Genomic DNA, 56,833 nt, shown 5'->3' on the forward strand with positions numbered 1-56,833 from the left:
CGCGATGCTCGCGCGGTGATCTTCACCGCCGACGACTTTGGCCTGCACGAGCGGGTCAATGCGGCGGTGGAGCGCGCGCATCGCGAGGGCGTGCTCGACTGCGCGAGCCTTATGGTGGCCGCGCCCGCCGCACAAGATGCCGTAGCGCGGGCGCGCAGCACGCCGGGTTTGCGCGTGGGGCTGCATCTGGTACTGGCGGACGGCGCGGCGATGCTGCCGCGCGCGCAGATTCCCGCGCTCGTCGATGCGCAAGGGCGGTTTGGCGACAACATGGTTCGCGACGGCGTGCGCTTCTTCTTCCTGCCGCATGTACGCAGGCAGCTCGCGAAGGAAATACGCGCGCAGTTCGAAGCGTTCGCGGCGACCGGGCTCGCGCTCGATCACGTGAATACGCACAAGCATTTTCATTTGCATCCCACGGTGCTCGCGCTGATCCTCGAGATCGGCCGCGACTATGGTTTGCGCGCGATGCGTCTGCCGCTCGAGGCGGGCGCGCCGTTCGCGCTGAAGCCCTGGCTCGCGCTCGTGCGCGCGCGCCTGGCTCGCGCGGGCATCGCGCACAACGACTACGTGGTCGGCATTGCGAAGACGGGCGCCATGGATGAGGCCGCCGTGCTCGACGCGCTTGCGCATCTGCCCGCACAGGGCGTGGGCGAGATCTACTGCCACCCGGCGCTTGCCGATGAAGCAGTTGAGGCGCCCATCACGCCGTCGATGCGCGCGTATCGCCATGCCGACGAATTCGGTGCGCTGATCTCGCCGCGCGTGGCCGCAGCGCTTGTGCAAGCGGGTGTGCGGCGTGGCAGCTTCACCGATGTGTTCTTCGGCGCGGCTTCGGGCTCAGGTCCCGCAGCATCGCGCGGCGCCGGGGTGCAGGCGTCATGAAGTGGCTGCAGTGGCTGGGCCTGCCGGTCGGCATCGCCATCCTGATCGGTCTCGTCGTCCATAACGGCGCGCACGACGTGCTGCGCGTAATCGGCACGGCTGGCCCCGTGCTGCTTTGGCTCGTGCCATTCCACGCGCTGCCGCTTCTACTCGACGCGCACGCGTGGCGCCTCCTGCTCGACAAGCGCGCGCCGCTCAGCTTCCTCTGGTGGACCGCGACCGTGCGCGAGGCCGTGAACCGGCTGTTGCCCGTGGTGGGCGTCGGCGGAGAGCTCGTCGGCATTCGCCTCGCGCGCTGGAAGGTGCGCAATGCGAGCGAGGTGACGGCTTCGGTGATTGTCGAGGTGTTCGTGACGATCGCCGTGCAATATGCGTTCTCGGCGCTCGGCGTCGTGCTGATCGTTGCGGCGACTGGCGACGGCGGGTCGCTGCGCACCATCGTCACGATCGCACTCGCGCTCGTGCTCTCGGCGCCGTTGCCCGTGCTCGCCGTATTCCTGCTGCGTCGCGGCGGCGTATTTCACGCGATCGAACGTTGGGCCGCGCGCCTGCTCGGCACTGACAATCCGCTCATGCTCGGCATCGACGGCAAGCAGCTCGACGCCGATCTCGACGCGCTGATGTCGCGCACCGGCCTCATGTTTCGCGCCTTCTTCTGGCAGCTCGCCGGCTATATGCTCGGGGCGTTCGAGACATGGTGGGCGCTCGCGCTGCTCGGCCATCCGGTCTCGGTGGGCGATGCGCTCGCCATCGAAGCCATCACGCAGGCCGTGCGCCATGCCGCTTTCATGGTGCCTGCCGGCCTCGGTGTGCAGGAAGTCGCCGTAGTGCTGCTCGCGCAACTCTTTGGCGTGAGCCAGGAAGTGGCGTTCTCGCTCGCGCTCGTCAAGCGCATGCGCGAAGTGGTGTTCGGCGTGCTCGCGCTGCTGACCTGGCAGGCCGCGGAAATCGTTCGCGCGCGTCGCGCATTGCGCCATGGTCCGCAGTCCGCAGAGGCGCTGCCCGCCGTGGCGAAGGTTTCCACGGACAACGGCCGCCCGAAGCGGGACTGACAGCACGATCCGGTCCATTGACGGTACATTGTGGGCATGTCCGCGCGCACCGGTTCTTCGGGCGCGCGTAGACGCAAGCCCATGCTGACGCGTTAGCAAGGACATGAAGCTCACGTTTTCACTCACGCGTTCGCTCACGCTCGCGTGCGCCGCCACGGCGGCGTTCACGCTTTCAGGCTGCGACGCTCGCCAGTTCGATGCCATGCTCGACACCATCCGGCAGGGATTCAAGGCGTTTTTCGATTCCGTGAAGCCCGACGCGCTGCTGCTCAAGGGCCTCACGCCAGGCGTTTCCACGCTCGAGCAGGTGCGCGAGCAAATGGGCAAGCCTGAAACCGAGCGCGTGTTCGACGACGGCTCGCGCCGCCTCGAATATCCGCGCGGTCCGCAGGGCCTCAAGACCTGGATGGTCGACATCGGCCCGAACGGGCGGCTCGTGGCCATCACGCAGGCGCTCACGGCGGAAAACTTCGCGAAGATCCGCGTTGGCATGAGCGAGGACGAGGTGCGGCGCCTGCTCGGCAAGCCGGGGCAGGTGGCAGGCTACCGCTTGAAGAAGGAGACGGTGTGGAGCTGGAAGTGGCTGGAAGGGGGCGTGACGCCCGAAGCGTATTTCAACGTGCATTTCGGACCGGACGGGCGGGTCACGACGACCTCGCGCTCGGACGTGATCCGCGGGCGCTGACCCAGTTGACTCACGATCACGCAAGGAGGCGCGCATGATGAACCGGAGACGGCCCAAGCGTGTGGGGCTCGTGCTCGGCGGGGGCGCGGCGCGCGGTTGGGCGCATATCGGCGCGATTCGCGCGCTCGAGGAAGCGGGCATCAAGCCCGACGTAGTGTGCGGCACGTCGATCGGCGCGCTGGTTGGCGCCGTATACGCAAACGGCGATCTCGACTGGCTCGAAGACTGGGTGGGCAAGCTCACCTGGCAAACTGTGGTGCGTCTGCTCGACTTGCGGTTTTCGGGCGGGCTGCTTGGCGGGCGCAAGGTGATCGACCTGTTTGCGCACCAGTTCAATGGCCGCTCGATCGATGACCTGAAGTTGCCGTTCACGGCGGTCGCCACCGAACTCGACACGGGGCGCGAGGTCTGGCTGCGCGAAGGCGGTGTGGTGGACGCCGTGCGCGCGTCGATTGCGATTCCCGGCATCTTCACGCCGATCTGGCATGACGGCGTGTGGCTCGTCGACGGCGGGCTGAGCAACCCGGTGCCGGTGTCAGCCGCGCGCGCGATGCGTGCCGACACCGTGATCGCCATCGACCTGAATCACGACATTCTCAACGGCCGCGACCTGGGCGGCGCGATCGACACGATGCCGCGCGAGTTGCCCGTGGAGGCGAGCGACGCGGCGACGGCGGCATCGGCTGCAGGGGCGGTCAGTCACGGCGTCAATGGTGCAGAAAGCGCCGAAGCGGCGCATGAACCGCTTCTGCGCCGCAACGGCAAGCGCTTCCCGCGCTGGCTGCAGCCGGCCGGTCCCGGCGCGGCAGGCGGGCCGGACGTGCGCGTGGCGCCGCCGCCTAGCACGCGCGTGCCTTCTGTGTTGAGTTCGGTAGCTCAGAGTATCGACATCATGCAGGTGCGCATTACGCGCAGCCGCCTTGCGGGCGAGCCCGCCGACGTGCTGATCCAGCCGCGCCTGGGCGGTATGGGGATTTTCGACTTTCATCGCGCCGGGCCCGCCATTGAAGAAGGCCGCGCGGCCGTGCAGTACATGATGCCGGCCATCAAGGCGCAGTTGGGACTGGACTAGGGCGCTGCTGCTTCTTTCTGCTACTGCATTGCCGGCTACAGATCCAGAATGCCGGCGACGGCGAACTTCGCCGCCTCCAGTTCCTCCGCGCTCGCCGATTCCCCCTTGTGCCGCCAGACTCTGCCCGCGAGCGAAAGCGTCGTGACCTGGTCGGCCATTGCGACGCAGGGGCTGGCCAGGCCGCTGATCGGGATTTCCGACTCCCACCCGTGAACGGTGCGGGTAATCGGCAGGCCGACGAAGCGGGTTGTGAGTTCGTTGAACTCGGCGTCGGTCAGGACGAGGACAGGGCGATAGCCGTCCTGCTCACTGCCTGCGCCTGGACCGACGTTGAGCCAGAGAATGTCGCCTGCGTCTGGTGTGCCGTTCTTCATGCGTTCCTTACCATGGGTCGAAACGCGTGGGGTCATCGGGTCCGCCGATTTCGGTCCCTTGCGGCTGTCCGAAGTCGATGAGCGGGTGCGGCTCGAGCTTGCGCTCGCGCAACTGCTGCAAATACCGCTCGCGCGAGAAGCGCCGGATCGCCGTATGCGGGCGAACCGTGAGCGACCCATCTTCGACTTCCACTTCGACTTCTTGCCCCTCCGCCAAAGACAGTTTGCTGGCAAGGCTGGCCGGAATGCGTACCGCGAGGCTGTTTCCCCAACGCTTCAGGGTTTGTATCGCCATTTCGTCCTCGTACTGAATTAGCCGTTTGGCCAATAACGTATTGAGTTTGATGTCCATACCTGATCGTGGTGTATCTACGTGGTTGATACATCACGGATGCTAGGCTTCGAGTGTGTATGTGTCAACGCGTTGATACGTGCGATGTTCGCGGCGCACGTACACAGATCAAGGAATGCCGTGTCTGGCCTCAGTCGATCGCCGCGAGCCACAACCAGCCGTGTTGGGCGCGGCGTAGCGCTACGACGGAAAGCGGCGCGATTTCGATCGAGCGGAAACCCGGCGACGGCGCGCCCAGCGCGCGAAGAATCGCCGCGCGCATCACACTCGCATGGGTGAAGGCGATGACGTCGGGCCCGGTGCTGGGGATCGCATCGAGCCAGGCGCTTACGCGCACGCGGACATCGTCGAACGATTCGCCGCCGCCTGGCGGCCGGAAAGCGGGATCGCGTGTCCAGGCGGCAAGGGCGTCGGGCGCTTCATGGGCAAGATCCGTGAGGCGCTTGCCTTGCCACGCGCCGAAAGCCGTGTCGGCTAGCGCGCCGATCGGCATTGCATCGGCGTAGCCTGCCGCGTTTGCGCTCGCCCGCGCGATCGCAGCGGGACTCGTCACCGCGCGTTGCGCCTCGCCATTGCGCTCGCCACCGGCCAGGCGCGCGTGCCAGCGCTCGCGCCAAGCAGCAAGCGCCGCGAGTGCGCGGGCGTCGAGCGCTTCTTCGGCTTCATCGTCAGGCGCTTGCGGGAATGTTCCCGTGCGCAGCGCGGCATTCGCCGCATGACTCACCAGCCAGACTGTCGTCGGCATGCTTTTCCTTACGTATCACTTCCCTGTGGCTGACATCCGGTCCGCAGCCAGTTGTCGTAGCGCGTAGAATACAGGCTCCACGACACGCGGAAGCCGGTGCAAGTCCGGCGCGGTCGCGCCACTGTAACTGGTTGCCGTCGATTGAATCGAAGCAACGGGAGTCAGACCTGCGCGTCGTGAACCACTCTTTCAACGACTAGCGGGGCGCGTTACCCCAGGAGAAGTCAGCATGTCCGACACCGCATTCCCCCTGCAGCACGCACCGGCCGCGCCGGCACCCATTCCGTTGCGGGAGATCCTGCCCTGGGCGATCTTCGGTGGCCTCATGCTGCTGCTGGCCCTGTACTTCGTGGGCGCCGAGCAAGGCGCGACCTCGATCGTCCCGGGCATGTACGTCCACGAATTCGTTCACGACGGCCGCCACCTGCTCGGCTTTCCCTGCCACTGACCGGGAGCTGAACATGGTCGGCAAGTTGCTGGTACGCGGCATGCTCGCAGGCATCGCCGCGGGACTTCTCACGTTCGGCTTCGCGAAGATCGTGGGTGAGCCCCAGGTCGATCAGGCGATCTCCCTCGAAGAAAAGCTCGATGCCGCGAAGGGTGAAGCTCCCGAACCCGAAATCGTAAGCCGCAAGACCCAGGCGAGTCTCGGCCTCTTCACGGGCGTGATGGTCTACGGCGCGTCGATCGGCGGCCTCTTTGCGCTCGTCTTCGCGTATGCGAACGGTCGCGTAGGGCGTCTTTCGCCGCGCGCGCTCTCGGCCTGGCTCGCGCTCGCGGCGTTTGTCGCGATCTACATGGTGCCGAGCATCAAGTACCCGGCGAACCCGCCCTCGGTCGGCGACCCGGAGACGATCGGCTATCGAACCGGGCTCTTCTTCCTGATGATCGCGATCTCGATCGCCGTGTCGGTGTTCTCGCTCAAGGTGCGCGCCGCCTTCGTGCCGCGCCTTGGCGGGTGGAATGCTTCGATCGTGGCGCTCGTCCTCTTCGTCGCCGTGATCGGCGCGGTCCAGTTCGCGCTGCCGGCGGTCAACGAGGTGCCCGCCGCCTTCCCGGCCGTGCTGCTGTGGAAGTTCCGCACGGCGTCGATCGGTATGCAGGTGATCCTCTGGACCACGATTGGCCTGCTTTTCGGCGCGCTCGCCGAAAAGCTGATTGGCGCGAACGCCCGTGCGCTCAGCGCGCGCGGCACGCATACGCGCGCTGCGTAAGCGCTGCAGGGCCGCTGGGCGCGCGTCGCGCACCTATCGAAAAAGCGACCCCAAACTTGCGTAAATGCCCCCGCACGCCCCGCGTGCCGGGGCATTTTTTTTCACCTTTCAAAAGCATCGGGCCCGCGGCTGCGCGGGCCGGATCCGCGCGCGCCCAAGCGCCGCACCGCATTGCTGCAGTGCAATATCCGCGCCGCGCCAGTTTGAGCAATCTATTTTGCACTGAGACGATCCGCGCCAGTTCATCGGTTTCGCCGGCGCTCACAGGCCGCGCGGGGCCGCCCGACACGACAAAACGACTTGATCCGGAGACGCGCGTGATCCTTTACGGCTTTGGCCCGGTGCTGCTCGCCGGCACGATCCAGACCATCGAGCTTTCGCTTCTCTCGCTCGGCGTGGCTGTCCTGCTAGGCCTTGCCGGCGCGGCGGCCAAGCTCTCGTTCAACCGACCGCTCGCGGCCGTGGCGACCGCTTACACGACGCTGATCCGCTCGGTGCCCGACCTCGTGCTGATGCTGCTGCTCTTCTATAGCATCCAGATCGGCGTGAACGAGGCCACCGACGCGCTCGGCATGGCGCAGATCGACATCGATCCGTTCGTGGCCGGCGTCGTCACGCTCGGCTTCATCTACGGCGCGTACTTCACCGAGACCTTTCGCGGCGCGTTTCTCGCCGTGCCGCGCGGCCAGCTCGAAGCGGGCCACGCCTACGGCATGAGCGGCGCGCGTGTGTTCGCCCGCATCCTCTTTCCGCAGATGATGCGTTTCGCGCTGCCCGGCATCGGCAATAACTGGCAGGTGCTCGTGAAGGCGACGGCGCTCGTTTCGATCATCGGTCTCGCCGATGTCGTGAAGGCCGCTCAGGACGCGGGCCGCAGCACTTTCAACCTGTTTTTCTTCCTCGTGATCGCGGCGCTTATCTATCTCGCGATCACCACGCTCTCGAACTTCGCGCTGATCTGGCTCGAACGCCGCTATTCGGTGGGCGTGCGTCACGCGCAACTCTGAGGAAAACGCCCGCCATGAACGAAATCATTCAGCAATTTGGCCGCGCGTTCCTCTACTGGGACGGTGAGCATGTCTCCGGCCTCGCGATGACGCTGTGGCTGCTCGTGATCTCCGTGGCTTTCGGCTTCGTGTGCGCGGTGCCGCTCGCCGTGGCGCGTGTGTCGAGCCGCCGCTGGCTTTCGCTGCCGGTGCGCTTTTACACCTATGTGTTTCGCGGCACGCCGCTTTATGTGCAGTTGCTGCTCATCTACACGGGCGTGTACAGTCTCGCGTTCATCCGCGCGGAGCCGCTCCTCGACGCGTTCTTTCGCAGCGGCCTGAACTGTGCGGTGCTCGCGTTTGCGCTCAACACCTGCGCGTACACGACAGAGATTTTCGCGGGCGCGATTCGCGCCACCTCACACGGCGAAGTGGAAGCGGCGCGCGCGTATGGCATGAGCCCGTTCACGATGTACTGGCGCGTGATTCTGCCTTCGGCGCTGCGCCGCGCACTGCCGCTGTACAGTAACGAAGTGATCCTGATGCTGCACGCGACCACGGTGGCCTTCACCGCAACGGTGCCCGACATCCTCAAGGTCGCGCGCGACGCCAACTCGGCCACTTACCGGTCGTTCGAGTCGTTCGGCCTCGCGGCGCTGATCTACTGTGCGGTATCGTTCGTGCTGGTGGCCGCGTTCCGCCGCGCCGAAAAACGCTGGCTCGGCCATCTCGCCGTGCGCACCCGCTGATTCACCGGAACACCGGAACCTCGGAAACTGGAGACCATCTTGGCTCAGACGCAATCCTCAGATAGCAAGCTCGTCGCGCGCGACATCCACAAGCGCTACGGCGACAACGAGGTGCTCAAAGGCGTCTCGCTCGACGCGAAGAAGGGCGACGTGATCAGCATCATCGGCGCGAGCGGCTCGGGCAAGAGCACGTTCCTGCGCTGCATCAATTTCCTCGAGAAGCCGAACGCGGGCGAGATCATCGTGGACGGCGAGGCCGTGCGCACGAAGGCGGGCCGCAACGGCGACCTGGACGTGGCCGACCACAAGCAATTGCAACGCATCCGCACCAAGCTCGCAATGGTGTTCCAGCATTTCAACCTGTGGTCGCACATGAACGTGCTCGAGAACGTGATGGAAGCGCCGTTGCACGTGCTGGGCGTGCCGCGCAAGGAAGCCGAGGAGCGCGCGCGGCAGTACCTGGAGAAAGTGGGTCTCGCGCCCCGCGTGGAGAAGCAGTATCCGTCGCATCTTTCGGGCGGGCAGCAGCAGCGCGTGGCGATTGCGCGCGCGCTTGCCATGCATCCCGACGTGATGCTTTTCGACGAGCCGACTTCGGCGCTCGACCCCGAACTCGTGGGCGAAGTGCTCAAGGTCATGCAAAAGCTTGCCGAAGAAGGCCGCACGATGATCGTCGTGACGCACGAAATGGGCTTTGCGCGCAACGTCTCGAATCATGTGATGTTCCTGCACCAGGGGCGCACGGAGGAACAGGGCGCGCCCGCGGATGTGCTCGGCGCGCCGAAGAGCGATCGCCTGCGCCAGTTCCTCTCGGGCAGCCTCAAGTAAGCGGCGCGTTTCGTCGCGCGCCCCGTCTTGCCGATGGTCCGTCCCACCGTTCTCCATCCCGCTTCCGTTCCTGCCGCAGCGCCCGGCGGCCAGGCGCCGCTCGCGCGCGCCGGGCGCACCACCCAGGTCGCGATCGTCGCGCTCCCGCCCGTTTCGATGTCGGGCGTGGGCCCGATCGTCGATGCGCTCAATCTCGCCAACGAAATCGACGGCCGCGCGCTGTACCGCTGGCAAATGTGCTCGTGGAACGGCCGCCCCGTGCCGCTGGCGGGCGGCGCGCAATGGCCCGCCGACTGTGCGTTTGGTGACGCGGTGTCGTGCGACTGGCTCATCGTCGTGACCGAGCGCTACCAGCAGTTCGCCGACTTCCGCCTGTTTCTCGCGAGCCTCGCGCGCGTGGGCCAGCGCACGCCGCTTGTCACGGGCATTCACCACGGCATCTGGTGGCTCGCGATGGCGGGGCAGTTGCAGGGCTACCGCGTGGCCGCGAACTGGGAAACGTTCCAGCAGTTCGCGGAGCAGTTCGAGCGCACCATCGTCACGCAGCACATCTACGAAATCGACCGCGACCGCGCGACTTGCGCGGGTGGCCAGGCCACGCTCGACTTCATGCTCGCGATGATCGGCCGCGACCACGGCCCGGAACTGGCCGAACGCATTGCCGACGCGCTGGGCGCAAGCACGCTGCGCAGCGGCGACGAGCGCCAGCGCATTCCGTTCGTGACCGCACCGGGCGAGCGGCATCCGCGCCTGAACGACGCGCTCAAGCTGATGGAAGCGAACATCGAAGACCCGCTCACGACCGACGAGATCGCGAATCTCGTGGGCGTCTCGCGGCGTCAGCTCGAGCGGCTCTTTCGCCAGTACCTCGGCGCGATGCCTTCCAAGTACTACCTGGGCCTGCGCCTTGCCAAGGCGCGCTCGCAGTTGCAGCGCACGAGCAAGTCGGTGGTGCAGATCAGTCTCGCGTGCGGGTTTTCTTCGGCGGCGCATTTTTCGAATGCGTACCGCGAGCGCTTTGGCGTCACGCCGCGCGAGGACCGCCGCAACTGGATCGAGCGCCAGCACGGCGGGGCCGCCGCCGAGCCGCGCGCGGGCGCGCTCGTCGAGCCGCCGGAAGTTGAGTGAAACGTAGCCGCGGCGCGGCGAGCGCGCGGACCTTGCAGGTTCCGTACGAAAAAACGCGTCGCGCCTGCGCAAGACGTTTGCGCGCAGCTTGCCTACACTGCACGAACTACCTGAGCGAAAGGGCACGGCCCCAACGCACATCGACCCCGAATTCGACACGCACTGCGTAATAGAGGAATCGCCATGAACGACCAGACTGTGAGCCGCAAGACCTTCGACGAAGTGATGGTGCCGTGTTTCTCGCCAGCGCCGTTCGTGCCCGACCGGGGTGAAGGTTCGCGCGTGTGGGACACAGAGGGCCGCGACTACATCGACTTCGCGTGCGGTATCGCCGTGACTTCGCTCGGCCACGCGCACCCGGAACTGCTGCGCGTGCTGCAGGAGCAGGGCAGCAAGCTCTGGCACATCGGCAACGGCTACACCAATGAGCCGGTGCTGCGCCTCGCACAGCAACTCGAAGCACTGACGTTCGCCGACCGTGCGTTCTTCGCGAACTCGGGCGCGGAAGCCAATGAGGCGGCGCTCAAGCTCGCGCGCCGCGTGGCCTTCGATCGCCACGGCGCTGACAAGTTCGAGATCGTCTCGTTCACGCAGTCGTTCCATGGCCGCACGTTCTTCACCGTGAGCGTGGGCGGCCAGCCCAAGTATTCGGAAGGCTTTGGGCCCGTGCCGGGCGGCATCACGCATCTGCCGTACAACGATATCGAAGCGGCGAAGCGCGCGATCGGCGCGCAGACCTGCGCCGTGATCGTCGAGCCGGTGCAGGGCGAGGGCGGCGTGATTCCCGCCGATCCGGCATTCCTGCGCGCACTGCGCGAAGCATGCGACGCGCACGGCGCGCTGCTGATTTTCGACGAAGTGCAAACGGGCGTGGGCCGCACGGGTCACTTCTACGCCTACGAGGATACGGGCGTCACGCCCGACATCCTCACGACGGCCAAGGCGCTCGGCAACGGCTTTCCGATCGGCGCGATGCTCACGACCGAAGCGATCGCTGCGCACTTCAAGGTAGGCGTGCATGGCACGACCTACGGCGGCAATCCGCTGGGCGCCGCGATTGCGGGCAAGGTAGTCGAACTGGTGAGCGATCCGGCGCTGCTCGCAGGCGTGCGTGCACGCGGCGAAGCGATCCGCGCCAAGCTTGCGAAGATCAACGAACGCTTCGACATGTTCAAGGAAGTGCGCGGCAAGGGTCTTCTGATCGGCGCCGAGCTGAACGCGCGCTTTGCCGGCCGCGCCAAGGACTTCAACGCGGCGGCGGCGAATCGCGGCGTGATGATGCTGATTGCGGGGCCGGACGTGCTGCGCTTCGCGCCGTCGCTCATCATTCCCGAAGCGGATCTCGACGAAGGCTTCGCCCGCTTCGAGCAGGCCTGCAACGACGTCATTGGCGTCGACGGCACGCGCTGATCGCAGCGCGCCCAACTGGACCACAGCGCACATAGGACCGACGATGCTATTCGTTCGCCCCGCCAGGCTTTCCGATCTCGACGCGATCGCCCACATGGCGCGCACCGCGCAGCCGGTGCTGCATTCGCTGCCGCACGACCGCGCAGCGCTCGAAGCGCGCATCGCGCTTTCCGAAGATTCGTTTCGCGCGGACGTGGACTTCCCCGGTGAGGAGTTCTATCTGTTCGTGCTCGAAGATTCCGCCACCGGGCGGCTCGTCGGCACGTCGAGCATCGTGGCGGCGGCCGGCTACGCCGAGCCGTTCTACGCGTTTCGCAACGATGCGCTCATTCATGCGTCGCGTGAGCTGCACGTGAACCGCAAGATTCATGCGCTGACGATGTCGCACGAACTCACGGGCAAGAGCCGTCTCGCGGGCTTTTACATCGAGCCAACGCTGCGCGGCGACGCGGCCGCACATCTCATGTCGCGCGCACGCATGATGTACATCGCGATGAACCGTCGGCGCTTCACGCCCGAAGTGTTCACGCTGCTGCTCGGCGTGACCGACGAAAACGGCGCGTCACCGTTCTGGGAAGCGGTGGGGCGCAAGTTCTTCGGGCGCGATTTCAAGGACATCGAGCTGGCCTCGGGTGGACGCAGCCGCACGTTCATCGCCGAAGTGATGCCGGCTTACCCGCTCTATGTGCCGCTGCTGCCCGAGCCTGCGCAGCGCGTGCTCGGCGAGCCCGACCCGAGCGCGTTGCTCGCTTACGAAATCCATCTGGAAGAGGGCTACGAGCCGGACCGCTACGTCGATATTTTCGATGCGGGCCCGGTGCTGACCGCCCAGGTGGATCGCACGGCCTCGGTGGCCGGAAGCGAGGCGCGCACGGTACGCGAAGTTGCGCTCGCATCGAATCCTGAGGGCGCGGCGTATCTGGTCGCGAGCCAACGCGCGGGAGAGTTCCGTTGCGTGCTCGCGACGCTGCCCGAACGCGAGAAGGGCGCAGGCACGAGTGAGCGTCACTTCGCGCCGCTCGACGCCGCCGCGCGCGCCGCGCTCGGCGTGCAGGACGGCGAACCGGTGCGCTGTGCGCCGCTTTACCGCGCCACCCCGCAAACAGAGGACGCCTACATGGGAGACGCACAATGATCGTGGTACGCGTCGTGCAAACGGGCGACGTGGACGCGCTCGTCGCGCTCGCCCAGGAAACGGGGCCCGGCCTCACCACCTTCAAGCCCGACCGTGAAGCGCTCAAGGCGCGCATCGAGCGCGCACAGCGCACGCTCGCAGGCGAGGCCGAGTTGCGCGAAGCCGGCTACTTCTTCGTGATGGAAGACACGGCAACGGGCGACGTGGCCGGCGTCTGCGGCATCGAAACGGCTGTGGGACTGGAGCAGCCGTTCTACAACTACCGCGTGAGCACCGTGGTGCACGCGAGCCAGGAACTCGGCATCTGGACGCGCATGCGCGCGCTCAATATCTCGCACGATCTCACGGGCTATGCCGAGGTGTGTTCGCTCTTTCTTTCGCCGCGGTATCGCACGGGTGGCGTGGGCGGGCTGCTTTCGCGCTCGCGCTTCATGTTCATCGCGCAGTTTCGCGAGCGCTTTCCCGAGCGCCTGTGCGCGGAATTGCGCGGCCATTTCGACGCGCAGGGCACGTCGCCGTTCTGGCGTGCAGTCGGTTCGCACTTCTACCAGATCGATTTCAACGCCGCCGACTACCTCAGTTCGCACGGGCGCAAGTCGTTTCTCGCGGAGTTGATGCCGAGATACCCGGTGTACGTCGAACTCCTGCCCGAGGAAGCGCAGGCGTGCGTCGGCCTCACGCATGCCGACACGGTTCCCGCGCGACGCATGCTCGAAGCCGAAGGGCTGCGCTACGAGAATCACGTCGATATCTTCGACGCGGGCCCGGTGCTCGAATGCCATATCGGCGACCTGCGCACGGTGCGCGACAGCGTGGTGGTGCCGGTCGAGATCGGCGAGGCGCATGCGCCAGAGGGCGTGCGCTCGCTCGTCTCGAATACGTCGCTGGGCGATTTTCGCGTGGGCTTTGCGCCGGGCGTCGTGCACGACGGCGTGTTCACGCTGAGCGCCAGTGAAGCGGCGGCACTGAATGTCACGGCGGGTGAACCGGTGCGCGTGCTCGGCCCCGCAGCGAAGCAACAGCGATAAACCTGCATGGGACCCGCGTAAGCGCTAAAGCGCGAGCGCTGGTCGACACAAGGATGACCATGAACGAGCTTTATATCGATGGACAATGGTGCGCGGCCTCGGGCCCCGCGTTTTCGTCGCGCAACCCCGGCACCGGCGAGACCGTGTGGAGCGGCAATGCCGCGAGCGCGCAAGATGTCGATCGCGCCGTCAGCGCCGCGCGCCGGGCATTTGCCGAATGGTCGCAAACGCCGTTCGAAGCGCGCTGCGAGATCGTGAAGCGCTTCGCCGCGCTCGTTACCGAAAAGAAAGAGATACTCGCTCAGGCCATTGGCCGCGAGACGGGCAAGCCGCTTTGGGAAGCGCGCACCGAAGCCGCGTCGATGGCCGCGAAAGTCGCGATTTCGATCACCGCTTACAGCGAGCGCACCGGTGAAAAACGCGCACAAATGGCCGACGGCGTGGCGGTGCTGCGTCATCGCCCGCATGGCGTCGTTGCCGTGTTCGGTCCGTACAACTTCCCGGGCCATCTGCCCAACGGTCATATCGTGCCGGCGCTGATCGCGGGCAACGCGGTCGTGTTCAAGCCTTCGGAACTCGCGCCGGAAGTTGCGCGCGCAACGGTCGAGATGTGGCGCGAAGCGGGTTTGCCCGCGGGCGTGCTCAACCTCGTGCAGGGCGAGCGCGACACAGGCGTTGCGCTCGCGAATCACCAGCAGATCGACGGTCTGTTCTTCACGGGCAGTTCCGACACCGGCACGCTACTGCATCGTCAGTTCGGCGGCCGGCCCGAGATCGTGCTTGCGCTGGAGATGGGCGGCAACAATCCGCTCGTCGTCGCACCGGTCGAGGATATCGACGCAGCCGTGCATCACGCGATCCAGTCGGCGTTTCTTTCGGCGGGGCAGCGCTGCACGTGCGCGCGCCGCATTCTCGTGCCCGCGGATGCATTCGGCGAGCGCTTCCTCGCGCGCTTCGTCGAAGTGAGTTCGCGCATTACGGTGGGCGAGTACGACGCCGAGCCGCAGCCGTTCATGGGCGCCGTGATTTCGGCGCGCGCGGCCGCGAAACTGATGAGTGCGCAAGCGCAGTTGCTCGAGCGCGGCGCACGCGCCTTGCTGCCGATGACGCAACGCGACCCGGCGCTCGGCTTCGTGACGCCGGCGATTCTCGACGTGACCGGCGTGGCCGACTTGCCCGACGAAGAGCACTTCGGGCCGCTCGCGCAGATCACCCGCTACGCGGGTTTCGACGACGCGATCGCCCAGGCCAACAACACGGCCTACGGTCTCTCGGCGGGCTTGCTCGCCGACGACGAAGCGCTGTGGCAGCGCTTCACGCGCGAAATCCGCGCGGGTGTGGTGAACTGGAACCGGCCGACCAACGGCGCGTCGAGCGGCGCGCCGTTCGGCGGTGCGGGCCGCTCGGGCAACCACCGGCCGAGCGCGTACTACGCCGCCGACTACTGCGCCTACCCGATGGCCTCGGTGGAAAGCGCGCAATTGCAGATGCCCGCGAGCGTTTCGCCGGGTCTTCACTTCTAAGGAACGACGATGACAACCCTTGAAGCCAACTTCGACGGACTCGTCGGCCCCACGCACAACTACGCCGGGCTGTCGTTTGGCAACGTCGCCTCGCAGAACAACGAGAAGTCCGTGGCGAACCCGCGCGCGGCGGCGCAGCAGGGCTTGCGCAAGATGAAGCGGCTCGCCGACCTGGGCTTCGCGCAAGGCGTGCTGCCGCCGCAGGAGCGGCCCTCCATGCGCTTACTGCGCGAACTGGGTTTCGGCGGTAAGGATGCCGAAGCGATTGCGCGCGCTGCGAAAGACGCGCCCGAACTCCTCGCGGCAGCCAGCTCCGCTTCGGCCATGTGGACCGCCAACGCGGCTACGGTGAGCCCTTCGGCGGATACGCCCAACCGGCGCGTGCATTTCACGCCCGCGAATCTGTGCAGCAAGCTGCATCGCGCGATTGAGCACGAGGCCACGCGCCGCACGCTCGCCACGGTGTTCGCGGACCCGTCGCACTTCGTCGTGCACGAGGCGCTGCCCGGCACGCCCGCGCTCGGCGACGAAGGCGCGGCCAACCATACGCGCTTTAGCGCGCAATACGGCGAGCGCGGCGTGGAGTTCTTCGTGTACGGACGCAGCGAATACCGTCGCGGGCCGGAGCCCAAGCGCTTTCCGGCGCGGCAGACGTTCGAGGCGAGCCGCGCCATTGCGCAGCGCCACGGCCTGACCGACGCCGGCACCGTGTTCGCGCAACAGAACCCCGATGTGATCGACGCGGGCGTGTTCCACAACGACGTGATCGCCGTGGGCAACCGCAGCACGCTGTTTTGCCACGAGCGCGCGTTCGTCGACCAGAAGGCGGTGTATGACGAACTGCGCACGAAGCTCGCGGCGCACGACGCGCCGTTCCACGTGATCGAAGTGCCCGAAGCGCGCGTGAGCGTGGCCGACGCGGTGTCGTCCTACCTCTTCAACAGCCAGTTGCTGAGCCGGGCGGACGGCACGCAGATTCTCGTCGTGCCGCAGGAGTGCCGCGAGAATCCGCAGGTGGCGATCTACCTCGACGAACTGGCCGCGAGCAGCGGTCCGGTGGACGAAGTGCTCGTGTTCGATTTGCGCGAAAGCATGAAGAACGGCGGCGGCCCGGCGTGCCTGCGTCTGCGCGTGGTCCTGAGCGACGAAGAGCGCGCGGCGACGGCGCCGGGTGTCTGGATGAACGACGCGCTCTTCACGCGCCTCGACGGCTGGATCGAGCGGCACTATCGCGACAGGCTCGCGCCGCAAGATCTCACCGATCCGGCGCTGCTCGTGGAGTCGCGCACGGCGCTCGACGAACTCACGCAGATTCTCGGCCTCGGATCGCTCTATGACTTCCAGCGCTGATCTCCCGCTCGCCGATTTTCTGGCGTACACGCTAGCCGGTACGCGCCCGGCCGCGCCCGAGGCGGCGCGCGGCGAGTGCGCGGGCGGCGTGCGCTGGCAATGGCTCGACGAGGGCGTGCTGGAACTGGAACCGGCACAGGTCGACGAGACGACGCGCAGCGTGCTGCTTTCGGCGGGCGTGCACGGCGACGAGACTGCGCCGATCGAACTGCTCTCGCAACTCGTGGCCGACATCGCGGCGGGCCGCGTGCCGCTGGCCTGCCGTGTGCTCGCGGTGCTCGGCAACGCAGCGGCAATGCGCGCTGGCGAGCGCTATCTCGACGACGATCTCAACCGCCTGTTCGGCGGCCGCCACGCACGTGTGCCGGCAAGCCGCGAGGCGCCGCGCGCCGTGGCGCTCGAAGCGGCGGCGCAGCGTTTCTTCGCGAAGGCCCCAGCTGCCGCCGATGCGCCATTCGCGCGCTGGCATCTCGACATGCATACGGCGATCCGCGCCTCGGCGTTCGAGCAGTTCGCGCTGTTGCCGCACACGGGCGAGCGGCCCGCGCGCGCGATGCTCGAATGGCTCGCCGACGCGCGCATCGCGGCCGTGTTGATCCACACCGAGAAGGGCGCGACGTTGTCGTCGTTCACTGCCGAAACGTGCGGCGCGCTTGCCTGTACGCTCGAACTCGGCAAGGTGCGTCCCTTCGGTGAGAACGACCTCGCTCGCTTCGCCGGTGCCGACGCCGCCGTGCGCCGTCTCGTGGCGGGCGAATTGTCGTTGCCGAAAGGCGCGCAGATGCCGCGCATCTTCACGGTGATCGGCCAGATCACGAAGCAGACCGACGCGCTCAAGCTCAACGTGGCCGCCGACGTGCCCAACTTCACCCCGTTTCAGCGTGGCGAGGTGCTGGCCGAAGACGGCGCATACCGCTACGTGGTGCAGCACGACGAAGAGCGCATCGTGTTTCCGAATCCGGGCGTGAAGCCGGGCTTGCGCGCGGGCCTGCTCGTCGTCGATACCACGCGGGAGACGCTCGCCGCGCTCGCCTGAACGCCTGGCCGCAAGCGCACCCTTGCACACGCCTTCGCGCGCTTGCGCATTCACGACATCCACTTGCATGTTCGAACGCACCGCGTCGGCGTGGCGCCGCAGTTGGAAGCGCCGCGCGCCGCGTGCTGCCCGCGCGGCGGGGCGCACGCGCCATCGCGGTACAATCGCGCCCTCGCGGTTGCTGCGGCGCACCACACGCGGTGCGCGTCATTGAGCCGTGATATTGGCGCAGCGATCCTGTGCCGGCGCCGGGAAGCCGTCTTTTAGCGGCAAATCGAACCACGAAGCCGCCTGAACGGGCACAGCCGGCGCACCCAATCTGACTGGAAAGAGACACTGATGAAGACGAACTGGAACAAGCTGGCATCGCTCGCATTCTGCGCAGTCGCCATGACGGCAGGCGCGGCAGGTGCCGCACACGCCGCCGATATCAAGGAAATCCGCTTTGGCGTGGAGGCGTCGTACGCGCCGTTCGAATCGAAGTCGCCCGCGGGCGAACTGCAGGGCTTCGATATCGACGTGGGCAATGCCGTCTGCGCGAAGCTCAAGGCAAAGTGCGTGTGGGTCGAAAACGCATTCGATGGCCTGATTCCGGCGCTGCAGGCGCGCAAATTCGCCGCGATCAATTCCGACATGTCGATCACGGACCAGCGCCGCCAGGCCATCGACTTCACCGACCCGATCTACGCGATTCCGAACCAGATGATCGCGAAGAAGGGCAGCGCGCTGCAGCCCACGCCCGAGTCGCTCAAGGGCAAGCATGTGGGCGTGCTCCAGGGCACGATCCAGGAAACCTACGCGAAGGCGAAGTGGGCGCCCGCGGGCGTCGACGTCGTGCCGTACCCGACGCAGGACCAGATCTACGCGGACCTGGTTTCGGGCCGCCTCGACGCCTCGTTTCTGGACGCCGAAGCCGCCTCCAAGGGCTTCCTGAACAAGCCGCAGGGCGCGGCATTCGCGTTCGCGGGCCCGCAGGTCGTGGACGCCAGGCTGCTTGGCGAGGGCGTAGGCTACGGCGTGCGCAAGAACGATCCGGCGCTCAAGGCCGCGCTGAACGGCGCACTCAAGGACCTGAAGGCGGACGGCACGATCGACCGTATCGCCGCGAAGTACTTCGACGTGAAGGTCGTGCTCAAGTAAGCGAGCCGTATCGATAGACCGACCGGCTGGACGACAATCCGGCCGGTCGTTTTTTTTCTGATTTTGTTTCGGATTGCATATTAAGTTGGTCGGACCTTGAAGGGCGAACCTGGGCCGGCGATCGCTATTGCACTGCAAAACCCGCAAAAAAATCCCTCCGAACGAGAAGAACTTCATTTCCGCGTCTTACTTGCCAGGATAAAATCGCGATAAGAAAGTGCCGCGTCCGCAGCGAGGGCAAACGGTTGCGGCATGCCAAGAAACAAGACCAGGATGCCGCCATGCGCGCGGCGCCGCGCGGGGGACCCATGAGCTTCAACGCCGCAGACCGGCCGCAGATGTCAGGAGTCGCAGGCAGCACACAGTCGCCGGAATACGCCGGCCCGCCCATCGAAGTGTATTTCGCACGCCAGCCGATGCTCGACCGCGACGGCCTCTTATGCGCGTTCGAGACACTGCCACGCCTCGTGGACCGGCGCGAAAGCGCCGAGATCGAGCAAGAGGCCGAAGCGGCTGCCAAAGACCGCGCCTCGGGCATGACGCCCAAGCCTTTCGCCACGAGCACCGCGCTTCTGAAAAGCATTGCCGCGCCCAGTTTGCGCGCCTCGCTCGCGGGCCATCCGGCCTGGCTCGATATGACGCGCGACGCGCTTTTTCACGAGAGCTTGCAGCGCGTGAGCCCCGAGCGCGTCGTGCTCGAGTTGCCCGTGAACATCGGCGCAGACGCGGAGTTGATCGCGCGGCTCGTCGAGCTGCACCGTCGGCGTTACCGCTTTGCGCTCGACCATGTGTCGAAGGCGGATGAGTCGCTCGCGAAACTGCTGCCGTACGTGGACGCCATCAAGATCGATATTCGCGAGATCGCGCCCACGGTGTTGCCGAAATTCGCGAGCGTGATGAAGGCGGCGGGCAAGCTGCTCGTGGCCATGGGCGTCGAGACCCAGGAAGACTACCAGCGCGCGCACGACCTTGGCTTCGACCGCTTCCAGGGCTACTTCTTCGCGAAGCCGCACGGCGGCGCGCGCCGCTCGAGCGCGCCGCGCCAGGCGCTGCTGAACCTGCTGCATCTGCTCGCGGCCGAACCGACCGTCGCGCAGCTCGAAGCAGAGCTGAAACTGAACCCCGTGCTCGTGATGCATCTGATGCGGCTTGCCAACTCGGGCAGCATGAACATCGGCCGCAAGGTGACGACGCTGCGCGAGGCGATCAACGCGACCGGCACGAACGCCATCGCGCGCTGGACGCAATTGCTGCTCTACGCGGACGGCCGCAAGATCGCCGCAGAAGACGACCCGCTGCTGCAACTCGTGGCAACGCGCGCGCGCTTCATGGAAATCGCCGTGACGCAGCTCGCCCACGCGCACCTCGAAGAAGAAGACGCGGCGTTTCTCGTTGGCGTGTTCTCGTTCGTCGAGGCGGTGTTCGGCGGTCCGCTCGAAAGCACGCTCGAAGTGCTCACGCTGGCCAAGCCGATTCGCACGGCGATCGTGAAGCGCGAGGGCGCGCTCGGCCGGCTGCTCGAACTTTCCGAGGCGCTCGAGCGCGCAGACTGGACCCGCGTGGACGCGCTGTGCGCGGAACTCGCGCCGCTCGACGCGGCCACTGCTGCGGCCATCTCGCTGAGTGCAGCGGAATGGGCGGGGACGTCCGGCCGCGACGCGCAAGACGAAGGGCTGGAGAGGATCGAGGACTGAAGGAGGAGGGCGGTGCCGCGCAAGCATGCGGCGCCGCGCTCAGTGCAAACTCAGACGGCCTGCGGAGCGTGCGTGAAGAAGCGCGCGAGTTGCTGCGCGAGATCGTTCAACGCGCTCATCTCTTTCTGTGAGATGCGGCGCGGCTCCTGGTTCATGAGCCAGTCGCCGTACATCAGCGCAACGGGCTCGACGCCGGGCGCGCCCACCGGCAGCAGGACGAATGCGCGCGTGTCGTCGAAGCTCGAGCGATACCAGCCGGGCAGGCGCGCGAGAATCTTCGCGTCGCGCGCATTCTCGATGAAGATGCCCACCTTGTTCGCGATGGCGAGGTGAAACACGTCGGGCTGGAACGCGGCGGAAAACGAGAGCTTGGGCAGCACGTCGCCCATGTGTGCGCCAAAGCCGTGCTGCGCCTCGAACTTGTTCGCGCCCTGGCGCACGAACACCACACTGCGTGCGAAACCGAGCCCCGCGAGTACGGTTTCGGTCGCGAGCGTGAGGGCGGTGCTGAGCGGGCTATCGGCCGGCAGCGCGCGCAGGTCCTCGACACCGGCTGCGATGCGCGCCTCGGGATCGAGCGCCTCGCGTGCGATCGCGTCGGCGTTGGCGCGCAATTCGACGATCTCGCGCATGACGCCGTCTTCGGCTTCCTCGCGCGCGAGCGCGAGGCTCATCTGCACGAGCACGTCCGCGTCGGTCGACAGCGCGCGGCCGTAGTGCTGCGCAAGCTCGGCGATGTGCGTCTCGCGCATTTCGTCGGAGAGGCCCGCCGTGGTCAGCACGCGTGCGACTTCGGTCGAATAGTTGGTGATGGCGCGCAGCCATTGCACGTCGCGCGGCTCCTTGTCGGCCGGGTCGTACTGGCGCATGCCCGCACGGATCGTGTCGGGCAGGCGCCAGCGCGAGGCGGCTTCGAGGCCGAGTTCTTCGAAGGTCACGCCGAGCACCGCGAGGCACGCTTCGTCGTCGCTCGAGCCTTCGTCAATTTCGCGGCGAATCTGGTCCCACTCGGGTTCGAGATAAAACACCACGAGCAGTTTGCCCACCTGGCGCATGAGCGTGCAGACCACGGCTTCTTCGCCTGCGCGCAGGTCGCCGTGCTCGGTGAGCTTGCGCGCGACGCAGCCGGAGAGCATGGTGCGGTTCAGTTCGAGCTTGGCGTCGATACGGCGCGGGGCGCTGTGATGAAAGTGATCGACGATCTTCAGGCCGACGACGAGATGGCCGACCGCGTCCATGCCGAGGACCATCAGCGCGCGCGTGACGGTCGTGATGTTGCCGCCGAACGCCATGTACATGGCCGAATTCGCGAGCCGCAGCACTTTCTGCGTGAGCGCGAAATCCGAGAGCACGACCTTCACGAGGGCGCTGAAATCGTAGTCGTCGTTCGTCATCGCCGCGACCGTGGTGCGCAGCGATTGCGACAGCAAGGGGAAGTCCCCGCGTTCATTCATGCGGGCCCACAAGCGGTCTAGCAGGACGGCCTTTACCATCTGAACCATGTCAATTTCGCGAAAGCCCTGCTGTTTGCGATGCCCGCATCATTGCACCTCGTGCACGTGCAACGCACCCGAAACGAAGCGCTGCTGCAATTCTTCTGAAGGCAGCGCCTTGCAGACGAGCCATCCCTGGATATGCTCGCAACCCATGTTCGTCAGCAGCTCGCGCTGCGCCTCCGTTTCCACGCCCTCGGCCACGAGCTCGAGATCGAGCGTACGCGCGAGCCCCACCACCGCGTTCACGATCGCCTGATCGTTGCGCGAAGTGATGAGGTTCTCCACGAAGCTTCGATCGATCTTCAGCTTCGAAAGCGGGAAGCGCTGCAGGTACGCAAGACTCGAATAACCCGTGCCGAAGTCGTCCACCGCGAAGCGAATGCCAAGCGAGGTCAGTTCTTCGAGCAGCGTTTTCGCGTGCTGCGGATCGTGCATGAGCAGGCTTTCGGTGATCTCGAACACGAGCCTGCGCGGATCGACGCCGGTCAGCTCGATCGCCTCCTCGACACTTTCCCTGAAACGCGGATTGCGGAACTGCTGGGGCGAGACATTGACCGCAACGTACTGCAGCTCGATGCCTTGCTCGTCCCATTGGGTCAGTTGCATACAGGCAGCCTTCAAAACCCAATTGCCGAGATAATTAATCAGGCCGACGGATTCCGCAAGAGGAATAAATGTTGAAGGCGGCACGAGACCGTGCAATGGATGTTGCCAGCGGATCAATGCCTCCACGCCGACCACGCCGCGCGACGCGCTGCTCGTGATGGGCTGGAAGTGTAGCGAGAATTCGCCGTTGCGCACACCGTCGTAGAGGTCTGACTCCAGCTTCAGGCGCATGGCGTCGGTGGGGTCGTCGACGGGTACGTGCAACGTGAGCGTGTTGCCGCCGATGGCCTTGGCCTGCTGGAGCGCCTGGTCCGCGCGGCGGATGAGCGGCGTGGCGTCGGCGCTGGCATCGGCGCCGTTATCTGCGCGGTTATCTGTGCGGTTATCTGTATAGCTTGCGCCGGACGCATCCGGGCGCTGGTCAGGATGGAATGCAATGCCGATGCTCGCCGAAAGGTGCACGGGCTGGTTGCGAAACGAGTACGGCTGCAGGATCGAGGTGAGCAGGCGCCGGCCGAGCGCTTCGGCGGCGGCGCGCACTTCGTCGGGCGCGGCGTGACGTTGCGGCGTGATCAGAATGGCGAATTCGTCGCTGCCGATGCGCGCGATCATTTCGCCTTGCAGCGCGAGGTGGGTCAGGCGCCGCGCGGTCTCGCGCAGCAGTTCGTCGCCGGCGTCATAGCCGAGCGCGCGGTTCACGCGCTGATAGTCGTCGAGGTCGAGCAGCAGGAGCGCGACCGGCACGCCGAAATGGTCCGCGTCGGCCTGGGCGCGCTGCAGCGCGGGCGCGAGCGCCGCCTGGTTTGGCAGGCCGGTGAGCGGATCGTGGTGGAGCGCGTGGGTCAGCGCGGCCTCGGTGCCTTGCCAGCCGGAGACGTCGAAGCCTGCCACGGCGAAGCCCGTCGTCTCGCCATACTGGGCGCGCTGCACGCGCAGCTCCACGGGAAGCGGGTAGGTGAGCGCCTTGACGAGATCGATCGTGTCTTTTTCGACGGCGCCGCTGTGCGCAGCGCGCGCGAAGAGCGCTTCGAGGCGCGCGTGATGCTCGGGCGTGACGATGTCGGCAAGCGTCGCGCCGAGCAGGAACTCGCGGTGATAACCCGCAAAGCGCAGGCTTGCGTCGGAAACGTAGAGAAAGTGGAGCCGCGAGTCCACGTGCACGAGGAAGTCCACGGCGGCTGCCGTGTTCTCGAACGAGAGCGAAACGGCGTCGGCGTAGTTCGATGCGGCTGCGGGGAGCGAAGGCGGCACGAGCGGTGCGGCGCCTTCGTTGTGCGCTGGCTCCGCTGCGCGCTGCGTGCGCGCTTCGTGCACCGCGTTTGCTTCGCCAGGCATGGGCGGGTCGCCGGCAATGCCCTTGAGGCCGGCAAGCGCATAGAGCCGGTCGATGACCGTGCGCAACCAGCCCTGGCGGGGCGCGGAGATCCTGTTCGCTTCCATGTCTGTCGCTGGCAACCCTTTGTTTGTCTGTGGCGTCCTTGCCGGTTTCCGTATCCGGCTGAAGCCGCCCATCAGAGCAAGTTATCGACCTCGGACGAGAAATCTTTAGCCGCTGCGACCGAAAAAACACCTAACGCATAAAGGTGACGGCAGAGCGGTGCGGCGGCGTCCAGATTCGGTTAAAGTGGCGCCGGTCGAGACGCCATTCGCCATGCGCGATGGGTCGGCGCGCGTAAAGCGCCCGTCTTGCCGGCCGCAGGGGCGGCCCGGCGCGTCAGCGGCCAATACCGGCTATTCCATCCGTACGAGTCATCCGCCATGTCCGATTCATCGTCAGCGTTTGCCGCGCGGGCAAGCGAGGCTGTGCGAGACGATGCGGACAGGGGCACCCCTGGTTCCGCGCCGTCTATGCCGTCAGCTTCACAACCCGGCCTTACGCCCGGGTCATCCACCGGCCCGCAGCCCGGCGCCGCGCCCGCGCCATCGTCTGAGGCGTTGTCGGCGCCGCCGTCTCGCCAGCAGTCGCAGGCGGCGCCCGGCGCGGGTTCGGGTGCCGTCCAGCCGTTCGTCTATCTCGGCCGGCAGCCCATTCTCGATCGCAATGGCGCGCTCAATGCCTATGAGCTGCTGTTTCGCGGCGGCGCGCAGAACCGCGCGGATGTCGATGACGACGCGCTCGCCACGGCCCAGGTGATGACGCGTACGATCGGCCAGCTCGGCGTGCCGGCAGTGCTCGGCCGTCACTACGGCTACGTCAACATCAGCCGCGAACTGCTGTTCGACGACATCGTGCATCTGCTGCCGCCTGGCCGCTTCGTGTTGGAGGTGCTCGAACACGTGCGCTTCGACGCCGCGGTTCTCGAGCGGCTCGCGCAACTGCGCCGCGCGGGCTACCGCATTGCCTTCGACGACGTGAGCGAGATCACGGAGAACCTGCTGCGCGCGTTGCCCTACGCTGACATCGTCAAGGTCGACCTGATGCAGACCGAGCGCGCGGCGCTGCCCGAACTGGTCGCGAACCTCGCCGCGCACGGCAAGACGCTGATCGCCGAGAAGGTCGAGACCGGCGAGGACTTCGAACTGGCCTCGTCGCTTGGCTTCGAGCTTTTCCAGGGCTACTTCTTCGCGCGTCCGCAGGTGTTGCGCGCGCCGCGCGTGCGCGCTTCGCGCCTTGCGCTCGTGCGCCTGCTCGCGCTCGTGGCGAACGACGTCGGCACGGCCGAACTCGAGCGCGAACTGCGCAGCCACCCGGGCGTAGTGGTGCAACTATTGCGTCTCGTCAATTCGAGCGCGTATTCGCCCGGACGGCCGATTTCGTCGCTGCGCGAAGCGGTGCTCGCGGCGGGCACGCGCCAGATTGCGCGCTGGGCGCAACTGCTGCTCTACGCGAGCGGGCGCGACCTGCCCTGGGGCTCGGACCCGCTGGTGCAACTCGCCGGTACGCGCTCGCACTTCATGGAGCTTGCCGCGCGCAGCCTGAACCCGCAGGACCCCGACTTCGCCGATGCCGCCTTCATGACCGGCATCTTCTCGCTCGTGCACGTGCTGGTGGGCTCGACGCCCGAGAACACGCTCGATCGGCTGGGCCTTGCGCGCGAGATCGTCGAGGCCGTGGACGGTCATCGCGGTGAGCTTGGCACGCTGTTGCTCATCGCGACCGCAGCCGAGCGCGGCGATCACGATGGCGCGCAGCGTCTCGCTCGCGAGGCGGGCGGCATGTTCACCGCGCTCACGCCGCCGCTGCTCGGTGAACTGAACCTGTGGGCCGGCGCATGGTTCACGGCTTACGCCGAGGGTTGAAAACAGGTTGTAAGGTTTGCGCCGGTGCGCGCTGCGAGCGGCGCAATTGTGTGATTGAATATCGCCATCGCCGGGGGCGCGCCGTCATGCGCCTGAATTGCGTGATGGGCAAAAGCCGCCGACAAAACGCGCGCCGGCGTGGCGATTCAACTCGAGGGCATTCGACATGAAACCGAGGTTCTTTGCGGCGGGAGCCGCGGCGCTCGTTTGCGCCGGGCTTGCGCTCTTTACGTTGTCTGCACAGGCAACACTCAAGCCGGGCGACCCTGCGCCCGACTTCACGACCCAGGCGTCGCTCGGTGGCAAGACCTACACCTATTCGCTCGCTTCGGAGCTGAAGAAGGGGCCGGTGGTGGTGTACTTCTATCCGGCCGCGTTCACGAAGGGCTGCACGATCGAAGCGCACGAATTCGCCGAAGCGGTCGATGAGTACAAGCAGTACGGCGCGACCGTGATCGGCGTTTCGCACGACAACATCGACACGCTTACGAAGTTCTCGGTGAGCGAGTGCCGCAGCAAGTTCCCGGTGGCCGCCGACGAAGATTCGAAGATCATCAAGTCATACGACGCGTCGATGCCGATGCACGAGTCGATGGCCAATCGCGTTTCGTATGTGATCGCGCCGGACGGCAAGATCATCTACGAATACACGAGCCTCTCGCCGGACCAGCATGTCGCGAACACGCTGCGCGCCGTGAAGGAGTGGGCCGCGCAGCATCCGCAGCAGTAGTCGCCGCACACCGCAATAAAAGCGGGGCCCGCCGCGCGCGCGGGCCTCGCAGCGATCCGCTCTGATCGTCCCTCCGCGTTTCGTCCTGGCATGCCGGCATTGGCGCGCCGACACCTCGCCCTCGCATGACTCCCCATCGCCTGGAATACCCGCATGCCGATCATCGTTGTCCTGTTTGCCATTGCCGCGCTCGTCTACGGTGCGTACTGGTCTTTCAACGCCATTGCGGCGCAGTTCGGCATGGGAGTTGCCGTGGGGGCAGCCGTGATCGCCGCGGCGCTGTTCGTCGCGCTCATCGCCTGGTGGTGGCGCCGTATGCGCGACATCGCGCCCAACGTGCGCGGCGAAGGCGACTGGACGCACCGCGTAGCGGGCACATGGGGCGAAGCGCGCCTCGCCGCGGGCAAGCGTTTTTGCGAGCTGACGCAGGGCGGGGCGCATGGCGCTTATATTTTTGCCGACCTGCAAGGCGCGCAACCGGCGCGCGGCGCCGACGGCTGGCACGTGGCGCTGCGCGTGGTCGACCCGCAGCGCCCGCTCTGGGAACTGCCGATGCCAAGCGAGCGTGAAGCGAAACGCTGGGCGCGTATTTTTACGCTCGCGATGGCTCAGAAGCTGTAGGGGGTGACAGGCCAGGTCTGTCAGGATTTGAGATAAATCCGATTCCAATGCCAGGCAGGCGCAAATACCATGGTCTTGCGTCATTGGATAGTTCGAGATCGCCGTTTCGTGGCGTCCCATCCGGGCGCACCAATGAGGCAATCCCGATGCAGAATCTTCCCGTTCCCCCTCGTATGTTCGAGCGTGTGCGCATCGTCACGGCCCGGCCCGCGGGCTACGCGCACAGCGCCGCTTTCCAGGAATACGCCTTCGGGCTAAGGGCCGCTTTTGCGGCGCTCGGCACGCAGGTTGGCGCCGCCGAGAACGAATTCCTCGCGGGCGATGGCGTCAACTTCGTGTTCGGCGCGCATCTGCTCGCGCCTGGCACGGTGCTGCCGTCCAATACCGTCATCGTCAATCTCGAGCAGATGCGCGCCGGCTGGGCTGCCAGGATCCCGCACTATGTCGAGACGCTGCGGCGTCATCCGGTGCTCGACTATTCGCCCTCGAATGTCGAGCGCATTCGCGAACTCACGGGCAATGCGCATGTGCACGTGCTCACGCCTGGCTACGTGCCGCAACTCACCCGTATTCAGGCGCCGCCGGAACAGGACGTCGACGTGTTGTTCTACGGTTTTCTAAACGAGCGCAGGCACAAGATTCTCGAGGCGCTGCGCGCGTCGGGCCTCGTCGTGCAGCATTTGCAAGGCGTCTACGGCGACGAGCGCGACCGGTGGATCGCGCGCAGCAAGATCGTGCTCAACGTCCACTATTACGACGACAAGATTCACGAAGTCGTCCGCACGTCCTGGTTGCTTGCCAATCGCAAGGCGGTGGTGAGCGAGTGCGAGCCGGACACCGAAATTGCAGACGATCTGCGCGAAGCCGTCGTCGCGGTTCCCTACGGTGACCTGGTGCAGACCTGCGTCGCGCTGGCAACAGACGACGCGCGCCGCCACGCGGTCGAGCAGCGCGGCTTCGAGATTTTCGCCCGCCGCGATCAGGCCGCGATTCTCGCCGCGCTGCTGCCGAAGCTCTCGTTACCGGTGCCGCGCCGCATCAACCTTGGCAGCGGCAAGTCTTACGACCCCGAGCGCCTGAATATCGACATCGACCCGAAATGGCAGCCCGACGTCCTCGGCGATCTTGCGGATCCGGCAGGCTTGAAGTCGATCTTTTTCAGCCCCAGATACGGCTTGATCCGGCTCGAAGCGGGGCAGTTCGACGAGATCGAGGCGATAGACGTGCTCGAACATGTGCCGGCTCTCTCGCGCTTCATGACGCATTGCCTCGAACTGCTTCGCGAGGGCGGCACCCTGCGCGTGTTCGTTCCCTACGACCTGTCGTACGGCGCGTGGCAGGATCCCACGCACGTGCGCGCGTTCAACGAGCGCAGTTGGTGGTACTACACGCAGTGGCACTGGTATCTCGGCTGGACAGAGGCGCGTTTCGACCTGAGCAGGCTCACGATGCGGTTCAGCCCGCTCGGCGGCGAATTGCGCTCGCGCGGCGTTGCCGACGAGGAAATTTTCCGCACACCGCGCGCCGTGGACGCCATGGAGGCCATCCTCGTCAAGCGCATGCTCACGCAACCCGAGCGCGAGGCGGCGTTGGCAATGCACCGCGGTGCCCAGCGCGACGCGGCGGCGAACGTTGCACAGCCTGCGTTGTCCCAATCACTTCCCGGTAGTTTTGAGCAGCAAGGTTAGATGGATATGTCACGAAAACCCTGGATTGCCGCGACCTTGATCGCTGTCAGTGCCACGCTGCTCGCGGCGTGCGACCAGCAAAAGGTCACCGACGCCGTCAACGCGATCAAACCCGATTCGATGGCGTTCGGCGGCCTGCGTATTGGCGTGTCGACCGTCGAAGATGTACGCCAGCAGGCGGGCAAGCCCGAAATGGTCTGGGAAGACGACGACGGCGCGCAGCGCCTGGAATACCCGCGCGGGCCAAACGGCCTCACCACGTGGATGCTCGACTTCGACGCGAACGGCAAACTCGTGGCGATGACCCAGGCGCTTACGGCGCAAAATATCGCTCAGGTCGTGCCGGGCATGACGCAGGACGAAGTGCGCCGCCTGCTCGGCAAGCCTGCCACGGTAGCAAAATACGCGCTGAGCCACGAGGAAGTGTGGAGCTGGCACTGGGCCGAAGGCGGCGTGGCGGGGGACGGCATGTTCAACGCCCATTTTGCGCCGGATGGGCTCGTGATCAGAACGTCGCGCTCGGATGCACCGGGCCACGAGCAGCATTGAGGCGGCGAGCGCTCAGGCCGCACAAGTTGCACCAGCCGCAAGGAGGAAGCAGATGAAACGTATCGCGTTGCTTTGGAATGTCGTGAAGGGCGATGCACGCGTGCTGTGGCACGCGCTGCGCCAGCCGGAACGCCCGGTGTGGCTCATGCCCGCCACGGCGCTGCTCGCGCTCTACGCGCTCGACCCATTCAATATCGCGCTGCCGCTCGCCGGTGTCGTCGACGATGGAATCATCGTTCCGCTGGTGCTGCATCTGATCGTGCGTTGCTTGCCCGTGCATTTGCGGCAGCCTCAGCCTCGCAGCGCACGGGCATAAAAAAACGGCTGAAGCCAGGCTTCAGCCGTTTCTCAATATGCTAACGACAGCGCTTATTCCACCTGCGCCGAGGGCGCCGCGCGCCCGCGCTTCGCATCCCACCACACGCGCAACCGGTCCATATACAGGTAGACCACAGGCGTCGTATAGAGCGTGAGCATCTGGCTCACGATCAGGCCGCCCACGATCGAGATACCGAGCGGCGCACGCAACTCCGCACCTTCGCCGCGCCCGAACGCAAGCGGCAGCGCACCGAGCAGTGCCGCGCAGGTCGTCATCATGATCGGCCGGAAGCGCAAGAGGCACGCCTGATGGATCGCATCGCGCGAACTCAGTCCCTGGCGCGAAGCCTCGATCGCGAAGTCCACCATCATGATCGCGTTCTTCTTCACGATGCCGATCAGCAGAATCACGCCGATCAGCGCGATGATGCTGAACTCCGTCTTGAAGAGCAGCAGCGCGAGCAGGGCGCCCACGCCCGCCGAGGGCAGGGTGGAAAGAATCGTGAGCGGGTGAATGTAGCTCTCGTACAGAATGCCCAGCACGATATACACGGCGGCGAGCGCCGCGAGAATCAGGAGCGGCTGGTTGTCGAGCGACTGCTGGAACGCCTGCGCCGTGCCCTGGAAGCTGCCGTGAATCGTCGCGGGCATGCCGATCTCGCCCATCGTGTCGTAGATCGCGGCGGTCGCGTCGGAGAGCGACTTGCCGGGCGGCAAGTTGAACGAGATCGTCGAGGCCACGAACTGGCTCTGGTGATTCACCGAGAGCGGCGTCGTGCCGGGCCCGAACGAGGCGATCGACGACAGCGGCACCATGGTTTCCTTCGAGGTCGACACCGCCGCACCCGACGACGCGCTCGACTTGCCGCTCGCGGCGAGCGAGTTGGTCGCGAGGTTGCGCGCGGAGTCGGCGGCAATGGTCGCGGCGCTCGACGCCGTGGTGGTGGCCGTGCCGCCCGTTGAGGCCGTGGTCGGGCCGGTTACCGTGCCCGCCGTCGCATTCGTGCTTTGCGCACCGCTCGCCGTGCCGCCCGAGGTGCTCACCCAGATCTCGTTGAGCATGGTCGGGCTCTGCCAGTACTGCGGCGCGACTTCCATCACCACGTGGTACTGGTTCAGCGGGTTGTAGATCGTCGAGACCTGGCGCTGGCCGAATGCGTCGTAAAGCGTGTTGTCGATCTGCGAGGGCGTGATGTTCAGCCGCGCGGCGCTGGCGCGGTCGATGTTGATCATCGACTCGAGGCCGCCTTGCTGCTGGTCCGAATTCACGTCGGCGAGTTCGGGGCGCGCCTGCAGCGCCTCGGTGAGCTTCGGCCCCCACTTGTAGAGGTCGGCGGTGTTGTCGGCGAGCAGCGTGAACTGGTACTGCGCGTTCGACTGCCGGCCGCCCACGCGAATATCCTGCACCGCTTGCAGGAAGGTGCGCGCGCCTGCCACGTCCGAGAGCGGCCCGCGCAGTTGGGCGATGACTTCATCGGCGGAAAGCTTGCGTTCGCTCTTGGGCTTGAGCGAGACGAACATGAAGCCCGAATTGGTCGCGCGCCCGCCGGAGAAACCCGCGACCGAGTCCACCGCCGGGTTCGCCTGCACGATACGCATCATCTCGGAGAACTTCACCTTCATCGCCTGGAACGAGGTGGCCTGGTCGGCCTGGATGCCGCCGATCAGGCGCCCCGTGTCCTGCTGCGGGAAGAAGCCCTTGGGCACGACCACGTAGAGCGCGACGTTCAGCGCGATGGTGGCGATGAGCGTGAGCAGGATCACGAACGGATGCGCGAGCGCCCAGCCGAGCGTGCGCTCGTAGCCGCCCTGCATGCGCAGGAAGCCGCGTTCGAGCCACTGCGCGAAGCGGCCTTCTTCCTTCTTCTCATGCGCCTCTTCGAGCAGGCGCGAGCACATCATCGGCGTGAGCGTGAGCGAGACGGCCAGCGACACCGCAATGGCGAGCGAGAGCGTGAGCGCGAATTCGCGGAAGAGACGCCCGACAATGCCGCCCATCAGCAAAATAGGCAGGAACACGGCGACGAGTGACACGCTGATCGAGAGCACCGTGAATCCCACCTCCCGCGCGCCGAGCAGCGCCGCCTTCATGCGCGGCACGCCGTTCTCGATATGCCGCGAGATGTTCTCGAGCACGACGATGGCGTCGTCCACGACGAAGCCGGTCGCGATGGTGAGCGCCATGAGCGAGAGGTTGTCGAGCGAAAAGCCCATCAGATACATGGCCGCGAAGGTGCCGATGATCGAGATGGGCACGGCCACGCTCGGAATCAGCGTCGCGCGCCAGTTGCGCAGGAACAGGAACACCACCATCACGACGAGTGCCACGGCGATGATGAGCGTGTGCTCGGTGTCCTTGAGCGAGGAGCGGATCGTGACGGAGCGGTCGGACGTCGGGATCACTTCGACGTCGGCGGGCAGCGACGCTTTCAACTGCGGCAGCATCGCGACCACGCGGTCCACGGTCTCGATAATGTTCGCGCCGGGCTGGCGGTAGAGGATCACGAGCACCGAGCGCTTGCCATTGGCGAGACCGATGTTGCGCAGGTCTTCTACCGAATCGACCACTTCGCCCACGTCGGAGAGCTTCACGCCCGCGCCGTTGCGGTAGGCGATCACGAGGTCCTTGTACTGGCTCGCCTTGCTCGCCTGGTCGTTGGTGTAGAGCTGAAAGCGCTGCGGGCCGAATTCGATATCGCCCTTCGGACTGTTCGCGTTGGCCGAGGCGAGCGCCGCGCGCACGTCTTCGAGACCGATGCCGTAATGAAACAGCGCGTGCGGCTCCAGCTCCACGCGCACAGCCGGATTCGCCGAGCCGCTCACGTCGACTTCGCCCACACCGTCCACCTGAGAGAGCGATTGCTGCAGCACCGTGGCCGCCGAGTCGTAGAGCTGGCCCGCGGTGAGCGTGGGCGAGGTGAGCGCGAGAATCAGGATCGGCGCGTCGGCGGGGTTGACCTTGTGGTAGGTCGGGTTCTGCCGCAGGCTCGTCGGCAGGTCGGCGCGCGCGGCGTTGATCGCCGCCTGCACGTCGCGCGCGGCGCCGTCGATGTCGCGGTTCAGGCCGAACTGCAGCGTGATGCGCGTGCTGCCCACCGAGCTTTGCGAGGTCATCTCCGTGACGTCGGCGATCGAGCCCAGGTGGCGCTCCAGCGGGCTCGCCACGCTGGTTGCCACCGTTTCGGGGCTCGCGCCCGGCAAGGTGGCCTGCACGGAGATGGTGGGAAAGTCCACCTGCGGCAAGGGCGCGACCGGCAGCTTCGTGAAGGCGAAGAGGCCGGCGAGCGCAATGCCGACGGCGAGCAGCGTGGTCGCGACGGGGCGCGAGATGAACGGGCGCGAGAGATTCATCGCGTCAGTGCTCCGTCGAAGACGAGGGCGCGCCGTGCGAGCCGCTGCCGAAGCGCTGGCGCAGGCGCTGCGCGATCCGGTCGAACGCGAGATAGATCACGGGCGTCGTGAAGAGCGTGAGCGCCTGGCTCACGATCAGGCCGCCCGCAATTGCGATACCGAGCGGTCGGCGCAGTTCGCTGCCCGCGCCGTTGCCGAGGATCAGCGGCACGGCGCCGAGCAGGGCCGCCATCGTCGTCATCATGATCGGGCGAAAGCGCAGCAGACACGCCTGGTAGATCGCCTCGCGCGGCGGCTTGCCTTCGTGGCGCTCGGCCTCGAGCGCGAAGTCGATCATCATGATGGCGTTCTTCTTCACGATGCCGATCAAGAGCACGATGCCGATGATGCCGATGATGTCGAGGTCGTGCCCGGTCAGAATGAGCGCGAGCAGCGCGCCGATCCCCGCCGACGGCAGCGTGGAGAGAATCGTGATGGGATGCACGAAGCTCTCGTAGAGCACGCCGAGCACGATGTACATCGTGACGATGGCCGCGAGGATCAGGAACAGCTCGTTGGACAGCGACGCCTGGAACGCGAGCGCTGCACCCTGGAAGCGCGTCTGGAACGAGCCCGGCAGGCCGATGTCCTTTTCCGCCTGCTGGATCGCCTTGACCGCCGCGCCAAGCGACGAGCCCGGTGCGAGGTTGAACGAAACCGTCGTGGCCGGGAACTGCGAGAGATGCGAGACGAGCAGCGGCGCGGGCCGCTCGTGGAACTTCGCGATGGCCGAGAGCGGCACCTGGCCCGTGGTGGAAGTCGAGGAGGGCAGGTAGATCGAGTTCAGCGCGTCGGTGTAGTGCTGCATCACCGGGTCGGCTTCGAGAATCACGCGGTACTGGTTCGACTGCGTGAAGATCGTCGAGATGATGCGCTGGCCGTAGGCGTCGTAGAGCGCGTTGTCCACTGTCGCGGGCGTGATGCCGTAGCGCGCGGCGCTCGCGCGGTCGATCTCGATGAACACGGAACTGCCCTGGTCCTGCAGGTCGGTCGCCACGTCGGCGAGTTCGGGCAGTTGCTGCAAGCGCTGCACGAGCTTCGGCACCCAGGTCGTGAAGTCCTGGATGTTCGGCGTGGTGAGCATGAACTGATACTGCGTCGGGCTCACCGTCGAGTCGATCGTGAGGTCCTGCACCGGCTGCATGTAGAGCGTCGCGCCCGGCACGTGGGCCACGCTTTTTTGCAGGTCGCGGATGATCTCGCTGGCCGTTTCACTGCGGTCGTCGCGCGGCTTCAGGTTGATGAGCATGCGGCCGCTGTTGAGCGTGATGTTGGTGCCGTCCACGCCGATGAACGAGGTGAGGCTCTCGACGTTGTCGTTCTTGAGGATCTCCGCGGCGAGCGCCTGCTGGCGTTCGGCCATCGACGCATAGGACACCGATTGCGGCATCTGCGTGATGGCCTGGATCACGCCCGTGTCCTGCACGGGGAAGAAGCCCTTGGGCACGACCACGTAGAGAATGCCGGTGAGCACGAGCGTGATGAGGAACACGATCATCGTGAGCCGCTGGCGCGCGAGCACCCATTCGAGCGCCACGCCGTAACGGCCGATCACGTAGTCGAAGAACGCATGCACGCGCGCCTCGAAGCGGTGGCTTTCGGGCGGCGGCGTGTGGCGCAGCATCTTCGCGCACATCATCGGCACGAGCGTAAGCGAGACCACGGCCGAGATCACGATCGTCACCGCGAGTGTGATGGCGAACTCGTGGAAGAGGCGGCCCACCACGTCGCCCATGAAGAGCAGCGGGATCAGCACGGCGATGAGCGACACCGTCAGCGAGATGATGGTGAAGCCGATCTGCTTCGAGCCCTTCAATGCGGCTTCGAGCGGTGTTTCGCCGTCCTCGACGTAGCGCGCGATGTTCTCGATCATGACGATGGCGTCGTCCACCACGAAGCCGGTCGCGATGGTGAGCGCCATGAGCGAAAGGTTGTCGAGCGAGAAGCCGCACAGGTACATGACCGCGAGCGTGCCGATGAGCGACAGCGGCACGGACAGGCTCGGAATGATCGTGGCGTAGATGTTCGCGAGGAACAGGTACATCACGAGCACGACGAGCACGACCGACATCAGCAGCTCGAACTGCACGTCGCGCACCGAAGCGCGGATCGTGGTCGTGCGGTCCGTGACGATCTGCACGTCGAGCGAGGAGGGCAGCGCTTCCTGCAGTTGCGGCAGCAGCGCCTTGATGCTGTCCACCACCTGGATCACGTTCGCGCCCGGCTGGCGCTGCACGTTCAGGATGATCGCGGGCGTGCCATCGGCCCATGCGCCGAGCTTGGTGTTCTCCGCGCCCTGCACGATGTTCGCGACGTCGGTGAGCATGACGGGGCGGCCGTTGCGATAGGCGATCACCGCGTCCTTGTAGGCGTCGGCGTCGGTCAGCTGATCGTTCGCGTTGATCGTGTACGCGCGCGTGGGGCCGTCGAAGTTGCCCTTCGGCGTGTTGACGTTCAGGTTCGAAATGCTCGTGCGCAGGTCGTCGAGATTCAGGCCGTAGGCCGCGAGCGCGCGCGGGTTCGCCTGGATGCGCACCGCAGGGCGCTGGCCGCCCGACAGGCTCACGAGGCCCACGCCCGCAACCTGCGAGATTTTCTGCGCGAGGCGCGTGTCGGCGAGATCCTGGATCTGCGTGAGCGGCAGCGTTTTCGAGGTGATGGCGAGCGTGAGGATCGGCGCGTCGGCGGGGTTGACCTTGGCGTAGATTGGCGGCGCGGGCAGGTCAGAGGGCAGCAGGTTGCCGGCCGCGTTGATGGCGGCCTGCACTTCCTGCTCGGCCACGTCCAGCGGCAGGTCGAGGCTGAACTGCAGCGTGATGACCGAGGAGCCCGCCGAGCTTTGCGACGACATCTGGTTCAGTGACGGCATCTGCCCGAACTGGCGTTCGAGCGGCGCGGTGACCGAGGACGTCATCACGTCCGGGCTCGCGCCCGGGTAGAAGGTCTGGACCTGGATGGTCGGGTAATCGACTTCGGGCAGGGCGGACAGCGGCAGAAAGCGCAGCGCGACGAGGCCGACCAGCATGATCGCCGCCATGAGCAGCGCCGTGCCGACCGGCCGCAGGATAAAGGCGCGGGATGGATTCATGCTGGCTTACTGGGCTTGCGTCTGCGAGGCGTGGCGGTGGCCATGACGCGCGCCCGAGGCCGCGCCGGCCCACGAGGCGCCTTTCGCGCCCGATGCCCCCTTCGCGTGCTGCGGGTGCTCGGCCGGAATCGTAATCTTCGCGCCTTCGCGCAAGCGGTCGGAGCCGTCGGTCACCACGCGCTCGCCCACGGCGAGGCCCGAAGCGATGCTCGTGCGTTCGGCGTCGACGGGGCCGACCTTCACGAGCCGCACGCTCACCGTGTTGTCGGGCTTCGCGACATAGACGTATTGCCCCTGCGAGCCGTTGAGCACGGCCGAAGTGGGCACGATCACGGCGTCGTGGAGCGTATCGACGAGCAGGCGCGCATTGACGAACTGGTTCGGAAAGAGACCTTGCTCGTGGTTCGCGAAGCTCGCGCGCAGCTTGACGGTGCCCGTGGTCGTGTCGATCTGGTTGTCGATGGTCTGGAGCGACCCGGTTTCCAGCATCGTGGTGTTGCTGCGGTCGTACGCCTTGACCGACATCTTCGTGCCCGCGCGCAACTGCTTCATGATGGGCGGCAGGTTGTCCTCCGAAGTCGTGAAGATCACGCTGATCGGCTCGAGCTGCGTGAGCACGACGATGCCGTTGGTGTCGCTGGGCGTCACGTAGTTGCCCGGATCGACCTGGCGCAGACCGACGCGGCCCGACACGGGCGCGGTGATGCGCGCGTAGGTGAGGTCGAGCTTGTAGGTATCGACGTTGGCCTGATCGGATTTGACGGTGCCCTCGTACTGCTTGACGAGCGATGCCTGCGTGTCGACCTGCTGGCTCGCGATCGAGTCTTGCGAGAGCAGCGTCTGGTAGCGCTTGAGGTCGAGGCGCGCGGTGGCGAGCAGCGCCTGGTCGCGAGCGAGCTGGCCTTCGGCGTTGGCGAGCGAGATCTGGTAGGGGCGCGGGTCGATCTGCGCGAGCACGTCGCCCTTCTGCACCATCTGGCCTTCCTGGAAGTACACGTTCTGCAGCGTGCCGGATAGTTGTGTGCGCACCGTGATGTCGGCAAGCGGCGTGACCGTGCCGAGCGCGGTGATGACGATGGGCATGTCGCCGGCCTGGGCGGTGGCCACGCTCACCGGCTGCGGCATGTTGGCCATGGCGCCCGGGCCGCCGTGACGCATGCGCGCGCCGGCCGCCGGTGCTGCGTCGCCGCCCGAGAGCGCCTTGTTCCACGGTTGCCAGCGTGCGAGCACGATGCCGGCGATCACGATGACCACACCCAATGCGATGAACTTGCCCTTGCCGCGCCTCGCGGCGACCGGAGCGGGGGACTGCGGCGTCGTGTCTTTACGGGGGGAATCCGGGCGCTTTTCTTGTTGATCCATCGGTCAGGTCAGTAACGGGTTCTCGAAGGCTCTGGGCTGAGCGGATTATGTGGTGCCGGCCGCCTGGTGCACGCAACAGCGCACACAAAGCGCACGCGGCCGGCGTAGCGGACGCGCTCCGATGCTACGCACGTCGTGCGCAAGCAGGATGTCAGGGCTGGCCCCGCTCTGGCTGGCACGAATGCCGTGCCACGAGTTCACGGGTATGGGCGGCTTCGCTGGCGGTTGGCTGGCGGCGCGCACGCGCGGCGGCACAGCAGGCTCTTGCCGCCAAAAAGCATGATGCTACGTTGCCCGCTTCGTTACAGTCCAGTGCCGTTTCTTTCGAGACGTTACGAGCGTTACATGCGACGTGCGTTTTTTGTAAGGCGAAGGCGCGCGCGCTGTCAGGTTGAATGGGGCAGGCGCAGGGCGCCGCCAATCTCGTCGACGATGCGTCCGACGCATTCGCGCAGCAGCGGCGCGACATGGGCGACGAGCCACTCGCGCGGGCACTGCTGCGAAGCGCCGCCGCAGTTGATGGCGTAGATCTCGCCATTGGGACCAGCGAACGCCGTGGCAATGGCGTTGAGCCCCTCGTACCATTCGCCGATCGCGAGTCCGTACCCCTGGGCGGCGGTCTCGGCGAGCGCGGCGTCGAGCCGGCTGCCGAGCACGCCCCAGTCGTTGCCGGTCGAGGTCTGCAGCGCGGCGGTGAGTTCGGCGCGCGCATGCGGATCGAGCGCGGCGAGGTAGGCGCGCCCGACGGCGGTGCGGCCCATGTCGATGCGCGAGCCGACCTCGAGGCGCGTGACGAGCACGGCGGTGCGCGGGCGGATCGCATCGATCACGACCATGTCCAGACGGTCGCGCACGGTGAGGTGCACCGAAAGCGCGGTGCGCTCGGCAAGGCGCGTGAGAAAAGGCCGTGCGCGGCTGCGGATGTCGGAGTTGCGCAAGAAGCCGTTGGAGAGTTCCAGCACCGACGACGTGAGGACGAAGCGTTCGCTGTCGGGCAGCCGCGCGAGAAAGCCCGTGCTCACGAGCGTGCCGGTGAGCCGCGAAAGCGTGGGTTTGGGAATGCCGGTCAGCTCGGTCAGTTCGCGGTTGCTGAGCGGCGCGTCGGCGGCCGCGACGCAGCGCAGCACGGCGAGACCGCGCGCGAGCGCGGTGACTTCGTCAGCGCCGCCGTCTTTGTCGCGCGGAGTTTCGTCGGCATGGCGCGAATCGGGTGCGAAAGTCATTGGCGGGACAATTTTCCGAAACGGGATTTCAGATTTCAGATTTCACGCGTGGCGTTACAAAACCGATGCGGGCTTGCAGTGCGGCACACCGGTTTGCGTTCGATCAACACTGTGGGCCCTAAATTAGGGCGCAAAATCTCAGACAATTGTAATGGATGCCAGATGCTCGATGATTGGCGCATTTTGGCGAGATTTTGCTTGACTTAGTCAGCATGTAGGTAAAAAATGGAACCCGATTTCGGCTATACGCCACGAGCCCGCAAAAACTGCGGGTTTTAATGTGCTTCGCGATATGCAATTCGCATAATTGCGCATCGTTTTCCGATGGCACGGCGAGCCGAATACCGTCTCTCAGGTTCTAGCACGGCCCTCGGAATGGCTAGAACTTTTCAAGGCGCCACGTGCAAACGTGGCGCTTTTTTTTCGCCCGATCTTCCCCGGCTGTCCCCGGCTGGAAATGGGCGATTCGCGGCCAATCAGGCGACCTTGCCGCTAAAGCGCTCGCGCAATTCGCGTTTGAGCACCTTGCCAATCGGGCTGCGCGGTAGTGCGTCCACAATCACGACGTCGGCGAGTCGTTGCATTTTCCCCAACTGCTCGTTGGCCCAGGCGGCAAGCGCTTCGGCCTCCCAGGTCGAGCCGCGCTGGAGGGTGACGAACGCGACCGGCGTTTCACCCCAGCGTTGCGACGGCACGCCGACCACGGCAGATTCGACGACGTCGGGGTGCCGGTCGAGCACCTGTTCCAGATCGCTTGGATAGAGGTTGAATCCGCCGGAAATGATCATGTCCTTCTTGCGGTCCATCAACACGAGGAAGCCGTCTTCGTCGAAACGGCCAACGTCTCCGGTGCGGATGAAGCGCCGGCCGTCGCTGTCGTACCACTCGGCTTGCGCCGTCTTTTCGGGTTGCCGGTAATAGCCGGTCATCATCGCAGGAGAGCGTCCGACGATTTCGCCCGTTTGTCCGACGGCGACCTCGCGCCCGTCGGCATCGATCAAACGCATTTCATGACCGTTCAGCGGGCGGCCAACCGTGTGCAGCTTGTCGGGAAATTCGTCCGCACACAGCTCGCATGACGCGCCCCCTTCGGTCATGCCATAGAACTCGGTGAGCTTGCCGGGCCACCTGCGCAGGGCGTCCGCCTTGAGCCCGGCCGGGAACGGCGCACTCGTGCAGAACTTCGCGCGGAAACGCGACAGGTCGTAGCGATCGAAGTCGGGATGGCCGAGGATGCGCTGGTACTGCACGGGCACGAGCATGGTGTGCGTGACCTGTTCGCGCTGGGCAAGCTCCAGATATTGCCGGGCGTCGAACTTGGGCATGAGGACGACCGTTCCGCCGAGCGCCAGCGTCGGGAAGAAGCTCACCAGCGTGGTGTTCGAATAGAGGGGCGTTGCAATCAAGGTGACCGCGTCCGGGCCGTATCCGCGCTCGACGCTTCGCTGCGTGTAGGCGTAGCGCATGGCGTGCGACTGGACGATGCCCTTGGGCGCTCCCGTCGTGCCGGAGGAGTAAATGATGTTGAATGCCCACTCCGGCTGAATCTCCACAGGTGTGGGAATGGCCCCCACGGGCGCCAGCCAGGCGTCGTATTGCCCGGCCGCGCCGATTTTGACGACGCGCAGCGCAGGCGGCAACGCGACGCTCGACAGCAGCTGGCAAACTGCGTCGTCGGCGAAGAGGATTTGCGCGCGCGAGTTCTCCAGCATGGCGACGAGGCTGTCCGGATGCGTGGAGGGAGACAGCGGCGCGACCGCGAGTCCCGCTTTGAGTGCGCCGAAGAATACTGCGGCGTATTGGATGGAACTCGACGCGCAGATGGCAACGACGTCTTCGGGTGACAGTCCATCACGCTGCAGCGTGGCGGCGCAGCGCTCGATCAGCGCCTGGAGTGCGGCGAACGTGACCGTTTCATCGTCGCAGACGATTGCCGCACGCTCGCCGCGTTCCTCCGCCTGTTGGCGAATCATGGCGGTCAGATCGACGAACGGCGTTTCGGGTGACGGAGACTTCACGGACATGGCCTCATACCTCACTGGAAAGATGTGTTCGCGATGGAATGATCCAGCTTGCTTGCGTACTGGTTTCCCTTCGGAGTGGCGCGGCTACGATCGATAGTTTGTGAACGCGCGTTCGATTCTCTGCCCGGCAAACACGCTAAACAATGACAAATTTTCTGAACAGACCGTCAAGGCGACTTTGACAGTCTGCCCGTAGGACGGCGTCACGCAACCTCACTCCCGCCCCGTTTCTGCCGTACCATCGCCTGATCACCCGTTCGATGGAGCCGCACATGCTCTCCGAAGAGGAACTGGCGTTGCTCGACGCCATTCGCGAAACCGGCAGCCTGTCGCGTGCGGCTGCACGGTTGAACAAGGCGCCATCTACGATTTCGCACGCCGCGCGCCAACTCGAAGCGCGCTTCGACGCGCTGCTCTTCGACCGCCGGCGCTACCGCCTGCAGCTTACGCCGGCCGGCCAACTGCTAGCCGAGGAGGCGAGCCGCCTGATGCAGGACGTCGCGCGCATGACGCAGCGCGTGCGGCAAGTTGCAAACGGTTGGGAAGACCGCCTGTGGATCGTCACCGACGAGATTCTCGAATTCGAACTGTTGATGCCGGTGGTGCGCGACTTCGACGCGCTGCAGTCCGGCGTCACGCTGCGGTTCACACATGAAGTGCTCTCCGGCACCTGGGAGGCCCTGCGCGACGGCCGCGCCGATCTGGTTGTCGGCGCGACCAACGAGCCGCCGGCCATCGACGGCCTGCACTGGTTCGAGCTGGGTGTGATGGAGTGGGTGTTCGCGGTGGCGCCGCGCCACCGGCTCGCGCGCGAGAAGGGGTCGCTCACGCGTGAGCGTATGCTGGCCGAGCGCGGCGTGGCGGTCGGCGATTCGGCGCGGCACGCGCCCGGTCGCGGCTACGGGCTGTTCGGCGCGCAGGAGGTGCTGGCGGTGCCGTCGATGCGCGCCAAGATCCTCGCGCAGCGTGAGGGCCTGGGCGTGGGCTGGGTGCCGCGGCAGCGCGCGGCGAAGCTGATCGAGCGTGGCGAACTCGTCGAGAAGGCCACGGCGAACCCGCGCGAGCCGAACGTGCTGTACGTGGCGTGGCGCGGCGAACACGTGGGACGCGCGCTGCAATGGTGGATCGACCGGCTGCGCGAGCCGCGTCTTGCAAAGCGCCTCGTGGAGGGCATCGCGGTCACGGGTTGAAGCCGGCCGTCTACAGGTTCGGCCGCACGTCCGGTGCAAACGTTCGATGCCTTCGAACGTTTGCGCCAGGACCGTCGTACGGCAGGCGCCGCGCCGGCCGGCAAGATGACATCACAGTCTCAGATCGGGACTATCCCTCTCAAGGAGAACGTCATGAACCGCTTTGCCAACAAAACTGTCCTCGTCACCGGCGGAACCAGCGGCATCGGGCTCGCTGCAGCGCTTGCCTATGCCGCCGAAGGCGCGCACGTCATCGTCACCGGCCGCGATGAAGCCGGGCTCGAAGCCGCGCGCCTCGCACTCGGCCCGAACGCCCACGCCTGGCGCAACGACGCGGCCTCGCTCACCGGCGCACGCGAACTGGCTGCCGCCGTGCGCGACGCGGGCCTGCGCATCGACGCGGTGTTCATCAATGCGGGCGTGGCGAAGCTCGCGCCGTTCGAGCAAGTGGACGAAGCGCTGTGGGATGTCACCTTCGACACCAACGTGAAGGGCGCGTACTTCCAGATCCAGGCGCTCTTGCCGGTGCTCAACGACGGCGCGGCCATCGTGCTCAACGGTTCGATCAACGCGCATATCGGCATGCCCACGTCGTCGGTGTATGCGGCGAGCAAGGCTGCGCTGATCTCGTTGGCGAAGACGCTCTCGGCCGAACTGCTGCCGCGCGGCATTCGCGTGAACGTGGTGAGCCCCGGGCCCGTGAAGACGCCGCTCTACAACAAGTTCGGCATGGACGCCGCCGCGCTCGCGGCGGCTGAGGAATCGATCCGCGCGCTGGTGCCGCTCAAGCGCTTCGCAACCGTGGAGGAGATTGCCTCGACCGTGCTGCATCTGAGCGCCGCCGAATCGGCCTTCATGATCGGCACCGAAGTGATCGTCGCCGGTGGCATGGGCCAGCTTTGAAGGTCGCTTGAGTGTGGCGTACGGCGTGCGGGCGGCAGGGCGCCGCCCGCGGTCGGGTTGGTGTGTCGCGCAGCGCTCAGGAAACCGTTTCGCGCTCCGGCGTGGCCGTGATCTTGTGGATCGACAGGTCGGTGCCGTTGAATTCCTCTTCGCGATCGATGCGCAGCCCAACGAGCTTGCGAAGCAGCCCGTACACCACGAGGCCGCCGAGGAAGGCGATCACGATGCCCGCAATCGTGCCGACGATCTGCGCACCGAGCGAGACGCCGCCGAGCCCGCCCAGCCAGCGCTGGCCGAAAATGCCCGCGGCGATGCCGCCCCACGCGCCGCACAGGCCGTGCAGCGGCCACACGCCGAGCACGTCGTCGATGCGCCAGCGGTTCTGCACGCAGGTGAACATATAGACGAACAGGGCGCCCGCCACCGCGCCCGTCACGAGCGCGCCGAGCGGATGCACGACGTCCGAGCCCGCACACACGGCCACGAGCCCCGCGAGCGGCCCGTTGTAGGTGAAGCCCGGATCGTTGCGGCCCGCGAACCAGGCTGCGAGCGTGCCGCCCACCATCGCCATGAGCGAGTTGACGGCGACGAGACCGCTGATCTTGTCGATGGTCTGCGCGCTCATCACGTTAAAGCCGAACCAGCCCACCGCGAGCACCCACGCGCCGAGCGCGAGAAACGGAATGTTCGAGGGCGGGTGCGCGGCGATGCGGCCGTCGCGCGTATAGCGGCCGTGGCGCGGCCCGAGCAGCAGCACGGCCGGCAGCGCGATCCAGCCGCCGAACGCGTGGACGACCACGGAGCCCGCGAAGTCATGGAACGGCACGCCGAACACGTGCGTCATCGCATCTTCGAAACCGAGGCGGTTGTTCCACACCATGCCCTCGAAAAACGGGTAGATGAAGCCGACGATCACGAAGGTCGCGAACAGTTGCGGATTGAACTTCGAGCGCTCCGCTATGCCGCCCGACACGATGGCCGGAATCGCCGCCGCGAAGGTGAGCAGGAAGAAGAAGCGCACGAGTGCATAGCCGTTGTGCTCGGCGAGCACGTCGGCGTGCGAGAAGAACTGCACGCCGTAGGCGAGCGTATAGCCGATGAAGAAGTAGGCGATCGTCGAAATCGAGAAATCGACGAGGATTTTGACGAGCGCATTGACCTGATTCTTCTTGCGCACGGTGCCGAGTTCGAGAAACGCGAACCCTGCGTGCATGGCGAGCACCATGGCGGCGCCTAGCAGCAGAAATAGCGTGTCGGTGCCGGTCTTGAGATTGTCCATCTGACGTACCCAGTTTGCCCAAAATGGGCGCATACACAGCAAGATGCGGGCCAGCTTCAGCGCCAAACTGGTGAATTCGCGGTCGCAACGGGCGTCAAGCCGGTGCGGCCGTGCACCGATGCGGGAAAAATATGCACGCCGGGGGCATTGAACCAGGTGCTGGAATTCAGGGCACATACCGCTTGTTTCGCACAATCTCAGGGCCTGCGCGCAAAGGTGGGGAAAGTGCGCGCCAGAATAGGGCGATTCATTCGATTTTCCTTTCCATATCAATAAATTGTCGGCAAATCGAAATCATCTGGCGTTTTCGTGGCCGGGCAAACTTCGGCGCTCTTGGGACTCACTTGGGACGCACATAGGGCGCAAACGCCGACATAATGGCCGGATTGCCACCCCTCGCACGTCCGGTCGCCCGGTACCCGCCACGCAATGCGCCTCACGACCAAAGGGCTTCTGCTGATCGCGATTCCCGCCGTATTCGAGCTGAGCTTGCTGTCGGCCATCGTGAAGGCCGAGGCCGACGCCGCCGCCGCGGAGCGCTGGGGTCAGCACAGCCAGTCCGTGCTGGCGCAGGCTTCGCGTGTGCTCGAACCGGTGCTGGTCGAGTCGGTCAAGCTGCGCGGCGCCGTGGCGGCCAACGACACGAATTACGCGACCCCCGTTTCGATGTGGATGGAGGTGGACCGCCGCATCGACCGGCTCGTCGATCTCGTCTCCGATAATCCCACGCAGGTCGAGCGCGCCGTGCAGATTCGCCATGCCGTGCAGAACTATCGCCAATGGTCGGACCGCGTGCAGGACCTCCTGCGCTCGGGCCGCCGTGCCGACCTCGCGGAGCGCTTTCGCGCGCTCATGGCTGCCGACGTGCTCGACCGCGTGCGCACGCAGATCGTCTCGTTCCAGACCGAGGAACGCCGCCTCGACGTGTTTCGGGTCTCCGCCGCCGAAGCGGCGCGCGCCCAGCAGCAGACGCTCGTGTTGACGGCCGTGCTCGGCTCGATCGTGCTGGTCGCACTTGCCGTCTGGCTCTTTACGCGCGGGGTGCGCGGGCGGCTCGATGCGCTTTCCGACAACGCGAACCGGCTGGCCGCAAACGAGCCGCTTGCCCCGCTCACGGCGGGCAGCGACGAAATCGCCGAGCTCGACCTCACGTTGCACCAGATCAGCCAGCGCCTGATCGAAGCCGAGCGGCTGCGCCTCGGTTTTCAGGCCGACCTTGCGCGGCGCGCGGACCAGCTTGCGCGCATCAACGAAAACCTGCGCCAGCAGACTCAGGAAAACGAGATGTTCATCCACGGCGTGTCGCACGATCTGCGCGCGCCGCTCGTGAACCTGCAGGGCTTCTCGCGCGAACTCAATCATGCGTGCGACGACCTGCGCAAGCGCATCGCGAAGTCGTCGCTCGCACCGCAGGCACGCGCGCGCATCGAGCGGACCATCGACGAGGACATCGGCGAGGCGTTGCGCTATCTGCAAACGGCCGTGCTGCGCGCGTCGCACATCATCGACGCGCTGCTGCGGCTCGCCCGCGTGGGACGCGTGGAATACCGCCGGCAGCGCGTGAGCGTGCAGGAGCTGGTGCAGCGCGTGGTCGATGCGATGCACGCCTCGATCCGCGCGCGCGGCGCGCAGGTGAGCGTGCAGACACTGCCCGATGTCTGGGGTGACCCTACGGCGCTGGAGCAGGTGTTCGCAAACCTGATCGGCAATGCGCTCAACTATCTCGATCCGGCGCGCGACGGGCGCGTCGAGATCGGCACCGCGCATGCGCCGCCGGGCGTCGAGTCACTGCAGATTTTCTATGTGCGCGACAACGGACTCGGTATTCCCGAGGTGGGCTTGCCGCGGCTCTTTCAGGCGTTCCAGCGCATGCACGGCAATGTTGCGCCGGGCGAGGGCATTGGGCTTGCGCTCGTGCGCCGCGTGGTGGAGCGGCATGGCGGGCGCGTGTGGGTGGAGTCGACGGAAGGCGAGGGTACGACGTTTTATCTGACGCTGCCCGACGCGCTTGCCGTCGCGCCGCCACTGCCCGGCGACGCGGAACAGATCATCAGCGCACTCGAGCGCGCCGAGCGTTCGGAAGGGGCGCTGGGTGGCGTTGGAGGCTATGGCGCGAGCGATAACGCGGGTGGGGCTAATGCGAAAGGTGGCATTCGAAACGAATTGCGCACGGCGCCGGGAGCAGCGTTGCGACCGCCCGCAGGCGCTTAGATACCGTAGGCGCTTGCTATGCGCTCAGCACGTGCCGAAGATGCGGCGTGGCTTGAGCAGGCGGCTCGCGCGAAACGACCAGAGGGAACCCACGGCCGCGAGCGCCAGCGCCGCGGCCAGCATCGTGTGAGGACTGACGACGATGCCGAACGGCACGCTGAGCGGCAAGACGAAGCTGCGGTCGAGCATGAGCAGCGCGGCCCACAGCGCAAACGCCCCCTGCAGGAGCAGACGGGTGCCGTGCACGTGGCGCGCCCGGTCGGTCAAGCTGCCTTTGCGGCCGCCGTGCCTGCAAAAAAAGAGGATCGCCGCCAGGGCGATCGCGAGTATCACTAGCCAGTCCGTCAGATCCACGACACGCACTCCGTACTCCAGAATAACTGGCGGTTATTCTGGCCAGCGGCACGGTGCGGTGAAATCAGACCAGTCTGAATTGGCGGTCGGCGCGCGCCGCGCCTCGTGAAAGGCGGGCGCGACGCGCGAGCGGATCAGCGCTCGGTCAAAGCTCGATCAAGGCTCGATCAAGGCTCGATGCGCGTACCGAGGAGCGCGAGGAACTGGCGCAGCCATTCGGGATGGGCGGGCCAAGCCGGCGCGGTGACAAAGGGGGCGTCCGTCACCGCGCTGTCGATGGCGATCTCGGCATACTCGCCGCCCGCGAGCCGCACCTCGGGCGCGCAGGCCGGGTAAGCGGAAATGCGCTTGCCGCGGATCACCTCGGCCGCGGCGAGCAGCTGGGCCGCATGGCAGATCGCCGCGATCGGCTTGTTCGAGTGGGCGAAGTGACGCACCATCTCGATGACCTTCGGGTCGAGGCGCAGGTATTCGGGTGCACGCCCCCCAGCGATGGCGAGGGCGTCGTAGCTGGCGGCGTCGATTTCGTCGAAGGTCGCGTTGAGCGCGAACTGGTGCCCCGGCTTTTCGGTATAGGTCTGGTCACCCTCGAAATCGTGGATCGCGGTCTTGATGCGCTCGCCGGCCTTCTTGCCTGGGCACACGGCGTCGACGCGGTGCCCGACGGCCTGCAGCGCCTGAAACGGCACCATCGTTTCATAGTCTTCGGCAAAATCGCCGGTGAGGAACAGGATCTTCTTGACGGCCATCGTTTGTCTCCAGAGGTGGACGGTGGAACAGATCGTGCGCGAGGGCAGTCTACTCCATCATGTTTGACGATTTCACAAAGCATGGCGATGCGCGGCACCTTCAGCCATCCATCGACTGGCGGCGCTACGCGCCGGGCCGCGACGCGCCCGCGCTCGCCGCGCTGTTTCGCGCGTCCGTGACCACGCTTGCGGCCACGCGCTACGACGCGGCGCAGCGCGTGGCGTGGGCCGCGACGGCGGACGACCTTGCGGACTTCGACGCGCGCCTCGCGCGCGGCGTAACGCTGGTGGCGCAGTGTGACTCAGCGGCTGTTGCGTTCGGGCAGCTCTTTCCGCTCGATCATGTCGAGATGCTCTACGTCGCGCCGGCGTGGTCGCGCCGCGGGCTCGCGACGGCGTTGCTGGCGCGGCTCGAGGCGCTCGCGCGCGAGGCGCGCTCGACGGTGTTGAGCGCCGACGCGAGCGCGGTGTCGCGGCCTGTTTTCGAGCGCGCAGGTTTTTCGTTGATTTCGTCAGAATCGGTGTGGCGCGACGGCGTATCATTGCCGCGTTTTCATCTATGCAAGCCGCTTCATGCGGCGAATTTTTCAGGATGACCATGTTTTCGAAGGTTTCGACGCAAAGGCTGACGCTTGCCTCCCTGCTCGTGTGCGCGGCGCTCGCCGCGGGCTGTAACAAGCAGGACGCTTCCACGCCCGATCTGAGCAAGCAGTCCGCCGACGCCGCGAAGCAGGCCGCGCAGGACGCCGCGAACCAGGCTGCGCAGCAGGCGGCGCAAGCGCTCGGCAAGGCTGCGAGCTACGTGAACCAGCAACTCGGTGCGGCGCAGCAGAAGCTCGACTCGGCGGCGTCGCAAGGTCAGCAGGCGAGCGCATCCACGGCCGAGCTGGCTTCCGCGGCGCAGGGCCAGTTGCGCGGCGCGGCTAGCACGGCGCAAGCCTTGCTCGGGCAGGCCGCCGCGACCACCGGCACCGGCTTGACGAATGCGGGGCACTCGTTGCAACGCTGGGCGAGCAACGCCGCCGAGGCCGCATCGGCGCCGGGGCAGGCATCGGATGCCGCGAAGTAAGGCCGCAGCCCTGCACGCTGCGGCTGTCCGGTTGACGCTACGGATTAATGTAATTATGATGGTTACACTTTTTGGTGCGCGTGGTCCGCTACCGGGCTTAGATGCGTTCGCGCGCCGCTCAGCAGTGGCAGGTTCGCCGTGAATACGAGTAGCCGTTTCGCCTTCGCCGTGCATGTGCTCGCGCTGCTTGCGCAGCAAGAGGGCGTGCCGTTGTCGTCGGAAATCATTGCGGGCAGCGTGAACACGAATCCCGCGCTCATTCGCAGGCTCCTGTCGATGCTTGCCAGCGCGGGCCTCACGGCGTCGCAACTGGGCGCGGGCGGTGGCGCGCTGCTCGCACGCGAGCCGCAGGCGATCACGCTGCTCGACGTCTACCATGCGGTCGACGACGCGCAGTTGTTCGCCATGCACCGCGAGGAGCCGAACCCGGCTTGCCTTGTCGGGCGCCATATTCAGCAGACGTTGCGCGGCGTGATCGACGACGCACAACGGGCCATGGAGGCGTCGCTCGCCACCCGCACGCTGGCGGACGTCGTCGACGATATGACGCGCAGCGAGCGCAAGCTCGAACGCGCGCGGGCACGGCGGGCATGAGCGGGCTTTAGCGCGTGGCGCGCTGCCAGATTCACCAGCGGGGCATTGCCCCGTTTTTTCACCCCTTAAATGTAACTTTGTTAGTTACATAAATACGGAAAACAGGAGTCAGTTCATGAGCAAGACGCTGAAAATCGCCCTCTTTGGCGCAACGGGCATGGTCGGTTCGCGCATCGCCGCCGAAGCGGCGCGCCGCGGCCACCAGGTGAGCGCGCTGGTGCGCCAGCCCGAGCGTGTGGCAGCCGCGCCGAACGTTCACGCTGCGAAGGCCGATCTGCTCGACGCGGCGAGCGTCGCCGCGGCCGTGCGCGGCCATGACGTGGTCGCAAGCGCCTACGCGCCGCCCAAAGAGCAGCTCGGCGATCTGCTGCTCGCGAGCCGGGCTCTCGTCGACGGCGTGCGCGCGGCGGGCCTCAAGCGTCTCGTGGTGGTGGGCGGCGCCGGCTCGCTGGAAGTGGCGCCGGGCAAGCAGCTTGTCGATACCGAAGGCTTCCCGGACGCCTACAAGGCGATCGCGCTCGCCCACCGCGAGGCGTTCGACTACTACCGCACGGTGAGCGACATCGACTGGACGTTCTTCGCGCCGGCCGCCATCATCGCCCCCGGCGAGCGCACGGGCACGTTCCGCACGGGCGCCGGCACGCTGATCGCCGATGCGAAGGGTGAAAGCCGGATCTCGGCTGAGGATTACGCAATCGCCTTCGTCGACGAGCTGGAGCAGGGCCGCTTCATTCGTCAGATCGCAACGGTGGCCTACTGAGGCGCGAAGCGGCGCGACCTTCGCGCCGGCAAACTCGCTGACAAACTGTTACGCACGCGCGAGGCGCGGTCAGGCGGAGTGCGGCTAAACTGGAACGTCCTGTTTTTGACCCTCCGCCATGAATCCCTGCATCGGACGCGATGGCGCGGGCGCCGGGCCGTCGCGCGTGCGCTTCGGTGCGGCGGATCGTGCACTACTTTCGCGCGCCGCGTCGACGCGCCCATCCGTGCGCGGTTGCCTTCGCGCGCTGATGCTCCTCGCGTGCCTCGCGGCGTGCCTGGCTATGCCGATGCGGGCCGCCGCCCAGGCGGCTGCGGCGCCTGTGCTGCCCGTGCTCAAGAGCATCATCACCGGCGCGCCGGCCGCGGCCTCGGGCGCGTCGGCAGCCGAAGCGGCTTCGGCGCCTTCGCCGGCAAGCCAGGCCGAGTTCACGCGCTCGCTCGACAGCGTCATCGCCACGCTCGACAACGAGCGCCAGCGCACCGCGCTCCTCAACCAGCTCAAGAAACTACGCAGCGCGTCGGAAAACGTGGCGCCCGCGCCCGCTTCGGGCGCGGCGGCGACCTCGGGGCTGCTGGGCGCGATCGCCTCGGGTCTGGCCTCGGTGGAGGCGGACGCGCGCCGCGGCCGCAGTCCGTTTCACTACTGGGCAGGGCGCTTCAGGGCAGCCGGCATCGAGCTGTATGACATCGCTTCGGGCGGAGCGGGGCAAAGCCTTGGCCGCGTCGTGTTCGATCTGTTCGCCATGCTGGCCGGATGGGGCGCTTGCGCGGCCGTGCTGCGCTGGATCGAGCGGCGCCTGCTTAGGCGCTTCGATGTGGAAACCGGCCTGCGGCCCGATCCGCGCACGATCGATCTGCTGATTTTCGTCGTGCATCGCGCGGCGCCGTGGATCGTGGCGTTCGTCGGCGCGCTCGTGGTCGAGCGCTCGATGCCGGACGCGCTCGGGCGCACGCTCGCCCTCGTGATCGCCTACGCGATCGTCGCGGGCGCGGTGTTCTCGTCGATCTGCCTGATCATGTTTTCGCTGTTTGGCTCGGGGCACCGGCGCGCGGCCGTGCGCGTTCTGATTGCGCGCTCGCGGCGGCTGCTCTTCGCAATCGGCGTGCTGGCCGCACTCGGCGACGCCGCGACCAATTTCGAGGTCGCGCGCCAACTGGGCGTGAACCTGGCCGCGCTCGTGAGCACCGCGGCGAACATGGTGGCCGCGGCGCTGACGGTCGTATTCGCTATCGCTTTCCGGCGCCCGGTCGCGCATCTGATCCGCAACCGCAGCTATACGCTGCGCCACGGACACAAGGCGCTTACCGAAGTCCTGGACGTGCTCGCTTCGCTCTGGCAACTGCCGATGCTGCTGCTCGCGGGCGCTTCGATCGTCGCCACCTTCGGCGGCATCGGCAGCCGCGACGACGTGCTGCAGATCTCCGTAGTCTCCGCGCTCCTGCTCGTGCTCGCCTTCTTCCTCTCGGCCGTCGTGCTGCGCATTACGCGCCCGAACCCGGCGCGCGTGCGGCGGCGCTCGCCGTATCTGCGCCGCCTGCTGCGCTTCGCCGGCACGCTGCTCGTCGTGTTCATCTGGTTCGCGTATTTCGAGTCGTGCGCGCGGCTCTGGGACATCTCGCTTGCCGCCATCATCGAGGCGAGCGTGGCCGCGCGCGGCATCGCGCATGCCATTTTCGCGATCGTGTCGACGGTGTTTCTCTCGTGGCTCGTCTGGATCACGGTCGATACCGCGATTCTCGAAGCGCTCAACCCGACCGGCCCGCGCACCAAGGGCCGCGCGCCCAGCACGCGCGCGCGCACCATGCTGCCGCTCGTGCGCAACGCCGTGCTCGTGACGATTCTCACCATCACCGGCATCGTTACCGCGGCGAATCTCGGCATCAACGTGACGCCGCTGCTCGCCGGTGCGGGTGTGATCGGGCTTGCCATCGGCTTTGGCGCGCAGTCGCTCGTGGCCGATCTCATCACAGGGCTCTTCATCATCATCGAGGAGACGATCTCGGTGGGCGACTGGATCGACATCGACAACGGCCATGCGGGCACGGTCGAGCATCTGTCGATCCGCACCGTGCGGCTGCGCGACGGGCAGGGCGCGATCCACGCCATTCCGTTCTCGCAAATCAAGATCGTGAAGAACCTCTCGCGCGATTTCGCGTTTGCGGTATTCGAAGTGCGCGTGCCGTTCTCGGTCGATCTCGATACGGTCACCCGCATGATTCGCGAGACCGGCGCCGAACTCGTGGCCGACTTCCGCTATCGCCGCGAGATTCTCGGGCCCGTGGAGGTGTGGGGCCTCGACCGCTTCGACCCGAACTGGATGGTCGTGAAAGGCCAGATCAAGACGCGGCCGTTGCAACAGTGGAGCGTGGCGCGTGCGTTCAATGCGCGTCTGAAGCGCCACATGGACGAAGCGGGCATCGAGATGCCGGTGCCGCAGATGCAGGTGCACATGTCCTCCCGCAGCGGCGATGTCGAGGAGCCGCGTGTTGAGCCGCACGACGCGGCGCACGATCATCCGCATGCGCCTGGCGCACGCGCGGTTGGCGGCGCGGCGCGCGACGCCTCGCACGAGCCGCGGCCCGCGCCGCCGCCGACCGCGGGCCCCGAGGGCGCGCCGCCGCAGATTCCCACGGCCGGCGGCCGCGGCTGAGCTTCAGCGCCGCTCGGGCCAACTCAAATCACCTTGGCGCGCCGCAGTTGCGCGAGCGCTTCGGCGCTCAGCCCCAATGCGCCATAGACCGCCTCGTTGTGCTCGCCGAGCGCCGGGCCGCTGCGCGGCACACCGGCAGGCCGGCCCTTCACGCGCGGCACCACGCACGGCGCCGGCACCGAACCGAGATCCGCGTCAGGCAGGCGGATGATCGTCTCGCGCGCAATGAAATGCGGGTCCGCGGCAATGTCGTCGATGGTGTAGATCTTCGTGTGCGGCACGCCTGCTTCGCTCAGACGGTTGGTTAGCAATGCGAAGGGACGTGCCGCGAATGCCTTCTCGAGACGCGCGTCGAGTTCTGCCGCATGCGCAACGCGGTTCACGTTGTCGACGAAACGCGCATCGTCGGGCACGTCGTGAAGCTCTAGCGCCGCGCACAGCCGCCGGAAGATCGGTTGCGACGACGCCACGAGCGAGAACCTCACACCGTCGGCGCTGCGATACATGTTTGAGGGCGCGGTATAGGTCGCGCGGTTGCCATGGTGGCCGCGCACGAGGCCAAGCTGTTCGCGCTCCACGGCGAGCGGCTCCAGCATGCGAAAGAGCGCCTCGGTGGCCGAGAGATCGATTTCCACGCCGTGCGCCGCCGGGTCCGAGCGCATGCGCACCATCTCCGCGGCAATCGAAAAGGCGGCGAAGAGGCCCGCGACCGTGTCGCCCATCGGGAAATTCATGTGCAGCGGCGCGCCGTTCGTTTCGCCGGTCAGTTGCGTGAGGCCGCTCATGGCTTCGAAGATGCGCGCGAAGCCGCCGCGTTGACGGTACGGCCCGGTCTGTCCGAAGCCGGTCAGGCGCAGCACGACCAGGCGTGGATTGGCTGCGTGCAGGGTCTCGAAGTCGAGTCCCCATTCCTCCAGTTTGCCCGCGCGGAAGTTCTCGACGAGGACGTCCGCCTGTGCCGCGAGCCGCAGCAGCAGCGCGCGCCCCTCGGCCTTGCGCACATCGAGCGTGATGCCGCGCTTGCCGCGGTTCGTCACTTTCCAGTAGAGCGAAATATCGTCCTTGACGGGCTGTAGCTTGCGCAGCGCGTCGCTGCCGTCGGGCAGTTCGATTTTCGTGACATCGGCGCCGAGATCGGCGCACAGCGTGGCGCCGAACGGACCGGCCACGACTGTCGAGAGGTCGAGAATGCGCACGCCGGCGAGGGGGCCCTGTTGGCCTTGTGGCGTGCCTTCCGGTGCGCCAGTGGCGGTGGCGAGAGTGCTGTTCGCGAGCATCGTGTCTCCTCGTGCCGAGTGGGAATGGTCTGCCCGCAACACTAGGCGAGAGCGCCGGTTCCGTTCAACTGGCGTACCGCAGAGCGAAACACTATGCTGAATTTCTTGACCCCCGGAAGGCGTTTATCGACCATGAGTTCGTCACATTCCAAACCGTCTCGCCGCCAGACTCCGCCGATGCAATCGCCCACGTCATCCGTCACCGAAAGCCGCGCCGCGCCCCCCAGCAGCGCGCGGCGCCGCGCGAGCCGGCCCGACGCCGCTCACGTGCGTGGCGAGGGCGGCGCGCACATGCCACACGCTGGTGAGCCGCTTTTGCCCGCGCCGCCCGACGCCGAATCGACCGATCGCCAGTTCGCGATCAACCTCGCGCGCGGCCTGCAGGTGCTGCGCGCGTTCACGCCGGCCGAGCCGATGCTTGGCAACCGCGAACTGGCCGACCGCACAGGGCTGCCCAAGGCCACCATCTCGCGGCTCACTTATACGCTGACGCTGCTCGGTTACTTGAACCGCAGCGAAAAGTACCAGCGCTACCGGCTCGGCGCGGGCGTGCTGACACTGGGCTATCCGATGCTCGCCGCCATGCAGATTCGGCAGATCGCGCGGCCATACATGGAAAAGCTCGCGCGCGAAACGCGCTGCTCCGTGAACCTCGGCATGCGCGACCGCCTCAGCGTGGTGTATGTCGATAGCTGCCGCCCGGGCCGCGACAACAGCGCGCAACCCGACATCGGCAGCACGCGGCCGCTCCTGGCCACCTCGATCGGGCGCGCGCTCCTGATCGCCGAAAGCGCGAAGGAGCGCCAGGCTGTGCTGAACCGCCTGCGCCTCGACGACCCCGAACGCTATGCGGCCGACCAGCCGCAGTGGGAAGCCGACCAGGCTGCCTTCGCGTCGCGCGGCTACACGCTGAGCCGCGGCGACTGGATTCGCGATATCCATGCGATCGCTGTGCCGGTGCGCCAGCCGCCCGACGACGAACGCATCGCGCTCAATTGCACGATCGTGAACCGCCGTCTCGCCGACGACTGGATCGAGCGCACGGTCGCGCCACTGCTGCTTGAGGCGGCGCTGCGCATCGAGCGAGCGTGCGGCGTGACGGACGCGAGCGCGGCGGCGGGAGCGCCCTGATACCGAACCGCTAACGAACTCAACTCAAACTGGATGGAGACACGATGATTCGCGACGCCGCACGCCTGAACCGCCTGCTCACGCAGCTTTATGGCTTCGTGCAGGAAGAGTGCATTCCGCTCGAGGCGCAGATAGACCGTACCGACGTACTGCCCGAAGCGCTCGTCGCGCGCATGCGCGAACTGGGTCTTTTTGGCCATAGCATTCCCGAGGCATACGGCGGCGCGGGCCTCACGACGGAAGAACTCGCGTGCGTGAACATGGTGGTTTCCCAGGCCGCGCCGACCTTCCGCGCGCGCTTCGGTGGCAATACCGGCATTGGTTCCGAGGCGCTCATCGCGGACGGCACCGTAGAGCAGAAGCGGCACTACCTGCCGCGCCTCGCGAGCGGCGAGATCACGGGCTGTTTCGCGCTGACCGAGCCCGACGCGGGCTCCGACGCCACCGCGCTCACCACCACGGCGCGCCGCGACGGCGACGACTACGTGCTCGATGGCAGCAAGCGCTACATCACGAATGCCCCGATCGCCGATCTGTTCACCGTGTTCGCACGCACGAATCCGGACGATCCCGGAGCAGGCGGAATATCGGCATTCCTGATCGAACGCGGTACGCCAGGGCTGACGACCTCCGAGGGCTATCGGATGATGGGGCAGCGGGGTTCTCCGGTGGGCGAAGTGCATTTGCAGAACTGCCGCGTGAGTGCATCGGCGGTGCTTGGCGGCGAGCCCGGGCGCGGCTTCAAGAGCGCAATGAAGGCGCTCAACAAGCAGCGCATCAACCTGGCGGGGCTGTGCGTGGGGCCGGCGATCCGCCTGCTCGATGAGATGCTTGCGCATGCGAAGGCGCGCGAACAGTTCGGCAAGCCGATCGCCGAATTCCAGCTGGTGCAGCAACTCATCGCGCAAAGCAACACCGATATTCACGCGGCGCGCGCACTCGTGCTTCAGACGGCCCGCGCACGGGACCGTGGCGAGGACGTGACGATGGCGGCTTCCATGTGCAAGCTGTTTGCATCGGAGATGTGCGGACGTGTGGCCGATCGTGCGGTGCAGGTTTATGGTGGCGCGGGTTACATCGCCGAAAACCCCGTCGAGCGTCTCTACCGCGATGTGCGCCTGTTCCGGCTCTACGAGGGCACGTCACAAATCCACGAGATCAACATCGCGAAGCAGACGCTGCGCGCGCCGCTGCACGACGTGCGCCATCACCAGCTGCATCAGAGCGCCGAATAAGCGCGGCGCAACGAGCCCCACGGGAGACGCCTTATGGTCCGACTCGGTCCCACTGCCATTTGCCGCGCACTCGGCGCGCGCTATCCGGTCTTCGGTTTCTCGCATTCGCCCGACGTGATCGTCGCGCTCGCCGAAGCCGGCGGCTTTGGCGTGCTCGGTCTCGCGCGCGAGATGCCGGACGACATTGCGCCGATCATCGCCCAGGTCGAGCGAAGACTCGCAGGCAAGCCGTACGGCATCGACCTGATGCTGCCCGCCGGTGTGCCTGAACATGCCGATATCGGTAACGTGCGCGCTGCGCTGCCACCTGCGCACATCGAATTCGTCGCGGCATTGCGCAAGCGCTTCGGGCTCGACGCCCCCACACGGCCGAGCTTCTTCACGACGCAGGTGCGCAGCGAGGCGCTTTTCAACGCGCAGATCGAAGCCGTGCTCGCTTCGAAGGCGTGCGCCGTGGCGACGGCAATCGGCATCCGGCCCGAACTGATCTCCCGCGCGAAAGCCGCGGGCAAGTACACGATCTCGCTCGTCGGCTCGCCGCGCCATGCGCAGAAGGCGCTCGCGCTCGGTGTCGATGCGCTCGTCGCGCAGGGCGCGGACGCGGGCGGTCACACCGGCCCGATCGGCACCTTCTCGCTCGTGCCGCAAATCGTCGCCGTGGCGGCGGGGCGGCCCGTGCTCGCCGCAGGCGGCATCGGCACCGGCGC

General features: G+C 66.4%; 49 protein-coding genes and 1 riboswitch (1 of these 50 cut by a window edge). Of the genes, 35 read left to right on the forward strand and 14 right to left on the reverse strand.

The window, feature by feature from the left end; genetic code table 11:
• The 4 genes from hpnK to U5A58_RS28395 form a co-directional block, all read left to right on the forward strand.
• Positions 1–885: hopanoid biosynthesis-associated protein HpnK (hpnK, locus tag U5A58_RS28380; RefSeq protein WP_321963892.1), on the forward strand; the 885-nt coding region annotated here is incomplete at its 5' end.
• Positions 882–1,937 (forward strand): lysylphosphatidylglycerol synthase domain-containing protein, encoded by a 1,056-nt coding sequence (locus tag U5A58_RS28385; protein ID WP_321963893.1) that lies wholly within the window; start codon positions 882–884, stop codon positions 1,935–1,937. The genes hpnK and U5A58_RS28385, both read left to right, overlap by 4 nt.
• Positions 1,938–2,040: 103 nt before the next feature.
• Positions 2,041–2,622 carry a hypothetical protein gene (locus U5A58_RS28390; protein WP_415774305.1) on the forward strand — a complete coding sequence of 194 codons (582 nt, stop codon included), beginning with the start codon at positions 2,041–2,043 and terminating at the stop codon, positions 2,620–2,622.
• A 34-nt stretch (positions 2,623–2,656) separates the two neighbouring features.
• On the forward strand, positions 2,657–3,694 hold the full coding sequence (locus U5A58_RS28395; protein WP_321963894.1) for a patatin-like phospholipase family protein: 1,038 nt from the start codon (positions 2,657–2,659) through the stop codon (positions 3,692–3,694).
• Between the two features lie 35 nt (positions 3,695–3,729).
• On the opposite strand, the gene U5A58_RS28400 is transcribed toward U5A58_RS28395, so the two are convergent.
• The 3 genes from U5A58_RS28400 to U5A58_RS28410 all read right to left on the reverse strand — a co-directional run bounded on the left by U5A58_RS28400 (position 3,730) and on the right by U5A58_RS28410 (position 5,165).
• The gene (locus U5A58_RS28400) at positions 3,730–4,068 is read right to left on the reverse strand and encodes a type II toxin-antitoxin system PemK/MazF family toxin (RefSeq protein WP_321963895.1); all 339 of its coding nucleotides are present in this window, start codon (positions 4,066–4,068) and stop codon (positions 3,730–3,732) included.
• 7 nt (positions 4,069–4,075) lie between these two features.
• Entirely contained in the window at positions 4,076–4,420 is a 345-nt protein-coding gene (locus tag U5A58_RS28405; RefSeq protein ID WP_321963896.1) for an AbrB/MazE/SpoVT family DNA-binding domain-containing protein, read from the reverse strand.
• 130 nt (positions 4,421–4,550) lie between these two features.
• Positions 4,551–5,165: a histidine phosphatase family protein gene (locus U5A58_RS28410; RefSeq protein WP_321963897.1), complete on the reverse strand. Its 615-nt coding sequence runs from the start codon at positions 5,163–5,165 to the stop codon at positions 4,551–4,553.
• Between the two features lie 44 nt (positions 5,166–5,209).
• A riboswitch (cobalamin riboswitch) is annotated at positions 5,210–5,355 on the forward strand.
• 39 nt (positions 5,356–5,394) lie between these two features.
• Here U5A58_RS28410 and U5A58_RS28415 point away from each other — a divergent pair.
• The 14 genes from U5A58_RS28415 (at position 5,395) to U5A58_RS28480 (ending at position 20,386) form a co-directional block, all read left to right on the forward strand.
• A complete protein-coding gene (locus tag U5A58_RS28415) occupies positions 5,395–5,613 on the forward strand; it encodes a CbtB domain-containing protein (RefSeq protein ID WP_321963898.1) in 219 nt (72 codons plus the stop codon).
• 13 nt (positions 5,614–5,626) lie between these two features.
• On the forward strand, positions 5,627–6,379 hold the full coding sequence (locus tag U5A58_RS28420) for a CbtA family protein (protein WP_321963899.1): 753 nt from the start codon (positions 5,627–5,629) through the stop codon (positions 6,377–6,379).
• Positions 6,380–6,696: 317 nt separating this feature from the next.
• Positions 6,697–7,386, forward strand: a complete 690-nt coding sequence (locus tag U5A58_RS28425) for an ABC transporter permease (protein ID WP_158758057.1) — start codon at positions 6,697–6,699, stop codon at positions 7,384–7,386.
• Between the two features lie 14 nt (positions 7,387–7,400).
• Positions 7,401–8,114, forward strand: a complete 714-nt coding sequence (locus U5A58_RS28430) for an ABC transporter permease (RefSeq protein WP_233881798.1) — start codon at positions 7,401–7,403, stop codon at positions 8,112–8,114.
• Between the two features lie 36 nt (positions 8,115–8,150).
• Complete coding sequence (locus U5A58_RS28435) at positions 8,151–8,942, forward strand: ABC transporter ATP-binding protein (protein WP_415774311.1); 792 nt, start codon at positions 8,151–8,153, stop codon at positions 8,940–8,942.
• 156 nt (positions 8,943–9,098) lie between these two features.
• On the forward strand, positions 9,099–10,070 hold the full coding sequence (locus U5A58_RS28440) for a GlxA family transcriptional regulator (RefSeq protein ID WP_321936796.1): 972 nt from the start codon (positions 9,099–9,101) through the stop codon (positions 10,068–10,070).
• Positions 10,071–10,253: 183 nt separating this feature from the next.
• Positions 10,254–11,480 (forward strand): aspartate aminotransferase family protein, encoded by a 1,227-nt coding sequence (locus U5A58_RS28445; protein WP_321936786.1) that lies wholly within the window; start codon positions 10,254–10,256, stop codon positions 11,478–11,480.
• A gap of 43 nt (positions 11,481–11,523) precedes the next feature.
• Complete coding sequence (gene aruF, locus U5A58_RS28450; protein WP_321914177.1) at positions 11,524–12,615, forward strand: arginine/ornithine succinyltransferase subunit alpha; 1,092 nt, start codon at positions 11,524–11,526, stop codon at positions 12,613–12,615.
• Positions 12,612–13,643 (forward strand): arginine N-succinyltransferase, encoded by a 1,032-nt coding sequence (gene astA, locus U5A58_RS28455; protein WP_321963901.1) that lies wholly within the window; start codon positions 12,612–12,614, stop codon positions 13,641–13,643. The genes aruF and astA overlap by 4 nt, the downstream gene beginning before the upstream one ends.
• A 59-nt stretch (positions 13,644–13,702) precedes the next feature.
• On the forward strand, positions 13,703–15,166 hold the full coding sequence (astD, locus tag U5A58_RS28460) for a succinylglutamate-semialdehyde dehydrogenase (protein WP_321963902.1): 1,464 nt from the start codon (positions 13,703–13,705) through the stop codon (positions 15,164–15,166).
• Between the two features lie 9 nt (positions 15,167–15,175).
• Complete coding sequence (gene astB, locus U5A58_RS28465; protein ID WP_321963903.1) at positions 15,176–16,516, forward strand: N-succinylarginine dihydrolase; 1,341 nt, start codon at positions 15,176–15,178, stop codon at positions 16,514–16,516.
• Positions 16,500–17,552 carry a succinylglutamate desuccinylase gene (astE, locus tag U5A58_RS28470; RefSeq protein ID WP_321963904.1) on the forward strand — a complete coding sequence of 351 codons (1,053 nt, stop codon included), beginning with the start codon at positions 16,500–16,502 and terminating at the stop codon, positions 17,550–17,552. The genes astB and astE overlap by 17 nt, the downstream gene beginning before the upstream one ends.
• A 339-nt stretch (positions 17,553–17,891) precedes the next feature.
• Entirely contained in the window at positions 17,892–18,692 is an 801-nt protein-coding gene (locus tag U5A58_RS28475) for an ABC transporter substrate-binding protein (protein WP_321963905.1), read from the forward strand.
• Between the two features lie 308 nt (positions 18,693–19,000).
• Positions 19,001–20,386, forward strand: coding sequence for an EAL and HDOD domain-containing protein (locus U5A58_RS28480; RefSeq protein ID WP_321963906.1), 1,386 nt, complete (start codon positions 19,001–19,003; stop codon positions 20,384–20,386).
• A gap of 50 nt (positions 20,387–20,436) precedes the next feature.
• On the opposite strand, the gene U5A58_RS28485 is transcribed toward U5A58_RS28480, so the two are convergent.
• Together U5A58_RS28485 and U5A58_RS28490 are read right to left on the reverse strand one after the other, a co-directional pair.
• Positions 20,437–21,879 carry an HDOD domain-containing protein gene (locus U5A58_RS28485; protein ID WP_321964012.1) on the reverse strand — a complete coding sequence of 481 codons (1,443 nt, stop codon included), beginning with the start codon at positions 21,877–21,879 and terminating at the stop codon, positions 20,437–20,439.
• Between the two features lie 48 nt (positions 21,880–21,927).
• The gene (locus U5A58_RS28490; protein ID WP_321963907.1) at positions 21,928–23,928 is read right to left on the reverse strand and encodes a GGDEF domain-containing protein; all 2,001 of its coding nucleotides are present in this window, start codon (positions 23,926–23,928) and stop codon (positions 21,928–21,930) included.
• A gap of 408 nt (positions 23,929–24,336) precedes the next feature.
• Between U5A58_RS28490 and U5A58_RS28495 the strand changes: the two genes are divergently transcribed.
• From U5A58_RS28495 to U5A58_RS28520, 6 genes are all read left to right on the forward strand, one after another.
• Positions 24,337–25,728 (forward strand): EAL and HDOD domain-containing protein, encoded by a 1,392-nt coding sequence (locus tag U5A58_RS28495; RefSeq protein WP_321963908.1) that lies wholly within the window; start codon positions 24,337–24,339, stop codon positions 25,726–25,728.
• 166 nt (positions 25,729–25,894) lie between these two features.
• Positions 25,895–26,458 (forward strand): peroxiredoxin, encoded by a 564-nt coding sequence (locus U5A58_RS28500; protein ID WP_321914187.1) that lies wholly within the window; start codon positions 25,895–25,897, stop codon positions 26,456–26,458.
• Positions 26,459–26,611: 153 nt separating this feature from the next.
• On the forward strand, positions 26,612–27,079 hold the full coding sequence (locus U5A58_RS28505) for a hypothetical protein (RefSeq protein WP_321963909.1): 468 nt from the start codon (positions 26,612–26,614) through the stop codon (positions 27,077–27,079).
• Positions 27,080–27,225: 146 nt separating this feature from the next.
• The gene (locus tag U5A58_RS28510; protein WP_321963910.1) at positions 27,226–28,767 is read left to right on the forward strand and encodes a hypothetical protein; all 1,542 of its coding nucleotides are present in this window, start codon (positions 27,226–27,228) and stop codon (positions 28,765–28,767) included.
• A 6-nt stretch (positions 28,768–28,773) separates the two neighbouring features.
• Positions 28,774–29,316: an outer membrane protein assembly factor BamE domain-containing protein gene (bamE, locus tag U5A58_RS28515; RefSeq protein WP_321914190.1), complete on the forward strand. Its 543-nt coding sequence runs from the start codon at positions 28,774–28,776 to the stop codon at positions 29,314–29,316.
• A 52-nt stretch (positions 29,317–29,368) separates the two neighbouring features.
• On the forward strand, positions 29,369–29,632 hold the full coding sequence (locus U5A58_RS28520; protein WP_321963911.1) for a hypothetical protein: 264 nt from the start codon (positions 29,369–29,371) through the stop codon (positions 29,630–29,632).
• Positions 29,633–29,685: 53 nt separating this feature from the next.
• On the opposite strand, the gene U5A58_RS28525 is transcribed toward U5A58_RS28520, so the two are convergent.
• The 5 genes from U5A58_RS28525 to U5A58_RS28545 form a co-directional block, all read right to left on the reverse strand.
• Entirely contained in the window at positions 29,686–32,985 is a 3,300-nt protein-coding gene (locus U5A58_RS28525; RefSeq protein WP_321963912.1) for an efflux RND transporter permease subunit, read from the reverse strand.
• Between the two features lie 4 nt (positions 32,986–32,989).
• Positions 32,990–36,112, reverse strand: a complete 3,123-nt coding sequence (locus U5A58_RS28530) for an MdtB/MuxB family multidrug efflux RND transporter permease subunit (protein ID WP_321963913.1) — start codon at positions 36,110–36,112, stop codon at positions 32,990–32,992.
• A gap of 6 nt (positions 36,113–36,118) precedes the next feature.
• A complete protein-coding gene (locus U5A58_RS28535) occupies positions 36,119–37,474 on the reverse strand; it encodes an MdtA/MuxA family multidrug efflux RND transporter periplasmic adaptor subunit (protein WP_321963914.1) in 1,356 nt (451 codons plus the stop codon).
• Positions 37,475–37,860: 386 nt separating this feature from the next.
• Positions 37,861–38,697, reverse strand: a complete 837-nt coding sequence (locus U5A58_RS28540) for an IclR family transcriptional regulator (RefSeq protein WP_321963915.1) — start codon at positions 38,695–38,697, stop codon at positions 37,861–37,863.
• A gap of 476 nt (positions 38,698–39,173) precedes the next feature.
• Positions 39,174–40,721, reverse strand: coding sequence for a class I adenylate-forming enzyme family protein (locus U5A58_RS28545; protein WP_321963916.1), 1,548 nt, complete (start codon positions 40,719–40,721; stop codon positions 39,174–39,176).
• A gap of 272 nt (positions 40,722–40,993) precedes the next feature.
• On the opposite strand from U5A58_RS28545, the gene U5A58_RS28550 reads away from it, so the two are divergent.
• On the forward strand, positions 40,994–41,911 hold the full coding sequence (locus tag U5A58_RS28550) for a LysR family transcriptional regulator (protein ID WP_321963917.1): 918 nt from the start codon (positions 40,994–40,996) through the stop codon (positions 41,909–41,911).
• A gap of 153 nt (positions 41,912–42,064) precedes the next feature.
• Complete coding sequence (locus U5A58_RS28555) at positions 42,065–42,814, forward strand: SDR family oxidoreductase (protein WP_321963918.1); 750 nt, start codon at positions 42,065–42,067, stop codon at positions 42,812–42,814.
• A 76-nt stretch (positions 42,815–42,890) separates the two neighbouring features.
• Here U5A58_RS28555 and U5A58_RS28560 read toward each other — a convergent pair whose 3' ends face one another.
• Positions 42,891–44,093, reverse strand: coding sequence for an ammonium transporter (locus U5A58_RS28560; protein ID WP_321963919.1), 1,203 nt, complete (start codon positions 44,091–44,093; stop codon positions 42,891–42,893).
• A 429-nt stretch (positions 44,094–44,522) separates the two neighbouring features.
• Here U5A58_RS28560 and U5A58_RS28565 point away from each other — a divergent pair, with 429 nt between their 5' ends.
• Positions 44,523–46,304 carry a sensor histidine kinase gene (locus U5A58_RS28565; protein WP_321963920.1) on the forward strand — a complete coding sequence of 594 codons (1,782 nt, stop codon included), beginning with the start codon at positions 44,523–44,525 and terminating at the stop codon, positions 46,302–46,304.
• Between the two features lie 24 nt (positions 46,305–46,328).
• Here the strand turns inward: U5A58_RS28565 and U5A58_RS28570 are convergent, their stop codons facing one another.
• Positions 46,329–46,658, reverse strand: coding sequence for a hypothetical protein (locus U5A58_RS28570; protein WP_321963921.1), 330 nt, complete (start codon positions 46,656–46,658; stop codon positions 46,329–46,331).
• A 167-nt stretch (positions 46,659–46,825) separates the two neighbouring features.
• Positions 46,826–47,407 (reverse strand): DJ-1/PfpI family protein, encoded by a 582-nt coding sequence (locus U5A58_RS28575; protein WP_321914202.1) that lies wholly within the window; start codon positions 47,405–47,407, stop codon positions 46,826–46,828.
• Between the two features lie 59 nt (positions 47,408–47,466).
• Between U5A58_RS28575 and U5A58_RS28580 the strand changes: the two genes are divergently transcribed.
• The 5 genes from U5A58_RS28580 (at position 47,467) to U5A58_RS28600 (ending at position 52,483) form a co-directional block, all read left to right on the forward strand.
• Positions 47,467–48,003: a GNAT family N-acetyltransferase gene (locus U5A58_RS28580; protein WP_321963922.1), complete on the forward strand. Its 537-nt coding sequence runs from the start codon at positions 47,467–47,469 to the stop codon at positions 48,001–48,003.
• Positions 48,000–48,476 (forward strand): hypothetical protein, encoded by a 477-nt coding sequence (locus U5A58_RS28585; RefSeq protein WP_321914204.1) that lies wholly within the window; start codon positions 48,000–48,002, stop codon positions 48,474–48,476. Before U5A58_RS28580 ends, U5A58_RS28585 begins: the two co-directional genes overlap by 4 nt.
• A 138-nt stretch (positions 48,477–48,614) precedes the next feature.
• Positions 48,615–49,070, forward strand: a complete 456-nt coding sequence (locus tag U5A58_RS28590) for an Rrf2 family transcriptional regulator (RefSeq protein ID WP_321928350.1) — start codon at positions 48,615–48,617, stop codon at positions 49,068–49,070.
• Positions 49,071–49,185: 115 nt separating this feature from the next.
• Positions 49,186–49,830 (forward strand): NAD(P)-dependent oxidoreductase, encoded by a 645-nt coding sequence (locus U5A58_RS28595; RefSeq protein WP_321963923.1) that lies wholly within the window; start codon positions 49,186–49,188, stop codon positions 49,828–49,830.
• A gap of 118 nt (positions 49,831–49,948) precedes the next feature.
• Complete coding sequence (locus U5A58_RS28600) at positions 49,949–52,483, forward strand: mechanosensitive ion channel family protein (protein ID WP_415774306.1); 2,535 nt, start codon at positions 49,949–49,951, stop codon at positions 52,481–52,483.
• 23 nt (positions 52,484–52,506) lie between these two features.
• Here the strand turns inward: U5A58_RS28600 and U5A58_RS28605 are convergent, their stop codons facing one another.
• Positions 52,507–53,760 (reverse strand): CoA transferase, encoded by a 1,254-nt coding sequence (locus U5A58_RS28605; RefSeq protein ID WP_321963924.1) that lies wholly within the window; start codon positions 53,758–53,760, stop codon positions 52,507–52,509.
• Between the two features lie 291 nt (positions 53,761–54,051).
• On the opposite strand from U5A58_RS28605, the gene U5A58_RS28610 reads away from it, so the two are divergent.
• The 3 genes in view from U5A58_RS28610 to U5A58_RS28620 are tightly spaced (at most 44 nt apart) and all read left to right on the forward strand, a layout consistent with a single transcriptional unit that may run on beyond the window.
• Positions 54,052–54,891, forward strand: coding sequence for an IclR family transcriptional regulator (locus U5A58_RS28610; RefSeq protein WP_321964015.1), 840 nt, complete (start codon positions 54,052–54,054; stop codon positions 54,889–54,891).
• Positions 54,892–54,935: 44 nt separating this feature from the next.
• Positions 54,936–56,126: an acyl-CoA dehydrogenase family protein gene (locus U5A58_RS28615; RefSeq protein ID WP_321963925.1), complete on the forward strand. Its 1,191-nt coding sequence runs from the start codon at positions 54,936–54,938 to the stop codon at positions 56,124–56,126.
• A gap of 33 nt (positions 56,127–56,159) precedes the next feature.
• Positions 56,160–56,833: the 5' portion of a nitronate monooxygenase gene (locus U5A58_RS28620; RefSeq protein WP_321963926.1), read on the forward strand. It continues 424 nt past the right edge of the window; 674 of the gene's 1,098 nt are visible here — the first part of the coding sequence; its start codon is at positions 56,160–56,162; its stop codon lies beyond the right edge, outside the window.

This window comes from Paraburkholderia sp. J7, assembly GCF_905220155.1.
Taxonomy (GTDB): Bacteria; Pseudomonadota; Gammaproteobacteria; order Burkholderiales; family Burkholderiaceae; genus Paraburkholderia.

What these genes read in the sequence shown, in the direction of transcription:
- U5A58_RS28385 (WP_321963893.1), top strand. Translation starts at nt 882, where the DNA reads ATGAAGTGGCTGCAGTGGCTGGGCCTGCCGGTCGGCATCGCCATCCTG.
- U5A58_RS28390 (WP_415774305.1), top strand. Translation starts at nt 2,041, where the DNA reads ATGAAGCTCACGTTTTCACTCACGCGTTCGCTCACGCTCGCGTGCGCC.
- U5A58_RS28395 (WP_321963894.1), top strand. Translation starts at nt 2,657, where the DNA reads ATGATGAACCGGAGACGGCCCAAGCGTGTGGGGCTCGTGCTCGGCGGG.
- U5A58_RS28400 (WP_321963895.1), bottom strand. Translation starts at nt 4,068, where the DNA reads ATGAAGAACGGCACACCAGACGCAGGCGACATTCTCTGGCTCAACGTC.
- U5A58_RS28405 (WP_321963896.1), bottom strand. Translation starts at nt 4,420, where the DNA reads ATGGACATCAAACTCAATACGTTATTGGCCAAACGGCTAATTCAGTAC.
- U5A58_RS28410 (WP_321963897.1), bottom strand. Translation starts at nt 5,165, where the DNA reads ATGCCGACGACAGTCTGGCTGGTGAGTCATGCGGCGAATGCCGCGCTG.
- U5A58_RS28415 (WP_321963898.1), top strand. Translation starts at nt 5,395, where the DNA reads ATGTCCGACACCGCATTCCCCCTGCAGCACGCACCGGCCGCGCCGGCA.
- U5A58_RS28420 (WP_321963899.1), top strand. Translation starts at nt 5,627, where the DNA reads ATGGTCGGCAAGTTGCTGGTACGCGGCATGCTCGCAGGCATCGCCGCG.
- U5A58_RS28430 (WP_233881798.1), top strand. Translation starts at nt 7,401, where the DNA reads ATGAACGAAATCATTCAGCAATTTGGCCGCGCGTTCCTCTACTGGGAC.
- U5A58_RS28440 (WP_321936796.1), top strand. Translation starts at nt 9,099, where the DNA reads ATGTCGGGCGTGGGCCCGATCGTCGATGCGCTCAATCTCGCCAACGAA.
- U5A58_RS28445 (WP_321936786.1), top strand. Translation starts at nt 10,254, where the DNA reads ATGAACGACCAGACTGTGAGCCGCAAGACCTTCGACGAAGTGATGGTG.
- aruF (WP_321914177.1), top strand. Translation starts at nt 11,524, where the DNA reads ATGCTATTCGTTCGCCCCGCCAGGCTTTCCGATCTCGACGCGATCGCC.
- astA (WP_321963901.1), top strand. Translation starts at nt 12,612, where the DNA reads ATGATCGTGGTACGCGTCGTGCAAACGGGCGACGTGGACGCGCTCGTC.
- astD (WP_321963902.1), top strand. Translation starts at nt 13,703, where the DNA reads ATGAACGAGCTTTATATCGATGGACAATGGTGCGCGGCCTCGGGCCCC.
- astB (WP_321963903.1), top strand. Translation starts at nt 15,176, where the DNA reads ATGACAACCCTTGAAGCCAACTTCGACGGACTCGTCGGCCCCACGCAC.
- astE (WP_321963904.1), top strand. Translation starts at nt 16,500, where the DNA reads ATGACTTCCAGCGCTGATCTCCCGCTCGCCGATTTTCTGGCGTACACG.
- U5A58_RS28475 (WP_321963905.1), top strand. Translation starts at nt 17,892, where the DNA reads ATGAAGACGAACTGGAACAAGCTGGCATCGCTCGCATTCTGCGCAGTC.
- U5A58_RS28480 (WP_321963906.1), top strand. Translation starts at nt 19,001, where the DNA reads ATGAGCTTCAACGCCGCAGACCGGCCGCAGATGTCAGGAGTCGCAGGC.
- U5A58_RS28485 (WP_321964012.1), bottom strand. Translation starts at nt 21,879, where the DNA reads ATGGTAAAGGCCGTCCTGCTAGACCGCTTGTGGGCCCGCATGAATGAA.
- U5A58_RS28490 (WP_321963907.1), bottom strand. Translation starts at nt 23,928, where the DNA reads ATGGAAGCGAACAGGATCTCCGCGCCCCGCCAGGGCTGGTTGCGCACG.
- U5A58_RS28495 (WP_321963908.1), top strand. Translation starts at nt 24,337, where the DNA reads ATGCCGTCAGCTTCACAACCCGGCCTTACGCCCGGGTCATCCACCGGC.
- U5A58_RS28500 (WP_321914187.1), top strand. Translation starts at nt 25,895, where the DNA reads ATGAAACCGAGGTTCTTTGCGGCGGGAGCCGCGGCGCTCGTTTGCGCC.
- U5A58_RS28505 (WP_321963909.1), top strand. Translation starts at nt 26,612, where the DNA reads ATGCCGATCATCGTTGTCCTGTTTGCCATTGCCGCGCTCGTCTACGGT.
- U5A58_RS28510 (WP_321963910.1), top strand. Translation starts at nt 27,226, where the DNA reads ATGCAGAATCTTCCCGTTCCCCCTCGTATGTTCGAGCGTGTGCGCATC.
- bamE (WP_321914190.1), top strand. Translation starts at nt 28,774, where the DNA reads ATGTCACGAAAACCCTGGATTGCCGCGACCTTGATCGCTGTCAGTGCC.
- U5A58_RS28520 (WP_321963911.1), top strand. Translation starts at nt 29,369, where the DNA reads ATGAAACGTATCGCGTTGCTTTGGAATGTCGTGAAGGGCGATGCACGC.
- U5A58_RS28525 (WP_321963912.1), bottom strand. Translation starts at nt 32,985, where the DNA reads ATGAATCTCTCGCGCCCGTTCATCTCGCGCCCCGTCGCGACCACGCTG.
- U5A58_RS28530 (WP_321963913.1), bottom strand. Translation starts at nt 36,112, where the DNA reads ATGAATCCATCCCGCGCCTTTATCCTGCGGCCGGTCGGCACGGCGCTG.
- U5A58_RS28535 (WP_321963914.1), bottom strand. Translation starts at nt 37,474, where the DNA reads ATGGATCAACAAGAAAAGCGCCCGGATTCCCCCCGTAAAGACACGACG.
- U5A58_RS28540 (WP_321963915.1), bottom strand. Translation starts at nt 38,697, where the DNA reads ATGACTTTCGCACCCGATTCGCGCCATGCCGACGAAACTCCGCGCGAC.
- U5A58_RS28545 (WP_321963916.1), bottom strand. Translation starts at nt 40,721, where the DNA reads ATGTCCGTGAAGTCTCCGTCACCCGAAACGCCGTTCGTCGATCTGACC.
- U5A58_RS28550 (WP_321963917.1), top strand. Translation starts at nt 40,994, where the DNA reads ATGCTCTCCGAAGAGGAACTGGCGTTGCTCGACGCCATTCGCGAAACC.
- U5A58_RS28555 (WP_321963918.1), top strand. Translation starts at nt 42,065, where the DNA reads ATGAACCGCTTTGCCAACAAAACTGTCCTCGTCACCGGCGGAACCAGC.
- U5A58_RS28560 (WP_321963919.1), bottom strand. Translation starts at nt 44,093, where the DNA reads ATGGACAATCTCAAGACCGGCACCGACACGCTATTTCTGCTGCTAGGC.
- U5A58_RS28565 (WP_321963920.1), top strand. Translation starts at nt 44,523, where the DNA reads ATGCGCCTCACGACCAAAGGGCTTCTGCTGATCGCGATTCCCGCCGTA.
- U5A58_RS28575 (WP_321914202.1), bottom strand. Translation starts at nt 47,407, where the DNA reads ATGGCCGTCAAGAAGATCCTGTTCCTCACCGGCGATTTTGCCGAAGAC.
- U5A58_RS28580 (WP_321963922.1), top strand. Translation starts at nt 47,467, where the DNA reads ATGTTTGACGATTTCACAAAGCATGGCGATGCGCGGCACCTTCAGCCA.
- U5A58_RS28585 (WP_321914204.1), top strand. Translation starts at nt 48,000, where the DNA reads ATGACCATGTTTTCGAAGGTTTCGACGCAAAGGCTGACGCTTGCCTCC.
- U5A58_RS28595 (WP_321963923.1), top strand. Translation starts at nt 49,186, where the DNA reads ATGAGCAAGACGCTGAAAATCGCCCTCTTTGGCGCAACGGGCATGGTC.
- U5A58_RS28600 (WP_415774306.1), top strand. Translation starts at nt 49,949, where the DNA reads ATGAATCCCTGCATCGGACGCGATGGCGCGGGCGCCGGGCCGTCGCGC.
- U5A58_RS28605 (WP_321963924.1), bottom strand. Translation starts at nt 53,760, where the DNA reads ATGCTCGCGAACAGCACTCTCGCCACCGCCACTGGCGCACCGGAAGGC.
- U5A58_RS28610 (WP_321964015.1), top strand. Translation starts at nt 54,052, where the DNA reads ATGCCACACGCTGGTGAGCCGCTTTTGCCCGCGCCGCCCGACGCCGAA.
- U5A58_RS28615 (WP_321963925.1), top strand. Translation starts at nt 54,936, where the DNA reads ATGATTCGCGACGCCGCACGCCTGAACCGCCTGCTCACGCAGCTTTAT.